Annotated in this window: 54 protein-coding genes (1 of these 54 cut by a window edge); 35 read left to right on the forward strand and 19 right to left on the reverse strand. The window is 65.2% G+C overall.

Annotation, left to right across the window (positions count from 1 at the left end):
- From BKX93_RS15555 to BKX93_RS15580, 6 genes are all read right to left on the reverse strand, one after another.
- Window positions 1-148: the beginning of a M16 family metallopeptidase gene (locus BKX93_RS15555; protein WP_070980531.1), read on the reverse strand. The gene continues 2,609 nt to the left of window position 1, outside the view; only the first 148 of its 2,757 coding nucleotides appear in the window; its start codon is at window positions 146-148; the stop codon falls past the left edge of the window.
- A 146-nt stretch (window positions 149-294) separates the two neighbouring features.
- On the reverse strand, window positions 295-1,389 hold the full coding sequence (rodA, locus tag BKX93_RS15560) for a rod shape-determining protein RodA (RefSeq protein ID WP_046155192.1): 1,095 nt from the start codon (window positions 1,387-1,389) through the stop codon (window positions 295-297).
- Complete coding sequence (gene mrdA, locus BKX93_RS15565; RefSeq protein ID WP_021477378.1) at window positions 1,370-3,310, reverse strand: penicillin-binding protein 2; 1,941 nt, start codon at window positions 3,308-3,310, stop codon at window positions 1,370-1,372. The genes rodA and mrdA overlap by 20 nt, the downstream gene beginning before the upstream one ends.
- A gap of 14 nt (window positions 3,311-3,324) precedes the next feature.
- Window positions 3,325-3,828 (reverse strand): rod shape-determining protein MreD, encoded by a 504-nt coding sequence (gene mreD, locus BKX93_RS15570; protein WP_021477377.1) that lies wholly within the window; start codon window positions 3,826-3,828, stop codon window positions 3,325-3,327.
- Window positions 3,829-3,834: 6 nt separating this feature from the next.
- Entirely contained in the window at window positions 3,835-4,743 is a 909-nt protein-coding gene (gene mreC, locus BKX93_RS15575; RefSeq protein WP_046168107.1) for a rod shape-determining protein MreC, read from the reverse strand.
- Window positions 4,744-4,807: 64 nt separating this feature from the next.
- On the reverse strand, window positions 4,808-5,851 hold the full coding sequence (locus BKX93_RS15580; protein ID WP_021477375.1) for a rod shape-determining protein: 1,044 nt from the start codon (window positions 5,849-5,851) through the stop codon (window positions 4,808-4,810).
- Between the two features lie 352 nt (window positions 5,852-6,203).
- Between BKX93_RS15580 and gatC the strand changes: the two genes are divergently transcribed.
- The 22 genes from gatC (at window position 6,204) to BKX93_RS15690 (ending at window position 29,554) form a co-directional block, all read left to right on the forward strand.
- Complete coding sequence (gatC, locus tag BKX93_RS15585; RefSeq protein ID WP_046155188.1) at window positions 6,204-6,491, forward strand: Asp-tRNA(Asn)/Glu-tRNA(Gln) amidotransferase subunit GatC; 288 nt, start codon at window positions 6,204-6,206, stop codon at window positions 6,489-6,491.
- Window positions 6,492-6,573: 82 nt separating this feature from the next.
- On the forward strand, window positions 6,574-8,025 hold the full coding sequence (gene gatA / locus BKX93_RS15590; RefSeq protein ID WP_070981858.1) for an Asp-tRNA(Asn)/Glu-tRNA(Gln) amidotransferase subunit GatA: 1,452 nt from the start codon (window positions 6,574-6,576) through the stop codon (window positions 8,023-8,025).
- A 157-nt stretch (window positions 8,026-8,182) separates the two neighbouring features.
- Window positions 8,183-9,610 carry an Asp-tRNA(Asn)/Glu-tRNA(Gln) amidotransferase subunit GatB gene (gene gatB, locus BKX93_RS15595; RefSeq protein ID WP_070980532.1) on the forward strand — a complete coding sequence of 476 codons (1,428 nt, stop codon included), beginning with the start codon at window positions 8,183-8,185 and terminating at the stop codon, window positions 9,608-9,610.
- A 400-nt stretch (window positions 9,611-10,010) separates the two neighbouring features.
- Window positions 10,011-10,457 carry a division/cell wall cluster transcriptional repressor MraZ gene (gene mraZ, locus BKX93_RS15600; protein ID WP_011137898.1) on the forward strand — a complete coding sequence of 149 codons (447 nt, stop codon included), beginning with the start codon at window positions 10,011-10,013 and terminating at the stop codon, window positions 10,455-10,457.
- On the forward strand, window positions 10,454-11,416 hold the full coding sequence (gene rsmH, locus BKX93_RS15605) for a 16S rRNA (cytosine(1402)-N(4))-methyltransferase RsmH (RefSeq protein WP_046155185.1): 963 nt from the start codon (window positions 10,454-10,456) through the stop codon (window positions 11,414-11,416). The genes mraZ and rsmH overlap by 4 nt, the downstream gene beginning before the upstream one ends.
- Window positions 11,413-11,685, forward strand: coding sequence for a cell division protein FtsL (gene ftsL / locus BKX93_RS15610; RefSeq protein WP_021477369.1), 273 nt, complete (start codon window positions 11,413-11,415; stop codon window positions 11,683-11,685). Before rsmH ends, ftsL begins: the two co-directional genes overlap by 4 nt.
- Window positions 11,685-13,436, forward strand: coding sequence for a peptidoglycan D,D-transpeptidase FtsI family protein (locus BKX93_RS15615; RefSeq protein ID WP_070980534.1), 1,752 nt, complete (start codon window positions 11,685-11,687; stop codon window positions 13,434-13,436). The genes ftsL and BKX93_RS15615 overlap by 1 nt, the downstream gene beginning before the upstream one ends.
- A gap of 4 nt (window positions 13,437-13,440) precedes the next feature.
- Window positions 13,441-14,922, forward strand: coding sequence for a UDP-N-acetylmuramoyl-L-alanyl-D-glutamate--2,6-diaminopimelate ligase (locus BKX93_RS15620; RefSeq protein ID WP_070980535.1), 1,482 nt, complete (start codon window positions 13,441-13,443; stop codon window positions 14,920-14,922).
- Complete coding sequence (locus BKX93_RS15625; RefSeq protein WP_070980537.1) at window positions 14,919-16,280, forward strand: UDP-N-acetylmuramoyl-tripeptide--D-alanyl-D-alanine ligase; 1,362 nt, start codon at window positions 14,919-14,921, stop codon at window positions 16,278-16,280. The genes BKX93_RS15620 and BKX93_RS15625 overlap by 4 nt, the downstream gene beginning before the upstream one ends.
- A gap of 1 nt (window position 16,281) precedes the next feature.
- The gene (gene mraY, locus BKX93_RS15630) at window positions 16,282-17,367 is read left to right on the forward strand and encodes a phospho-N-acetylmuramoyl-pentapeptide-transferase (protein ID WP_046168319.1); all 1,086 of its coding nucleotides are present in this window, start codon (window positions 16,282-16,284) and stop codon (window positions 17,365-17,367) included.
- 11 nt (window positions 17,368-17,378) lie between these two features.
- The gene (gene murD, locus BKX93_RS15635) at window positions 17,379-18,740 is read left to right on the forward strand and encodes a UDP-N-acetylmuramoyl-L-alanine--D-glutamate ligase (RefSeq protein ID WP_070980539.1); all 1,362 of its coding nucleotides are present in this window, start codon (window positions 17,379-17,381) and stop codon (window positions 18,738-18,740) included.
- On the forward strand, window positions 18,737-19,894 hold the full coding sequence (gene ftsW, locus BKX93_RS15640) for a putative lipid II flippase FtsW (RefSeq protein ID WP_021477363.1): 1,158 nt from the start codon (window positions 18,737-18,739) through the stop codon (window positions 19,892-19,894). The genes murD and ftsW overlap by 4 nt, the downstream gene beginning before the upstream one ends.
- 131 nt (window positions 19,895-20,025) lie before the next feature.
- On the forward strand, window positions 20,026-21,108 hold the full coding sequence (murG, locus tag BKX93_RS15645) for an undecaprenyldiphospho-muramoylpentapeptide beta-N-acetylglucosaminyltransferase (RefSeq protein WP_046155179.1): 1,083 nt from the start codon (window positions 20,026-20,028) through the stop codon (window positions 21,106-21,108).
- A gap of 37 nt (window positions 21,109-21,145) precedes the next feature.
- Entirely contained in the window at window positions 21,146-22,540 is a 1,395-nt protein-coding gene (murC, locus tag BKX93_RS15650) for a UDP-N-acetylmuramate--L-alanine ligase (RefSeq protein WP_046155178.1), read from the forward strand.
- A 51-nt stretch (window positions 22,541-22,591) separates the two neighbouring features.
- Complete coding sequence (locus BKX93_RS15655) at window positions 22,592-23,503, forward strand: D-alanine--D-alanine ligase (RefSeq protein WP_046155177.1); 912 nt, start codon at window positions 22,592-22,594, stop codon at window positions 23,501-23,503.
- Window positions 23,493-24,218, forward strand: a complete 726-nt coding sequence (locus BKX93_RS15660; RefSeq protein WP_021477359.1) for a cell division protein FtsQ/DivIB — start codon at window positions 23,493-23,495, stop codon at window positions 24,216-24,218. Before BKX93_RS15655 ends, BKX93_RS15660 begins: the two co-directional genes overlap by 11 nt.
- A gap of 19 nt (window positions 24,219-24,237) precedes the next feature.
- Window positions 24,238-25,479, forward strand: a complete 1,242-nt coding sequence (gene ftsA, locus BKX93_RS15665) for a cell division protein FtsA (RefSeq protein ID WP_046155176.1) — start codon at window positions 24,238-24,240, stop codon at window positions 25,477-25,479.
- 100 nt (window positions 25,480-25,579) lie between these two features.
- Complete coding sequence (gene ftsZ, locus BKX93_RS15670) at window positions 25,580-26,767, forward strand: cell division protein FtsZ (protein WP_021477357.1); 1,188 nt, start codon at window positions 25,580-25,582, stop codon at window positions 26,765-26,767.
- A gap of 112 nt (window positions 26,768-26,879) precedes the next feature.
- Window positions 26,880-27,791 (forward strand): UDP-3-O-acyl-N-acetylglucosamine deacetylase, encoded by a 912-nt coding sequence (gene lpxC / locus BKX93_RS15675; protein ID WP_046155304.1) that lies wholly within the window; start codon window positions 26,880-26,882, stop codon window positions 27,789-27,791.
- 4 nt (window positions 27,792-27,795) lie between these two features.
- Complete coding sequence (locus tag BKX93_RS15680) at window positions 27,796-27,978, forward strand: hypothetical protein (protein ID WP_046155175.1); 183 nt, start codon at window positions 27,796-27,798, stop codon at window positions 27,976-27,978.
- Window positions 27,979-28,011: 33 nt separating this feature from the next.
- Window positions 28,012-28,500 carry a cyclic pyranopterin monophosphate synthase MoaC gene (moaC, locus tag BKX93_RS15685; protein ID WP_070980541.1) on the forward strand — a complete coding sequence of 163 codons (489 nt, stop codon included), beginning with the start codon at window positions 28,012-28,014 and terminating at the stop codon, window positions 28,498-28,500.
- Between the two features lie 283 nt (window positions 28,501-28,783).
- Window positions 28,784-29,554 (forward strand): SDR family NAD(P)-dependent oxidoreductase, encoded by a 771-nt coding sequence (locus BKX93_RS15690; RefSeq protein WP_070980543.1) that lies wholly within the window; start codon window positions 28,784-28,786, stop codon window positions 29,552-29,554.
- A 49-nt stretch (window positions 29,555-29,603) separates the two neighbouring features.
- Here the strand turns inward: BKX93_RS15690 and BKX93_RS15695 are convergent, their stop codons facing one another.
- The 7 genes from BKX93_RS15695 to BKX93_RS15725 form a co-directional block, all read right to left on the reverse strand.
- Window positions 29,604-30,578 carry a TauD/TfdA family dioxygenase gene (locus BKX93_RS15695; RefSeq protein WP_052717627.1) on the reverse strand — a complete coding sequence of 325 codons (975 nt, stop codon included), beginning with the start codon at window positions 30,576-30,578 and terminating at the stop codon, window positions 29,604-29,606.
- 78 nt (window positions 30,579-30,656) lie between these two features.
- On the reverse strand, window positions 30,657-31,403 hold the full coding sequence (locus tag BKX93_RS15700) for a class I SAM-dependent methyltransferase (RefSeq protein WP_046155172.1): 747 nt from the start codon (window positions 31,401-31,403) through the stop codon (window positions 30,657-30,659).
- Window positions 31,400-32,770: a LeuA family protein gene (locus BKX93_RS15705; protein WP_046155302.1), complete on the reverse strand. Its 1,371-nt coding sequence runs from the start codon at window positions 32,768-32,770 to the stop codon at window positions 31,400-31,402. Before BKX93_RS15705 ends, BKX93_RS15700 begins: the two co-directional genes overlap by 4 nt.
- A gap of 43 nt (window positions 32,771-32,813) precedes the next feature.
- Window positions 32,814-33,623 (reverse strand): sterol desaturase family protein, encoded by an 810-nt coding sequence (locus BKX93_RS15710; protein WP_046155171.1) that lies wholly within the window; start codon window positions 33,621-33,623, stop codon window positions 32,814-32,816.
- Window positions 33,624-34,037: 414 nt separating this feature from the next.
- On the reverse strand, window positions 34,038-34,640 hold the full coding sequence (locus BKX93_RS15715) for a hypothetical protein (RefSeq protein WP_046168315.1): 603 nt from the start codon (window positions 34,638-34,640) through the stop codon (window positions 34,038-34,040).
- A 68-nt stretch (window positions 34,641-34,708) separates the two neighbouring features.
- Entirely contained in the window at window positions 34,709-35,215 is a 507-nt protein-coding gene (locus BKX93_RS25400) for a CNP1-like family protein (protein WP_046168314.1), read from the reverse strand.
- A gap of 14 nt (window positions 35,216-35,229) precedes the next feature.
- Window positions 35,230-35,994, reverse strand: coding sequence for an NRDE family protein (locus BKX93_RS15725; RefSeq protein WP_021477346.1), 765 nt, complete (start codon window positions 35,992-35,994; stop codon window positions 35,230-35,232).
- A gap of 127 nt (window positions 35,995-36,121) precedes the next feature.
- Here BKX93_RS15725 and BKX93_RS15730 point away from each other — a divergent pair, with 127 nt between their 5' ends.
- The 10 genes from BKX93_RS15730 (at window position 36,122) to BKX93_RS15775 (ending at window position 45,395) form a co-directional block, all read left to right on the forward strand.
- The gene (locus BKX93_RS15730; RefSeq protein ID WP_046168313.1) at window positions 36,122-36,352 is read left to right on the forward strand and encodes a sulfurtransferase TusA family protein; all 231 of its coding nucleotides are present in this window, start codon (window positions 36,122-36,124) and stop codon (window positions 36,350-36,352) included.
- Between the two features lie 63 nt (window positions 36,353-36,415).
- Window positions 36,416-37,450, forward strand: a complete 1,035-nt coding sequence (gene pyrC / locus BKX93_RS15735) for a dihydroorotase (RefSeq protein WP_070980544.1) — start codon at window positions 36,416-36,418, stop codon at window positions 37,448-37,450.
- A gap of 421 nt (window positions 37,451-37,871) precedes the next feature.
- Window positions 37,872-39,488 carry a peptide ABC transporter substrate-binding protein gene (locus BKX93_RS15740; RefSeq protein ID WP_070980546.1) on the forward strand — a complete coding sequence of 539 codons (1,617 nt, stop codon included), beginning with the start codon at window positions 37,872-37,874 and terminating at the stop codon, window positions 39,486-39,488.
- Window positions 39,489-39,633: 145 nt separating this feature from the next.
- On the forward strand, window positions 39,634-40,554 hold the full coding sequence (gene oppB / locus BKX93_RS15745; protein WP_021477341.1) for an oligopeptide ABC transporter permease OppB: 921 nt from the start codon (window positions 39,634-39,636) through the stop codon (window positions 40,552-40,554).
- Window positions 40,555-40,568: 14 nt separating this feature from the next.
- Window positions 40,569-41,483 (forward strand): ABC transporter permease, encoded by a 915-nt coding sequence (locus BKX93_RS15750; RefSeq protein WP_021477340.1) that lies wholly within the window; start codon window positions 40,569-40,571, stop codon window positions 41,481-41,483.
- Between the two features lie 23 nt (window positions 41,484-41,506).
- The gene (locus BKX93_RS15755; protein WP_021477339.1) at window positions 41,507-42,508 is read left to right on the forward strand and encodes an oligopeptide/dipeptide ABC transporter ATP-binding protein; all 1,002 of its coding nucleotides are present in this window, start codon (window positions 41,507-41,509) and stop codon (window positions 42,506-42,508) included.
- Window positions 42,501-43,490, forward strand: a complete 990-nt coding sequence (gene oppF, locus BKX93_RS15760; RefSeq protein WP_046155166.1) for a murein tripeptide/oligopeptide ABC transporter ATP binding protein OppF — start codon at window positions 42,501-42,503, stop codon at window positions 43,488-43,490. Before BKX93_RS15755 ends, oppF begins: the two co-directional genes overlap by 8 nt.
- Window positions 43,491-43,592: 102 nt before the next feature.
- On the forward strand, window positions 43,593-44,015 hold the full coding sequence (locus BKX93_RS15765) for a DUF3224 domain-containing protein (protein ID WP_070980548.1): 423 nt from the start codon (window positions 43,593-43,595) through the stop codon (window positions 44,013-44,015).
- Between the two features lie 249 nt (window positions 44,016-44,264).
- Complete coding sequence (locus BKX93_RS15770) at window positions 44,265-44,993, forward strand: 2-phosphosulfolactate phosphatase (RefSeq protein ID WP_046168310.1); 729 nt, start codon at window positions 44,265-44,267, stop codon at window positions 44,991-44,993.
- 48 nt (window positions 44,994-45,041) lie between these two features.
- Window positions 45,042-45,395 carry a YbjQ family protein gene (locus tag BKX93_RS15775; protein ID WP_046155164.1) on the forward strand — a complete coding sequence of 118 codons (354 nt, stop codon included), beginning with the start codon at window positions 45,042-45,044 and terminating at the stop codon, window positions 45,393-45,395.
- A 180-nt stretch (window positions 45,396-45,575) separates the two neighbouring features.
- On the opposite strand, the gene BKX93_RS15780 is transcribed toward BKX93_RS15775, so the two are convergent.
- The 5 genes from BKX93_RS15780 to BKX93_RS15800 are packed head-to-tail and all read right to left on the reverse strand — an operon-like array spanning window position 45,576 to window position 52,612.
- On the reverse strand, window positions 45,576-46,484 hold the full coding sequence (locus BKX93_RS15780) for a GNAT family N-acetyltransferase (protein ID WP_070980550.1): 909 nt from the start codon (window positions 46,482-46,484) through the stop codon (window positions 45,576-45,578).
- On the reverse strand, window positions 46,481-47,743 hold the full coding sequence (locus BKX93_RS15785; RefSeq protein WP_070980551.1) for a phenylacetate--CoA ligase family protein: 1,263 nt from the start codon (window positions 47,741-47,743) through the stop codon (window positions 46,481-46,483). The genes BKX93_RS15780 and BKX93_RS15785 overlap by 4 nt, the downstream gene beginning before the upstream one ends.
- A gap of 42 nt (window positions 47,744-47,785) precedes the next feature.
- Window positions 47,786-50,191, reverse strand: coding sequence for an aldehyde dehydrogenase family protein (locus BKX93_RS15790; RefSeq protein ID WP_070980553.1), 2,406 nt, complete (start codon window positions 50,189-50,191; stop codon window positions 47,786-47,788).
- Between the two features lies 1 nt (window position 50,192).
- On the reverse strand, window positions 50,193-51,323 hold the full coding sequence (locus BKX93_RS15795) for a LuxE/PaaK family acyltransferase (protein WP_070980555.1): 1,131 nt from the start codon (window positions 51,321-51,323) through the stop codon (window positions 50,193-50,195).
- A 29-nt stretch (window positions 51,324-51,352) separates the two neighbouring features.
- Window positions 51,353-52,612, reverse strand: coding sequence for an MFS transporter (locus BKX93_RS15800; protein WP_070980557.1), 1,260 nt, complete (start codon window positions 52,610-52,612; stop codon window positions 51,353-51,355).
- Between the two features lie 311 nt (window positions 52,613-52,923).
- On the opposite strand from BKX93_RS15800, the gene BKX93_RS15805 reads away from it, so the two are divergent.
- The 3 genes from BKX93_RS15805 to BKX93_RS15815 are packed head-to-tail and all read left to right on the forward strand — an operon-like array spanning window position 52,924 to window position 54,517.
- Entirely contained in the window at window positions 52,924-53,688 is a 765-nt protein-coding gene (locus tag BKX93_RS15805; protein ID WP_070980559.1) for a CDP-diacylglycerol diphosphatase, read from the forward strand.
- A complete protein-coding gene (locus tag BKX93_RS15810; RefSeq protein WP_046157892.1) occupies window positions 53,685-54,128 on the forward strand; it encodes an NUDIX hydrolase in 444 nt (147 codons plus the stop codon). Before BKX93_RS15805 ends, BKX93_RS15810 begins: the two co-directional genes overlap by 4 nt.
- Window positions 54,125-54,517 (forward strand): VOC family protein, encoded by a 393-nt coding sequence (locus BKX93_RS15815; protein ID WP_046157893.1) that lies wholly within the window; start codon window positions 54,125-54,127, stop codon window positions 54,515-54,517. The genes BKX93_RS15810 and BKX93_RS15815 overlap by 4 nt, the downstream gene beginning before the upstream one ends.
- A 349-nt stretch (window positions 54,518-54,866) precedes the next feature.
- On the opposite strand, the gene BKX93_RS15820 is transcribed toward BKX93_RS15815, so the two are convergent.
- Window positions 54,867-55,658 carry a tRNA threonylcarbamoyladenosine dehydratase gene (locus tag BKX93_RS15820; protein ID WP_070980561.1) on the reverse strand — a complete coding sequence of 264 codons (792 nt, stop codon included), beginning with the start codon at window positions 55,656-55,658 and terminating at the stop codon, window positions 54,867-54,869.
- Window positions 55,659-55,929 lie beyond the last annotated feature (271 nt).

The raw sequence follows: 55,929 nt of genomic DNA on the forward strand, positions 1-55,929 counted from the left end.
CCAGCCGGTATTCGCTGATGCCTTCGGCGCTGGCGTAGGGGGCGACCGCCTGCGCGCGCTGGGCGGCCGGCGCGGCGGTTTCGGCGTGGACGGACAGCGCGGGCGACAAGGCCAGCGCCAGCAGCAGGCTCAGGGTCTTCAGTCTCATGGATTAAGTTGCGTTTCCTTGCTGGATGGGAGGGCGTCCGCTTGACGATGCCGCAGCGTCGTTCGCGGCGTCAAGCCTCGCGGGGCGGATGGACAAACCGGCCTGCTTGGGCAGGCCGGTTCGGCAAGGGTTCCGGAGCGGGGCGCTCAGCGCCGCAGATTGCTGATGCCCATCAGCATGCCCATGCCGATGAACAGTGTGACCGAGGCGGTGCCGCCGTAGGACATGAAGGGCAGCGGCACGCCCACCACCGGCAGGATGCCGGACACCATGCCCATGTTGACGAAGGCGTAGACGAAGAAGGACATGGTGATCGACCCGGCCATCAGCCGGCCGTACAGCGTCTGCGCGCTGGCGGTGATCATCATCGCCCGGCTCAGGATCAGCAGGTAGAGCGTCAGCAGCACCGCGTTGCCGGCCAGGCCGAATTCCTCGGAGTAGACGGCGAAGATGAAGTCGGTGGTGCGCTCGGGGATGTAGTCCAGATGGGTCTGGGTGCCGTTGAGCCAGCCCTTGCCCCACGGCCCGCCGGAGCCGATGGCGATCATCGACTGGATGATGTGGTAGCCGGTGCCCAGCGGGTCGGTGGTGGGGTCGATCAGGGTCAGCACCCGCTTGCGCTGGTAGTCGTGCAGATGGTTCCAGACGATGGGCAGGCTGGCGGCGGCCATCACCGCGCCGGCCAGGATCACTTTCCACGGCAGGCCGGCGAAGAACAGCACGAAGAAGCCGGCGGCGGCGATCAGCAGCGCGGTGCCCAGGTCGGGCTGCTTCAGCACCAGGCCCACCGGCACCAGCATGATGGCGGCGGCGATCAGGTAATGCCACCAGCGCAGCGACAGCTCGTATTTCTGGAAGAACCAGGCCAGCATCATCGGCAGCGCGATCTTCAGGATTTCCGACGGCTGGATGCGGGTGACGCCCAGGCTCAGCCAACGGGTGGAGCCGTTCACCGTGATGCCCTTGAAGTGCACGGCGATCAGCAGCAGCACGCCCAGCACGTAGATGGGCGGCGCGAAGTTCATCACGCTCTGCGGCCGCATCCGCGCGATCACCCACATCACGGTCAGCGCCATCGCGGTGTAGATCAGCTTGTTGTCTATCTTGTCGAAGGACTGGTTGTTGGCGGAGTACAGCAGCACCATGCTGACCGCGAAGATCAGGCCGAGGAACAGCATCAGCCAGCCGTCCAGCGGCTCTTTTATCTGCTGCCAGATCTGCTTAATCAGCGGCGTCTTCACGTACGTCTCCGTTTTCCATCGGCACGGTTTTCAGCAGGCCGGCCAGGTCGTTGCGCACCTTGCCGGTCAGGTAGAAGTCGAATAGGCCGCGCGCCACCGGCGCGGCGGCGGCGGCGCCGAAGCCGGCGTTCTCGACGATGATGGCCACCGCGATCTTGGGCTGCTCCACCGGCGCGAAGGCGATGAACCAGCTGTGGTCGCGGTACTGCTCGGCCAGCGCGGCGGCGTTGTACTTGGCGCCCTGCTTGATCGCCACCACCTGGGCGGTGCCGGTCTTGCCGGCCATCGAGTACTGCAGGCCGGCGCCGACGCGGGCGCCGGTGCCGGAGATCATCACGTTGCGCATGCCTTCCTTGATGTAGTCGAAGTATTCCTTCGGGTAAGGCAGCTGCCGGATCGGCTGCGGCTCGATCTGGCGGGATTTTCCGGTCTTGGAGTCCACCACCTGCTGCACCAGGTGCGGTTTGAACACTTGGCCGCCGTTGGCCATGATGGCGGTGGCGTTGGCCATTTGCAGCGGGGTGTAGGCGTTGAAGCCCTGGCCGATGCCGATGCTGACCACGTCGGCCGGATACCAGCGCCGCACCTCGGGCTTGTAGCGGGCGAAGCGCTTTTCCTTCCACTCCTTGGACGGCAGCACGCCGATGGATTCGCCGTCCAGGTCGATGCCGGTTTTGCTGCCCAGGCCGAAGGAGCCGACCACCGGATGGATCTTGTCTATGCCCATGTCCCAGGCCAGCTTGTAGAAGAAGGTGTCGCTGGACACGGTGATCGCGCGCTGCAGGTTGACCATGCCGTTGCCGCTTTTCTTGCTGTCGCGGAACTGGTGGCTGGAGCCGGGCAGCGTGAAGTAGCCGGGCGCCGGACGAATGTCGTGCATGCCTATGCTGTGAGTGTTCAGCGCCGCCATCGCCATGAAGGGCTTGAAAGTGGAGCCTGGCGGATAGGTGCCGCGCAGCGCGCGGTTGATCAGCGGCTTTTGCCAGTCGGTGTTCAGCGCGGTCCAGGTCTGGGTGTCGATGCCGTCGATGAACAGGCTGGGATCGAAGCCGGGCTTGGACAGGAAGGCCAGCACGCCGCCGGTGTTGGGATCTATCGCCACCAGCGCGCCGCGGCGCTCGCCGAACAGCTTGTCGGCCATTTCCTGCAGCCGGATGTCCAGCGCCAGCTTCAGCGTGTTGCCGTTGACCGGCGGCGTGCGGCGCAGGCTGCGCACCGCGCGGCCGCCGGAGTCGGTCTCCATTTCCTCGAAGCCCACCTGGCCGTGCAGGTCTTCTTCGTACACCGCTTCCAGTCCGGTCTTGCCGATGTAGTTGGTGCCCTTGTAGTTGGTGGTCTTGTCCTCTTCCTCCAGCCGCTCCTTGTCCCTCTGGTTGATGCGGCCGATGTAGCCCAGCACGTGGCTGGTCATTTCCTTGTACGGATAATCGCGGAACAGCCTGGCCTTGACCTCGACGCCGGGCAGCTCGAAGCCGTGGGCGGCGACGCGCGCGGCCTCATCGTCGGTCAACTTGACCTTCAGCGGAATGGCTTCGAAATTCTTGCTTTCGGCCAGCAGCTTCTTGAACAGCTTCTCGTCGCGCGGGCTGACGTCGGCCAGCGTCTTCAGCTTGGCGACGGTGGCGGCCAGGTCGGAAATCTTGCTCGGCGTCAGCTCCAGCGTGTAGGCGGAGTAGTTCTGCGCCAGCACGATGCCGTTGCGGTCCAGGATCAGGCCGCGGTTGGGCAGGATGGGCACCAGCGAGATGCGGTTGTTCTGGGCCAGCGTGGAGAAATGGTCGTGCTGCAGCACCTGCAGCCAGATGAAGCGCGCGAGCAGGGTGAGGAACATCAGGATGATCAGCGCGTAGGCGATGATCAGCCGCAGCTCGAACTGGGCTTCTTCGGACTGCGGGTTCTTGAAACGGGACGGGCGGCGCATGGATCAGTCGGGTTTCATGCCGTGTGGTGGCGGTAAGGAATCAGCATCAGCTTGGTCAACAGCGGCCACAGCAGCGCGCCGATCAAGGGCGGCAGGAAATAGCTCCAGCCGACGAAGGCGGAGCCGGTCAGCATCCGCACCACCACCATGATCAGCTGGTTGGTCAGCATCAGGCCCAGCACCACCAGCGCCTGCTGGCCCAGGTTGAACATCACCAGCTGGCGCTGGCGGCTCAAGGCCAGGAAGGCGGTGATCGAGTAAGCCAGCGCGTGCTGGCCGAACAGGCCGGCGGTGGACACGTCGGCGATGATGCCCATCAGGAAGGCGATGCCGATGTTGACCCGGCGCGGCTGGTTGATCACCCAATACAGAATCAAGAGGCCGATGAAGTCGGGCAGCCAGCGCGTGCTGCCGTGCGGCAGCGGCACCAGCTCGACCAGCACGGCGATCACGAAGGTGGTCAGGATGAAGCGGCGCTTGACCGGCTTGAGCAATTCCTTGGGGCGGTCCAACGACATCTGGGCTTACTCCTCGTCGGCGGACTTCTTGCCGCCCTTGGTCTTCTTCTCCGGCAGCGCCGGCGGTTCAGCCGGGCGCGGGCGCGTTTCCTTGGCTTGCAGCACCAGAACGTAGCGCGTCTGCTGCACGCCGGACATCGGAAGGGTGCTGACGCGGGTGAAGGCGGCGCCGGCATTGCGATCGACCTTGCTCACCACCGCCACCGGGATGCCTTCCGGAAACACGCCGTCCAGACCCGAGGTGACGATGCGGTCGTTTTCCTTGACGTCCGAACTCTGCGGCAGGTAGCGCAACTCGATGCCGCCACCATAACCATAGAGGATGGCGCGCTCGCCGGTGCGGGCGATCATCACCGGAACCATCTGGTTCTTGTCGATGATCAAGGTCACCTCGGCAGTCAGCGGCTGCACCCGCGTTACCTGTCCCAAGAGCCCGCGCGCGTCCACCACCGGCTGGCCGGCCTGCAGCTTGGCGTCGTCGCCCTTGTCGATGATGATCTTGTACGAGAACGGGTCGCGGCCGGTGTACAGCGTCTCGGCGATCTGAGCCGAGTCGTCGCGCTGGGCGCGGATGCCGTTCAACTGGCGCAGCTCGTTCAGCTCGCGCTCCAGCGTCTGCAGCCGTCCCAGCTGGGCGGCCATCTGCAGCTGCTTCTCGCGCAGCAGGGTGTTTTCCTGCTTCATCTCGGCCTGCGAGGTCAGGTAGTCGCCGGCGTGGCGCACCGCCTGCGCCGGCATGTTGACCGCGCGCTGCACCGGGTACAGCGCCAGCGACAGCGCTTCGCGAGCCTGTTCCATCAGGCCGTAGCGGCTGTCTCCGATCAAGAGCGCGATCGAGGCGACCACGCTCATGGCCAGGCGCGCAGCCGGGGGCGGCCCGGAGCGGAAAAAGCTTGGGGTGTTGGCGAAATCCATGGCCACAGCCACCGCGCCTTGACGGCGCGGCGTTCGCTCGGTTTACAGGGTATTTGCTGGAAGTTTAAGGCACGTTGGTGAAAATGGTGCCGATCTTGTCCATTTTTTCCAGCGCCTTGCCAGAGCCGCGCACCACGCAGGTCAGCGGTTCCTCGGCCACGAACACCGGCAGGCCGGTCTCTTCCGCCAGCAGGCGGTCGATGTCCTTCAGCAGCGCGCCGCCGCCGGTCAGCACCATGCCCTTTTCGGCGATGTCGGCGCCCAGTTCCGGCGGAGTCTGTTCCAGCGCGATCTTCACTGCGGAAACGATCTGGTTCAGCGGCTCGGTCAGCGCTTCCAGGATTTCATTGGAAGACACGGTGAACGCGCGCGGAATGCCTTCGGCCAGGTTGCGGCCCTTGACTTCCATTTCGCGCACCTCGGCGCCCGGGAAGGCGGAGCCGATGGTTTTCTTGATTTCCTCGGCGGTGGTCTCGCCGATCAGCATGCCGTAGTTGCGACGGATGTAATTGATGATGGATTCGTCGAACTTGTCGCCGCCGACGCGCACCGAGTTGGAGTAGACCACGCCGCCCAGCGAGATCACGCCGACTTCGGTGGTGCCGCCGCCGATGTCCACCACCATGGAGCCGGTCGGCTCTTCCACCGGCAGGCCGGCGCCGATCGCCGCGGCCATCGGCTCTTCGATCAGTTCGACGCGGCGCGCGCCGGCGGCGAGGGCGGAGTCGCGGATCGCCTTGCGCTCCACCTGGGTGGAGCCGCAGGGCACGCAGATCACGATGCGCGGGCTGGCGGCGAAGAAGCGGTTAGGGTTCACCTTCTTGATGAACTGCTTCAGCATTTGCTCGGTGACGGTGAAGTCGGCGATCACGCCGTCCTTCATCGGACGGATCGCCTGGATGCTGCCCGGGGTGCGGCCCAGCATGCGCTTGGCCTCCAGGCCGACGGCCAGGATGGACTTTTTGTTGGTCGGCGCGTCGTTGTGGATGGCGACGACCGAAGGCTCGTCGAGGACGATGCCCTTGCTGCGCATGTAGATCAGGGTGTTGGCGGTGCCGAGGTCGATGGCGAGGTCGTTGGAGAAGTATCCGGTCAGCGAACGAAACATTGGGCGGTCCTGGTCAGTTTTCGTCAGTGGCGGACGCCGGCGGCGTCCGTAAAAATCCAGTTTAATCTGTGGCAGGCCCGTTTCCCCGCCTTTTTATCAGGCATGGCAACTATTCACTGTCCCGAGCGTTGCGCACGGGCGTTTTGTCGCGCCGATGCGGGGGACGTCGAACAGTTGTTGCCGGTCTTGCCCGGCAGCGGATTCGGCCTGCGTCTGCAGCCCCGGCGCAGGCTTCCGGCGGGGCGGGAAATGCCCTCGGAATGCGTCGTGGCGCAATGTCGATCTTGGGAGAATCAAACGGGGTATGATACCCTATAAAGCTTGAAATATTAAAGGTTTTAACGAGGAAGCCATGTCGCTGACGCATCAGGATGTCGCACGGATCGCCAAGCTTGCCCGCATCAATGTGAGCGAGGCGGAAATCGCCGCCACAGCGGACCAGCTCAACAATATTTTCGGCCTGATCGAGAAGATGCAGGCGGTGGACACCGACGGCATCGAGCCGATGGCGCATCCGCAGGACGTGTCGCTGCGTCTGCGCGACGACGTCGTCACCGAACCCAACCGTCGCGAGGCCTTCCAGGCGGTCGCGCCGCAAGTGGAAAAAGGCCTGTTCCTCGTTCCCAAAGTGATCGAGTAAGCCTGTGAGCCGTCCCGCCGCGATTGGTTCCCAGAAAATCGCCGGCCGGGCCAGACTATCCGGATAGCAAGATTTGATCGAAATGACACAAGCCACCCTCAAGCAATTGTCGCAACAGCTGGCGGCCAAACAGGTTTCCAGCGTGGAGCTGGCCAGCCAGTACCTGGACCGCATCGAGGCGCTGAACCCGCAGCTCAACGCCATTGTCACCACCGACCGCGAAAAGACGCTGGCCGAAGCCCGCGCCGCCGACGCCCGCATCGCCGCCGGCGACGCGCATCCGCTGACCGGCGTGCCGCTGGTGCACAAGGATCTGTTCTGCCAGCAAGGCTGGAAGACCAGCTGCGGCTCCAAGATGCTGGACAACTTCGTTTCGCCGTACAGCGCCCACGTGGTGGAGCAATGCGCCGCCGCCGGCATGGTGACGCTGGGCCGCGCCAATATGGACGAGTTCGCGATGGGCTCGTCCAATGAAAACTCGTTCTACGGCGCGGTGAGGAACCCGTGGGACGCCAAGGCGATTCCGGGCGGCAGCTCCGGCGGTTCCGCCGCCGCCGTCGCCGCGCGCCTGGCGCCGGTGGCCACCGCCACCGATACCGGCGGGTCCATCCGCCAGCCGGCCAGCCATTGCGGCGTCACCGGCATCAAGCCGACCTACGGCGTGGTGTCGCGCTACGGCATGGTGGCCTTCGCCTCCTCGCTGGACCAGGGCGGCCCGATCGCCCAGACCGCCGAGGACTGCGCGCTGATGCTGAACGTGATGGCCGGCTTCGACGAGCGCGACTCCACCAGCCTGGAGCGCGCCAAGGAAGACTACAGCCGCGATCTGAACCAATCCCTGGCCGGCCTGAAAGTGGGCCTGCCCAAGGAATACTTCGCCGCCGGCCTGGATGCCGACGTCGCGCGCGCTGTCGACAACGCCGTGGCCGAGCTGAAGAAGCTGGGCGCCGAGGCGGTGGAAATCGCGCTGCCGAACACCGAGCTGTCGATTCCGGCTTATTACGTGATCGCGCCGGCCGAGGCCTCGACCAACCTGTCCCGCTACGACGGCGTCCGCTACGGCCACCGCGCCAAGGACTACAAGGATCTGGTCGACATGTACGAGAAGACCCGCGCCGAAGGCTTCGGCGACGAGGTCAAGCGCCGCATCCTGGTGGGCAGCTACGTGCTGAGCCACGGCTACTACGACGCTTACTACCTGAAGGCGCAGAAGATCCGCCGCCTGATCGCCAACGACTTCAAGGCCGCTTTCCAGCAGTGCGACGTGATCCTGGGACCGGTGGCGCCGACCGCCGCCTTCGATTTGGGCCAGATGGCGTCCGATCCGGTGGAGATGTATCTGTCCGACGTGTATACGCTGTCGGTGAACCTGGCCGGCCTGCCGGGCATGAGCGTGCCGGCCGGCTTCGCCGCCAACGGCCGACCGATCGGCCTGCAGATCATCGGCAATTACTTCGGCGAAGCCAGGATGCTGAACGTAGCGCACCAGTTCCAGCAAGCGACCGACTGGCACGCCAAGGCGCCCGCGCTGTAAGCCGGCGGCCGCGCGACGCGAATGCGGCGTTGGGCGCGCTTGCCGTACTGAATGCATTGCCTGCGCGCGCACCTGGTCTTCGCGCCGCTCGCGCGGGCTCAGAGTTTAAGTTTCCATGGGTGCGGCTGCGCCCTGGCATGAAAAGGATTTTCCGACCATGAAATGGGAAGTCGTAATCGGTATCGAGGTGCATGTGCAGCTCAATACCGTCTCCAAGATTTTCTCCGGCGCCAGCACCGCTTTCGGCGCCGAGCCGAACACCCAGGCTTCCGCGGTGGAGCTGGCACTGCCCGGCGTGCTGCCGGTGCTGAACCGCGCGGTGGTGGACAAGGCCATCCGCCTGGGTCTGGCGCTGGACGCCAACATCAACCAGAAGAACGTTTTCGCCCGCAAGAACTACTTCTATCCTGACCTCCCAAAGGGCTACCAGATCAGCCAGATGGACCTGCCCATCGTCGAGGGCGGCCGGCTCAAGATCCTGGTCGGCGACCAGGAGAAGGTGATCGGCGTGACCCGCGCCCATATGGAAGAAGACGCCGGCAAGAGCCTGCACGAAGACTTTCAGGGACTGTCCGGCATCGACCTCAACCGCGCCGGCACCCCACTGCTGGAGGTGGTGTCCGAGCCGGACATGCGCTCGGTCGACGAGGCGCTGGCCTACGTCAAGGCCTTGTACACGCTGGTGACCTGGCTGGGCATCTGCGACGGCAATATGCAGGAAGGCAGCTTCCGCATGGATGTCAATGTGTCGGTGCGCCCGGAGGGGCAAAAGGAATTCGGCACCCGTCGCGAGATCAAGAACCTCAATTCCTTCCGCTTCCTGGAGCAGGCCGCCAAGTACGAGATCCAGTGGCAGATCGATACGCTGGAAGACGGCGGCAAGGTGCAGCAGGCCACCGTGCTGTTCGACCCGGACAGCGGCGAGACCCGCATGATGCGCAGCAAGGAAGACGCGCACGACTACCGCTACTTCCCGGACCCGGACTTGCTGCCAGTGCGCATCTCCGACGAGCAGATCGCCCGCATCAAGGGCGAGATGCCGGAGCTGCCGGGCGCGATGCAGGCCCGCTTCGTGGAGAGCTACGGCGTGTCCGCCTACGACGCGGCGCTGCTGACGTCCAGCCTCAAGCAGGCGCAGTATTTCGAGGCCGCAGCCAAGGCGTCCGGCCAGGGCAAGCTGGCCGCCAACTGGATCAACGGCGAAATCGCCGCCCGCCTGAACCGCGACGGCAAGGACATCGCCGACTGCCCGATCTCGGTGGAGCGCTTGTCCGGCCTGATCGTCCGCATCGCCGACAGCACCTTGTCCAGCAAGCTGGCCAAGCAGGTGTTCGACGCGTTGTGGGACAGCGATCTGTCCGCCGACGCCATCATCGAGCGCGACGGCCTGAAGCAGGTATCCGACGTCGGCGCCATCGAAAAGATGGTGGAAGAGGCGATCGCCGCCAATCCCAAGGCGGTGGAGGAGTTCCGCGCCGGCAAGGAAAAGGCGCTGAACGCGCTGGCCGGCCAGGTGATGAAGGCGTCCAAGGGCAAGGCCAATCCGGCCCAGGTGCAGGACATCCTGCGCCAAAAGCTGTCTTGATCGTCTGATCGCCGGAGCAACAAGGCGGCCTGAATGGCCGCCCTGTTGTTTTTTAAATACATGGCTGAAAATCGCCGCCGGTAATTTGTTGCTTTTCCTGAAGATACTTGTGGTTCAAACAGTTCCATTGGCAATCATTGCCGCCTTGTTACAGTCTCCGCGACCCGCAATGTTCATGTCCCACTTTTACAGGCGAATTTAAGTCCCTGATTTGTTTCAGATTCCATTTTTACGCGCTGCCGTAAGTCATTGTCTCAAAAGGCGAATTAGTAAATCCCTATGTTGACCGTGGGGCAGTTCTTTCTTATAGTGGCGGAAAGTGGGTCAAAGTGGGTGAAAGTGGGGAAATTCTCCCCCCGGAGCGACGGCTCCGTTTTTCTCGGTCAGCGGGTCTCAAATCATGATTGGTGGCGTCAGCATCTTGTCTCTCGATAGCAAGGGGCGCTTGGCTATTCCGGCCAAGCACCGCGAGACGCTGCTGTCCGCGTTTGGGCACAAGCTGGTCGTCACCCTCGAATCCCAAGACCATCTGCTGCTTTACCCCGAACCCAACTGGCGCCCGGTCGAGGCCCGTCTGCTGGCCCTTCCCACCGGCAATCCCACCCTGAAACGCTATCAACGACTGGTGCTCGGCCATGCCGAGACCCTGGAGATGGACTCCGCCGGCCGAGTGCTGCTGCCGGCCCGCCTGCGCGAACTGACCGCGCTGGACAAGGACGTTGCCCTGGTAGGCATGGGCAACCGCTTCGAACTGTGGAATGCCGAGGAGTGGGACAGCCAGACCGCTGACGCGCTGGCCATCGACCAAGCCGATTTGGCGCAACACCTTGGAGATTTCACGCTGTGAGCACCCCCACCTTCGTGCACCGCACGGTATTGCTGACCGAAGCGGTCGACGCGCTCGCCATCCGGCCGGATGGCGTCTACGTCGATTGCACTTTCGGTCGCGGAGGCCACAGCCGCCTGATCCTATCGAAGCTCGGCCCTTCCGGCCGGCTGATCGCCTTCGACAAGGACCTGGAAGCCATCGCCGTCGCCGACAGGCTGGCGGCGGAGGATTCCCGCTTCAACATCGTGCACAACGGTTTCGAGACGCTGTCGGCCGAGCTCGCCCGCCTGGGCGTGGCCGGCGTCGACGGCGTGCTGATGGATCTGGGCGTGTCGTCGCCGCAGATCGACGACGGCAGCCGCGGTTTCAGCTTCCGCTTCGACGCGCCGCTGGACATGCGTATGGATACCACCCGCGGCGTCACCGCCGCCGAGTGGTTGGCAACGGCCGACGAGGCCGATATCAGAGAGGTCATCAAGACTTATGGTGAAGAGCGGTTTGCTCGCAAGATCGCAGCAGCCATTGTTGCGCAACGGGGGGAAAACCCCATCACGACCACCCGCGAGCTCTCTGTGCTCGTTGGGCAAAACGTCCGTACTCGCGAACCGGGCCAAGACCCGGCGACGCGAACCTTCCAGGCGATCCGGATCTTTGTGAACCGCGAGCTGGACGAGCTGAAGGCGGTGCTGCCGCAGGCCGCCCGCCTGCTGAACGAGGGCGGCCGCCTGGCGGTGATCAGCTTCCATTCGCTGGAGGACCGCATCGTCAAGCAGTACCTGCGCGATGTCAGCAGCGAGGAAAAGCTGCCGGCCTGGGCGATGGTGCGCGCGGCCGACATGGCCAAGCCGCCGATCGGTCTGGTCGGCAAGGCGATCCGCGCCGGCGACGAGGAGCTGCGCGAGAATCCGCGCGCCCGCAGCGCCATCATGCGCGTGGCCGAGCGCACCGCCGCGCCGTGGCGGGAGGGCGACGCATGAACAAGCTCAACGCGACGCTGCTGCTGATGGCCGTGTTCTCCGCCTGGTCGGTGGTGACGTCCACGCACGTGTCGCGCAAGCTCTACAGCGACTTGCAGAAGGAAACCAAGTCGGGGCAGCAGCTGGAGGTGGAGTTCGGCCAGCTGCAGCTGGAGCAGAGCACCTGGGGCGCGCACGCGGTGATCGAGAAAGCCGCCTCCACCCGCCTCGACATGCACACGCCTGATCCGCGCCAGATCCAGGTGATCACGGCGAAGGGAGCGCTGTGATGCGCGCCGGTTCCAGCTACAGCGTCCGCACCCGCCCAGCGCCGGCCAGCCCCGCGCTGCGTATGACCAGCACGCGCGTGCGCTGCGTGCTGCTGATGCTGGCCTTGCTGTTCCTGGCGCTGATCGGCCGCGCGGTCTATCTGCAGGTGGTGCAGCAGGACTTCCTGCAGGGCCAGGGCGAGGCGCGCTTCCGCCGCACCTTGATGCTGGAAGCCAACCGCGGCGTGATCACCGACCGCAACGGCGAGCCGCTGGCGATCAGCTCGCCGGTGCAGACCATCTGGGCCAGCCCGGCCGACATGGAGCCGGTGCCGCCGGCCAAGCTGCGCGAGCTGGCCGGCCTGCTGGACCTGTCGCCGGAAGAGCTGTCGTCCAAGCTGTCCGACCGCAAGAAGGAATTCGTCTACATCAAGCGCCAGATCAGTCCGGAGCTGGCCGACAAGGTGATGGCGCTGGGCGTGCCCGGCATCGCCAAGCAGCAGGAGTTCCGCCGCTTCTACCCGGCCGGCGAGATCGTGTCGCACATCATCGGTTTCACCGGCGTGGACGGCAAGGGCCAGGAAGGCGTCGAACTCGCCCGCGAGAAGATGCTGTCAGGCAAGGATGGCCGCCGCGTGGTGCTGAAGGACCGCCGCGGCCACATCATCGAGGACGTCGCAGCCATCGAGCCGCCGCGCGACGGCCAGAAGCTGGCGCTGGCGATCGACCACCGCATCCAATACCTGGCTTACCGCGAGATCAAGGCCGCGGTGGAGACCAACAAGGCCAAGGCCGGCAGCGTGGTGGTGCTGGACGCCCACACCGGCGAGCTGCTGGCGCTGGCGAATTACCCGTCGTTCAATCCGAACAACCGCAGCGGCGTGACGCCGGAGATGATGCGCAACCGCGGCGTGATCGACCTGTTCGAGCCCGGCTCCACCATGAAACCGCTGTCGATCTCTCTGGCGCTAGAGCACGGCAAGGCCAATCTGAACACGGTGCTGGACACCCACACTTACATGATCGGGCCGGCCACCATCCGCGACGTGGCGCCGCGTCCCAGCCTGGACATCCTCGGCATCATCCAGAAATCGTCCAACGTCGGTACCAGCAAGCTGGCGCTGATGAACAGCCCGGAGGAGTCCTGGGCCCATTACGACGCGCTGGGCTTCGGCCGGCCGCCGGAAACCGGCTTCCCCGGCGAGGCCGGCGGCCGGCTGCGCGACTGGCACAAATGGCGCCCGATCGAGCAGGCGACGATGTCCTTCGGCTATGGCTTGTCGGTCAGCCTGATCCAGATGGCGCGCGCCTACACCATCTTCGCCAACGACGGCGTGATGCTGCCGATCTCGCTGTACAAGACGTCCAACCCGATGCCGGGCAAGCGCGTGCTCAACGAAAAGACCGCGCACGAGATGCGCGATCTCTTGATCGCCAACAGCCAGCCGGGCGGCGGCGCCGTCGGCGGCCGCATCATCGGCTACAGCATAGGCGGCAAGAGCGGCACCGCGCGCAAGCTGGAGGGCCGCACCTACGTGGCCAACAAGCACCGAGCGCTGTTCATGGGCTTCGCGCCCGGCCACTCGCCCAAGGTGATCGTGGCGGTAATGATAGACGAGCCGTCGGCGGGCAAATACTACGGCGGCGCGGTGTCCGCGCCGGTGTTCTCGCAGGTGGCGGGCGGCGCGCTGCGCGTGCTGAACATCGCGCCTGACGAGCCATCCAACAACACTTTATTGCCGGAATCGACCCCGGTTCCGGCGGATTTTTAAGATCATGAAGAGCCGTTTGACTGCGTTGCCGGACTGGGATCCGGCCTTGTTGCAACAGCTGGGCCTCCCGATCAAGCGGGTGGAGGCCGACAGCCGCCGCGTGCTGCCGGGCGACGTGTTCCTCGCCTGCCGCGGCGAGTACGTCGACGGCCGCGATTTCATTCCCGCCGCGCTGGAAAAGGGCGCGGCCGCGGTGCTGTGGGACGACGCCGACGGCTTCGTCTGGAACGCCGAATGGCAAGTGCCCAATCTGGCGGTGCCCAATCTGCGCGAGCGCGCCGGCATCGTCGCCGCCCATGTGCTGGGCCAGCCGTCGCGCGACCTGACCGTGGTCGGCATCACCGGCACCAACGGCAAGACCTCCATTTCCCATTGGCTGGCGCAGGCGTTTTCGCTGCTGGGCCAGAAGGCGGCGCTGATCGGCACCGTCGGCAACGGTTTCTACGGCCAATTGACCGAAACCACCCACACCACGCCGGACCCGGTGACGGTGCAGCAGAAGCTGGCCGAATACCGCCGCCAGGGCGCGCACGTGGTGACGATGGAAGTGTCCAGCCACGGCCTGGACCAGTTCCGCGTCAACGGCGTCGAGTTCGCCACCGCGGTGTTCACCAACCTGACCCGCGACCACCTGGATTACCACGGCTCGATGGAAGCCTACGGCGACTCGAAGAAGAAGCTGTTCTTCTGGGAAGGCCTGAAGCACGCGGTGATCAACGCCGACGACGCTTTCGGCCGCCAGCTGGCCGCCGAGATCGATCCTAAACAGACCCGCGTGGTCACCTACGGCCTGGAGCAGGGCGATGTGCGCCCGATGGCGCTGGCCGCCACGCTGGAAGGCCTGCAGCTGACCGTGGCCACGCCATGGGGCGCGGTCGACGTGCGCACCGGCCTGGTGGGTCGCTTCAACGCCGCCAATCTGCTGGCCTGTCTGGCCACGCTGTGCGTCAACGGCGTCAGCCTGCAGGACGCCGCCGCGGTGATGGCGCGCATCCAGCCGGCCCGCGGCCGGATGCAGAGCGTCGGCGGCGCGCATGAGCCGCTGGTGGTGATCGATTACGCCCACACTCCCGACGCGCTGGAGAAGGCGCTGGCCACGCTGTCCGAGATCCGCCCCGCCGGCGGCAGGCTGTTTTGCGTGTTCGGCTGCGGCGGCGACCGCGATCCGGGCAAGCGCCCGATGATGGGCGCCATCGCCGAGAAGCACGCCGACGTGGCGGTGCTGACCAGCGACAACCCGCGCAGCGAGGACCCGCAGGCCATCATCCGCGACGTGCTGGCCGGCATGGACGCCGCCCGCGCGCATGTCGAGGCCGACCGCGAGGCCGCCATCCACTGGGCGGTGGGCCAGGCCAAGGTGGGCGACGTGGTGCTGGTGGCCGGCAAGGGCCACGAGGAATACCAGGACATCGCCGGCGTCAAGCGGCCGTTCTCCGACTTCCGCGTCGCGGAAGAGGCGCTGACCGCGTGGGGGAAGCCGCGATGATGACGCTGAGCCAAGCCGCCCGCTTCGCGCAAGGCCGCCTGACCGGCGCCGACGGCGAAGTGCTGCGCGTGATCACCGACAGCCGCCAGGCGCAGCCGGGCGATCTGTTCGTCGCGCTGAAGGGCGAGCGTTTCGACGCTCATGATTTCGTCGCCGAGGTTGTGGCCCGCGGCGCCGCCGCGCTGGTGCGCGACGGCTTCGAATTGGCTGGCGCCAGCCTGATCCAGGCGGGCGACGACACCCGGCTGGCGCTGGGCCGCCTGGCCGCCGGCTGGCGCGAAACCCAGCCGGCCGTCCGCATCGGCGTAACCGGCTCCAACGGCAAGACCACGGTCAAGGAAATGCTGGCCGCGATTCTGCGCGCCCACGCCGGCGACGACGCCGTGCTGGCCACCGCCGGCAATTTCAACAACGACATCGGCCTGCCGCTGACGCTGCTGCAACTGAAGCCGCAACATCGCTACGCGGTGATCGAGATGGGCATGAACCATCACGGCGAGCTGCGCTACCTGACCGGGCTGACCCGGCCGCGGGTGGCGCTGGTCAACAACGCGATGCGCGCCCACTTCGGTCATTTCGGCTCCACCGAGGATGTCGCCCGCGCCAAGGCCGAGATTTTCGAAGGCCTGGCCGACGGCGGCGTGGCGGTGGTCAACGCCGACGACGCCAATCTGCCGCTGTTCCGCGCGGCCGCCGGCGGCCATCGGCAGCTCAGTTTCGGCCTGGAGCAGGCTGACGTGAGCGCGCGCGGCCTGGTCCTGTCGGCGCTGGGCAGCCGCTTCACGCTGCGCTCTCCGGCGGGGGACGCGGAGATTTCGCTGCCGGCGCCGGGCGAGCACAACGTCAGGAACGCGCTGGCCGCAGCGGCCGTCGCCTTGGCGCTGGATGTGCCGCTGGCCGCCATCGCCCAAGGCCTGGCCGCCTTCGGCGGCGCCAAGGGCCGCCTGCAGATCAAGCAAAGCCCGCGCGGCCTGACTGTGATCGACGACAGCTACAACGCCAACCCGGATTCGATGAAGGCCGGCCTCGACGTGCTGGCCGGCCTGCCGGGCCCGCGTTGCTTCGTGATGGGCGATATCGGCGAATTGGGCGAGGCCGCGCCGGCCTTGCACGCCGAGGTTGGGGAACACGCGCGCCTGCGCGGCATCGAACAGCTCTTTGCGTTGGGCGAGGCCTCCCGCCGCGCGGTGGCCGCGTTCGGCGGCGGTGGACAGGGTTTTGATTCGATTGACGAGTTGTTGGAATGCCTGGATAGCCGGCTGGCGTCGGGTACCGCCGTTCTGGTCAAGGGGTCGCGCTTCATGCGCATGGAACGGGTGGTGGAACACCTGATGCAAGCAAAGAAAGAGGGAGTTTAAGGTGCTGCTTTGGTTGGCTGATCTGTTGGGTTCGCATATCCGGGCCTTCAATGTCTTCAATTACACCACGCTGCGCGCGGTGATGGCGGCGCTGACTTCGCTCGCCATCTCGCTGATGATGGGGCCGTGGGTGATCCGCAAGCTGACCGAGCTGAAGGTTGGCCAAGCGGTGCGCAACGACGGTCCGCAGACCCACCTGGTCAAGGCCGGCACGCCGACCATGGGCGGCTCGCTGATTCTGCTGGCCATCACCATCACCACGCTGTTGTGGGCGGATTTGTCCAACAAATACGTGTGGCTGCTGCTGGCGGTGATGCTGGGCACCGGCGCGCTGGGCTTCTACGATGACTGGCGCAAGGTGGTGTACAAGGATCCGAAAGGCGTGTCCGCCAAGTTCAAGATGGCGTGGCAGTCGGCCATCGCCATCGGCGCCGGCGTGTTCCTGATCGCCACCGCCAAGCTGCCGGCGTCCACCGAGCTGATCGTGCCCTTCTTCAAGACCGTCGCCTACCCGCTGGGCGCGGTGGGTTTTTGCGTGCTGACCTATTTCGTCATCGTCGGCACTTCCAACGCGGTGAACCTTACCGACGGCCTGGATGGCCTGGCGGCATTGCCGACGGTGCTGGTGGCCGCCGGCCTGGCCATCTTCGCCTACGTCGCCGGTCACGCGGTGTTCTCCAAATACCTGGGCCTGCCCTTCATCCCCGGCGCGCACGAGGTGGTGGTGTTCTGCGCGGCGATGTGCGGCGCCTGCCTGGGGTTTTTATGGTTCAACGCCTATCCGGCCCAGGTGTTCATGGGCGACGTGGGCGCGCTGGCGCTGGGCGCCGCGCTGGGCGCGGTGGCGGTGATCGTGCGCCAGGAGATCGTGCTGTTCCTGATGGGCGGCCTGTTCGTGATGGAGGCGCTGTCGGTGATGATCCAGGTGACTTCGTTCAAGCTGACCGGCAAGCGGGTGTTTCGCATGGCGCCGCTGCATCACCATTTTGAATTGAAGGGCTGGAAGGAAACGCAGGTCGTGGTTCGCTTCTGGATCGTCACCATGATGCTGGTGCTGATCGGCCTGTCGACGCTGAAGCTGCGCTGAGGACGAAAGAGATGGATTACGCCAATCGACATGTGACGGTGGTGGGGCTGGGAGGCTCGGGCCTGGCGGCCGCGCGTTACCTGGCCGCGCACGGCGCGCGCGTGCGCGTCGCCGACGCCAATCCGTCCGCCGAGCGGCTGGCCGAGCTGGAGCGCCATCTGCCGGGCGTCGAGGTTATCGTCGGCGTTTTCGACGATGCGACCTTCGCCGGTTCCGACCTGCTGGTGGTCAGCCCCGGCGTGCCGCTGGCCAATCCGGCCATCGCCGCCTTCCGCCGCTCCGGCGGCGAGGCGGTCGGCGACATCGAGATACTGGCGCGCGCGATCCAGGGCGACGGCAACAAGGTGATCGCCATCACCGGCTCCAACGGCAAGAGCACGGTCACCAGCCTGGTCGGCCATCTGTGCGAGGCAGCGGGCCTGGACACCGTCGTCGCCGGCAATATCGGCCTGGCGGTGCTGGAGGCTTTGCTCGCGCGCGAACAGAGCGGCCGCTGGCCCGGCGTGTGGGTGCTGGAGCTGTCCAGTTTCCAGCTGGAGTCGACGTTCACGCTGGAGGCCGACGCCGCCACCGTGCTCAACATTTCCGAGGACCACCTCGACCGCTACCAGGATTTGCTGGATTACGCGCACGCCAAGACCCGGGTGTTCAACGGCAAGGGCGCGCAGATATTGAACAAGGATGACGCGCTGGTGCGGGCGATGATCCGCCCCGGCCATCCGGTAAAGTGGTTCTCGCTGAACGGCGCCGCCGATTACGCGCTGGCCCGCAACGGCGGCTACTGGCTGAAAGTGGACGGCGAAAAGGTGTTCGATTGCGCCGACATGCAGCTGCAGGGCCTGCACAACGCCGCCAACGCGCTGGCCGCGCTGGCGCTGTGCCAGGGCATCGGCCTGCCGCTGGGCAAGCTGCTGGAAGGGCTGAAAACCTTCCGCGGTCTCGCCCATCGCGTCGAGTTGGTAGACGAATTCGACGGTGTTGCGTTTATCGATGATTCCAAGGGCACCAATGTCGGCGCGACCGAGGCCGCGTTGAACGGCATGACCCGCCGGGTGGTGCTGATCGCCGGCGGCGACGGCAAGGGCCAGGATTTCGCGCCGTTGAGGCCGGCCTGCCAGCGCATCGCGCGCGCGGTGCTGCTGATCGGCCGCGACGCCGGACGGATCGAGGCGGCGCTAGCCGATAGCGGGCTGACGCTGGAGCGCTGCGACACGCTGGAGGAGGCAACCCGCCGCGCGGCGGCGCTGGCCCGGCCGGGCGACGTGGTGTTGCTGTCGCCGGCCTGCGCCAGCCTGGACATGTTCAAGAACTACGCGCATCGCGCCCAGGTGTTCATCGACACCGTCGCCGCGGTGAAGGCGGAGCGAACATGATCCGAAATCCGGCCAGCCGCTACACGGCGATCACCGCGCTGGACGAGGCGCTGGCCTGGGCGCTGGCGCTGCTGTTGTCGATCAGCCTGGTGATGGTGTATTCGGCGTCGATCGCGTACGCGGAAGCGGACGCGGCGACGCAGAACCGTTACTTCTACCTGATCCGCCACGTGGTGTTCATGGTGATCGGGCTGTCTGCGGCGTTCGCGGCGTTCCAGATCCCGACGGCGTTCTGGCAGAAGTATTCGGGAAAGATCTTCCTGATCGGCTTGGTGATGCTGGTGCTGGTGCTGATTCCCGGCATCGGCAAGGTGGTCAACGGCTCGCGCCGCTGGATCAACCTGTTCGTGCTGAATCTGCAGCCGTCGGAGGTGATGAAGTTCGCCACCGTGCTGTACGCGGCCGATTACACGGTGCGCAAGAGCCACCTGCTGCACAGCATCAAGGAAGGCTTTGCGCCGATGTTCGCGGCGATGGTGGTGGTGGCCTTCCTGCTGCTGCGCGAGCCGGACTTCGGCGCGCTGATGGTGGTGATGAGCATCGCGATGGGCCTGCTGTTTTTGGGCGGCATCAATATGCGCATCTTTTCGGGGCTCGCGGCGATGGCGGTGGTGGCCATCGTGCTGCTGATCGTGTCGTCGCCGTACCGGCTGAAGCGGGTGCTGGGCTTCATGGACCCGTGGGACGACCCGTACGGCAAGGGCTACCAGCTGTCGCACTCGCTGATCGCCATCGGCCGCGGCGAATGGTTCGGCGTGGGCCTGGGCGGCAGCATCGAGAAGCTGTTCTACCTGCCGGAGGCGCACACCGACTTCATCATGGCGGTGATCGCCGAGGAGTTCGGCTTCGCCGGCATCTGCGTGGTGATCGGCCTCTACGCCTGGATCGTGCGCCGCGCCTTCCACATCGGCGTGGAGTCGAAAAAGCTGGAGCGCTATTACCAGGCGCTGGTGGCGCAGGGCATAGGCATTTGGCTGGGCATTCAGGTGTTCTTCAACATCGGGGTGAACATGGGCTTGCTGCCGACCAAGGGTTTGACGCTGCCGCTGATGTCGTTCGGCGGTTCGGCGATGCTGATGAATTTGATCGCGGTGGCGGTGCTGCTGCGGGTGGACTACGAAAACCGAAGGATTATGCGGGGCTATAAGGTTTAGCCCCGCATAAGGAAAGGCTGCAGCCTTTCCAGGCGCCTTGGCGCCGTGTCCTTTGGTTTCTGCGAGCCTGATGGGCGAAGCAAGAACCGGCGCATGATGCGCGGCAACAAGATTTAACGGAACGGATAGAGATGGCGAATCGCACGGTCATGGTGATGGCGGCAGGCACTGGCGGACACATCGTCCCCGGCCTCGCCGTGGCCAAAGAGCTGCAAAGCCGCGGCTGGAAGGTGGTGTGGCTGGGCACCCGCCGCGGCATGGAAAACAAGCTGGTGCCGCCGACCGGCATCCCGCTGGAGCGGCTGAATTTCCACGGCGTGCGTGGCAAGGGCCTGCTGGGCTCGGTCCAGGGCGCGCTGCAGCTGGCCGGCGCGTTCTTCAGCAGCGCGGCGCAGATTTTCCGCCACCGTCCGGACGTGGTGCTGGGCATGGGCGGCTATGTTTGCCTGCCCGGCGGCGTGATGGCCGGCCTGCTGTGGAAGCCGCTGGTGCTGGTCAACGCCGACGCCGGCCTGCTGCTCAGCAACAAGGCGCTGCTGCCGTTCGCCAAGAAGCTGGCCTGCGGTTTCGACGGCAGCGCGGCGCGCGAGCCCAAGGCGCTGGTCACCGGTAACCCGGTGCGCGGCGAGATCGAGAACATCGCGCCGCCGGCCGAGCGCTTCGCCGGCCGCAGCGGTCCGCTGAAGGTGCTGGTGGTCGGCGGCAGCCTGGGCGCCAAGGTTTTGAACGAAACGCTGCCGCAGGCGATGGCCAAGCTGCCGGCCGATAAGCGGCCGCTGCTGACGCACCAGACCGGCGAGGCGAACTTCGCCGCGGTCGAGGCCGCCTATCAGGCCGGCGGCCTGCGGGAGCAAGTGGAGCTGCTGCCCTTCGTCGACGACATGCCCAGGCGCCTGGCCGAGTGCGATCTGGTGATCTGCCGCGCCGGCGCGATCACGGTCAGCGAGTTGTGCGCGGCCGGCGTGCCCAGCGTGCTGGTGCCGCTGGTGGTGTCCACCACCGGCCATCAGCGCGACAACGCCGAGTGGATGGCCGAGGCCGGCGCGGCCTGGCATCTGCCGCAGAAGGAATTGAACGCCGACGGGCTGGCGGGCCTGCTGGCGGGTTTGGACAGAGACCAGTTGCTGGACAAGGCCGGACGCGCGCGCGCGCTGGCCCGTTCCGGCGCGGCCGGCCGGGTGGCCGACCTGTGCCAGCAGCTGGCCGGGGAATGACAGGGCGCCGACCGAGCGTCCAAGCAGAGACACAGACATGAAACACAGGGTCAAACACATACATTTCGTGGGCATAGGCGGCGTCGGCATGTGCGGCATCGCCGAGGTGCTGCACGGCCTGGGCTACACCGTGTCGGGTTCGGACATGGCCGACGGCGCCACCACCAAGCGGCTGGCCGCCGAAGGCGTGCGCGTGTTCTTCGGCCACGACGCCACCTATGTGGAAGGCGCCGACGTGGTGGTGACCTCCACCGCGGTGAAGGCGGACAACCCGGAAGTGCTGGCGGCGCGCGACAAGCGCGTGCCGGTGATTCCGCGCGCGCTGATGCTGGCCGAGCTGATGCGCTTCAAGCAGGGCATCGCCATCGCCGGCACCCACGGCAAGACCACTACCACCAGCCTGACCGCGTCGGTGCTGGGCGCGGCCGGACTGGACCCGACTTTCGTCATCGGCGGCAAGCTGACCGCCGCCGGGGCCAACGCCAAGCTGGGCCTGGGCGAATTCCTGGTGGCCGAGGCCGACGAATCGGACGCGTCCTTCCTGCATCTGAGCCCGGTGATGGCGGTGGTGACCAATATCGACGCCGACCACATGGACACCTACGACCACAGTTTCGACAAGCTGAAGCAGGCCTTCGTCGATTTCCTGCAGCGGATGCCGTTTTACGGCCGCGCGGTGCTGTGCGTCGACGATCCCAACGTGCGCGAGATCCGCGAGCGCGTCACCAAGCCGGTAACGACCTACGGCCTGGACGATTCCGCCGACATTTACGCCGAGAACGTGCGCGCGGCCGCCGGCCAGATGCATTTCGACGTGGTGGTGAAGAACGGCGCCATCACCCGCTTCCCGCTGGTGTTGAACCTGCCGGGCCGGCACAACGTGCTGAACGCGCTGTCGGCGATCGCCATCGGCCTGGAGTGCGGCGCCAGCATCGAAGCCATCCAGAAGGGCCTGTCCGAGTTCGCCGGCGTCGGCCGCCGCTTCCAGCGCTACGGCGAAGTGAAGGCCCAGGACGGCGGCAGCTTCACGCTGGTGGACGATTACGGCCATCACCCGGTGGAAATGGCCGCCACGCTGGCCGCGGTGCGCGGCGCCTTCCCCGGCCGCCGCCTGTTGCTGGCCTTCCAGCCGCACCGCTATACCCGCACCCGCGACCTGTTCGAGGACTTCGTCAAGGTGCTGTCCAGCGTCGACGCGCTGCTGCTCTCCGAGGTTTACGCCGCCGGAGAAGCGCCCATCGTCGCCGCCGACGGCCGGGCGCTGGCGCGCGCGGTGCGCGTGGGCGGCAAGGTGGAGCCGCTGTTCGTCGAGGACATCGCCGAGATGCCGCAGGCCATCCTGGACGCCGCCCGCGACGGCGACGTGGTGGTGACCATGGGCGCCGGCTCGGTCGGCGCGGTGCCAGGCAAAGTGACGGCCCTGGCGGGTTGATCGGGATATTTCCGTCCGCGCCGTGGGCGCGGGCTTGTTGAGGATAGATAGATGAAGCAGTACGGCAAAGTGGCGGTGTTGATGGGTGGAAGCTCGTCCGAGCGCGAGGTGTCGCTGATGAGCGGCGCCGGCGTGTTGGCGGCGCTGCAGTCCAAGGGCGTGGACGCCCACAGGTTCGATCCGTCGGAAAAGCCATTGTCGGCGCTGAAGGAAGAAGGTTTCGCTTGCGTGTTCAACATCCTGCACGGCCCGTTCGGCGAAGATGGCACGCTGCAGGGCGCGCTGGAGGCGCTGGGCGTGCCGTATACCGGCTGCGGCGTGATGGCCTCGGCCATCGCCATGGACAAGTGGCGCACCAAGCTGTTGTGGAAGGGCGCGGGCCTGCCGATTCCGGCGTTCGAGCTGTTGGACGAAAGCAGCGATTTCGACGCGATAGAGAAGGCGCTGGGCCTGCCGATCTTCGTCAAGCCGTCCAGCGAGGGCTCGAGCATAGGCGTGACCAAGGTGAAGGCGGCGGGCGAATTGCGCGCGGCTTTCGAAGAGGCGCGCAAGTACGACGACGTGGTGATCGCCGAGCAATTCATCGGCGGCGGCGAGTACACCTGCGCGGTGATCGGCGACCAAGCGTATCCGACCATCAAGATTGAACCGGCCACCGAGTATTACGATTACCAGGCCAAGTATTTCCGCGACGACACGGTCTACCGCTGCCCGTCCGGCCTGGCTCCGGAAGTGGAAGCCAGGGCGCGCGAACTGGCGCTGAAGGCGTTCAAGGTATTGGGCTGCCGCGGCTGGAGCCGGGTGGACTTCCTGATGGACGAGGCGGGCGAAATCTACCTGCTGGAAGCGAATACCAGTCCGGGCATGACCAGCCACAGCCTGGTGCCGATGGCGGCCAAGGTGGAGGGCATCGCTTACGAGGACCTGTGTCTGAAGGTATTGGATACGGTGCATGTGGGATAACCATCGGCTGCTCAGGAGCCTGGCCAATCTGATGCTGGGCGCCACGGCGCTGATGCTGCTGTACGCGGGGGGATTCTGGCTGACGCACGCGCCGGTGTTCCCGGTGAAGAAGATACGGATTCAGGGCGACATGAACCGGGTGACGGCCGAACAGCTGAAGTTCATCGCGGAGCACGAGCTGTCCGGCACCTTCTTCACGCTGGATATCGACAAGACGCGGGCCGCCTTCGGCAAATTGCCATGGGTGCGCGACGCGCAGGTGAGACGGCGCTGGCCGGACGCGCTGGATATCACCGTGGAGGAGCATGTGGCGCTGGCGCGCTGGGGGGAGAACGGTCTGGTCAATACCCGCGGCGAGCGTTTCGACGCGGCCAGCGACGCCAAGCTGCCGGTGTTTTTCGGGCCGGCGGGCGCGGAGAAGGACATGACGGCGATGCTGACGCAGATGCGCCAGACCTTGCAGCCGTCGGGCCTGGCGCCGCGCGAATTGTGGCTGTCGTCGCGGCGGGCGTGGAAAGTGGTGCTGGACAACCAGCTGCAGCTGGAGCTGGGACGTAATGACGTGGCGGCGCGCGCGGAGCGCTTCGCCACCTACTGGAAGAGCGAGTTGGCGCGGTTGCCGTATCACATCGAATACGTCGACCTGCGCTATCCGAATGGATTCGCCGTGCGGATGCCCGACTACAAGGCGCCGCCGGCCAAGGGAAACAAGTGATTAGGCGTTGGAGCGACAGGTGAGCAAACCAAAGGAAAGCAAGAACATGCTGGTCGGCCTGGACATCGGCACCTCCAAGATCGTGGCGATCGTGGCCGAGGTGCTGGAAGACGGCCAGCTTAACATCGTCGGCATGGGGCACACCCCGTCGCGCGGCTTGAAGCGCGGCATGGTGGTGAACATCGAGTCCACCGTGCAGGCGATCCAGCGCGCGCTGGAAGAGGCCGAGCTGATGGCCGACTGCAAGATTCACGAGGTGTTCGTCGGCATCGCCGGCAGCCACATCAAGAGCGTGAACTCGCACGGCATGGTGGCGATCAAGGATCGCGAAGTCACCAAGATGGACATCGACCGCGTGATCGAGACCGCGCGCGCCGTGACCATTCCGCCGGACCACCAGGTGCTGCACATCCTGACCCAGGAATACAGCATCGACGGCCAGGAAGGCGTGCGCGAGCCCTTGGGCATGAGCGGCGTGCGGCTGGAGGCCAAGGTGCACATCGTCACCGGCGCGGTGTCCGCCGCCCAGAACGTGACCAAGTGCGTGCGCCGCTGCGGCCTGGAAGTGTCCGACCTGGTGCTGCAGCCGATGGCCTCGGCCATCGCCGTGCTGTCCGAGGACGAGAAGGACCTGGGCGTGTGCCTGATCGACATCGGCGGCGGCACCACCGACATCGCCGTGTACGTGGGCGGCGCGATCCGCCACACCGCGGTGATCCCGATCGCGGGCGACCAGATCACCAACGACATCGCGATGGCGCTGCGAACCCCGACCAAGGAGGCCGAGGACATCAAGATCCAGCACGCCGTGGCCTTAGTGGGCATGGCCGATCCGGCGCAGATGATTGAAGTGCCGGGCGTGGGCGAGCGCGGTCCGCGCCAGATGTCCCGCGCGACGCTGGCCGAAGTAGTCGAGCCGCGGGTCGAGGAGTTGTTCCAGCTGGTGCAGCAGGAGCTGCGCCGCAGCGGTTTCGAGGAAATGCTGTCGTCCGGCATGGTGCTGACCGGCGGCGCCAGCCTGATGCCGGGCATGGTGGAGCTGGCCGAGGAGGTGTTCCACCTGCCGGTGCGCGTCGGCGTGCCCAAGTACGTCGGCGGCCTCGCCGAGGTGGTGAAGACCCCGCGCTTCTCTACCGGCGTCGGCCTGCTGCTGTACGGCAAGGACCAGATCCAGGGCTATGCCGGCCCGGTGAAGGCCGAGTCGGCCGGCATGGGCCAGATGTTCACGCGGATGAAGGCGTGGTTCGGCAGCAATTTCTGATTGGATTAGGTGCCGCCGGCGGGTGCCGGCGGCGTGTTTAAGGTTGTTCGGGCGTAGTACCAGGCAGTAATGAATGGCTCATCTTTATGAGGAGAGGAAAATGAGCGGAATGGTTTTTGAAGTCATGCAGGAAACGGCCAGCTCGGCCGTCATCAAGGTCATCGGCGTCGGCGGCGGCGGTTGCAACGCCATCGACAACATGATCACCGGCAATGTGCACGGCGTGGAATTCATCTGCGCCAACACCGACGCGCAGTCCCTGCAGCGCAACCGCGCGCCGCAGAAGCTGCAGCTGGGCACCAACCTGACGCGCGGCCTGGGCGCCGGCGCTAATCCGGAAGTCGGCCGCAGCGCGGCGCTGGAAGACCGCGAGCGCATCGCCGAAAGCCTGCGCGGCGCGAACATGGTGTTCGTCACCGCCGGCATGGGCGGCGGCACCGGCACCGGCGCGGCGCCTGTCGTGGCCGAAGTGGCCAAGGAAATGGGCATCCTGACCGTGGGCGTGGTCACCCGTCCGTTCGATCATGAAGGCAAGCGCCTGAAAGTGGCGCAGAACGGCATCGAGGACCTGAAGAAGCACGTGGACTCGCTGATCGTGATTCCCAACGAGAAGCTGATGGAAGTGCTGGGCGACGACGTCACCATGCGCGAAGCCTTCCGCGCCGCCGACGACGTGTTGAAGGGCGCCGTGGCCGGCATCGCCGAAGTGATCACCTGCCCGGGCCTGATCAACGTCGACTTCGCCGACGTGCGCACCGTGATGGGCGAGATGGGCCTGGCGATGATGGGTTCCGCCTACGCCTCCGGCATCGACCGCGCCCGCGTGGCCGCCGAGCAGGCCGTGGCCAGCCCGCTGTTGGACAACATCACGCTGGAAGGCGCGCGCGGCGTGCTGGTGAACATCTCCACCGCGCCGGGTTGCCTGAAGATGAGCGAGTACCGCGAGATCATGGGCATCATCCGCCAGTACGCGGACGAGGACGCGCAGATCAAGTTCGGCACCGCCGAAGTGGAGGACATGCCGGAGGACACCATCCGCGTGACGCTGATCGCCACCGGCCTGGGCCAGAAGAAAACCGTCCGCAACGAGGATCGTCCGGAGTACATCAAGATCGTCAAGACCGGCACCGACGACCGCGCGGTGGAAATGGTGAACTACGAGGATCTGGACGCGCCGGCCATCATGCGCACCGGCCGCCGCCGCGCCAATCCCTCGCTGGATTTCTCCAACCCCGAGGTCAGCGAGAGCTACGACATCCCGGCCTTCCTGCGCAAGCAGGCGGACTGAACGGAGGATACGGATAGATAAACGCTATTCATGTCAGCGAATCAATCAATAAAGCATGGCCGAGCGCTATGCTAGAATCGGGTTTTCCCGTCTGGTTGAGTAGCCTGAAATGATTCTGCAGCGCACGCTGAAGCAAGCGATCAGCGCCACGGGCGTCGGTCTGCATTCCGGCGAGCGGGTGAAGCTCACCCTGCTGCCGGCGCCGCCCGATACCGGCATCGTCTTCCGTCGCACCGACTTGCCCGAGCCGGTCGACGTGAAGGTAGAACCTTCGCTCGTGAACGACACGCGCCTCTCCTCCACGCTGGTGACGGACACCGGCGTGCGTGTCGGCACGATCGAACATCTGATGTCGGCGTTCGCCGGCTTCGGCATCGACAACCTGGTCGTCGAGGTGACGGCGGCGGAGATTCCCATCATGGATGGGTCCGCCGCGCCGTTCCTCTATCTGCTGCAGACGGCTGGGGTGGCCGAGCAGCCCAAGAAAAAGCGTTTCATCCGCGTCAAGCAGACTGTGATGGTGGAGGACCGCGGCGTGTGGGTCCGGCTGGACCCGCACGACGGCTTCAAGATCACGCTGTCCATCGAGTTCAACCATCCGGCGTTCAACCGCGCCCCGCAGACGGTGGAAGTGGACTTCGCCCACCATTCCTATACCGACGAGATCAGCCGGGCCCGCACCTTCGGCTTCATGCACGAGGTGGAGTACATGCGCAACCATGGCCTGGGTCGCGGCGGCAGCCTGGACAACGCCATCGTGATCGACGATGAGTACGTGCTGAATCCGGAAGGCCTGCGCTTCCCTGACGAATTCGTCCGCCACAAGATACTGGACGCGATCGGCGACCTTTACGTCGTAGGTTATCCCTTGATCGCGGCATTCTCCGGCCACAAGTCCGGCCACGCGATGAACAACAAGCTGTTGCGCAAGCTGCTGGAAACGCCGGAGGCCTGGGAATACGCCAGCTTCGACGATCCGTTGGACGCGCCGTCCAGCTTCCATCTGTTGCCGTCAGAGGAGTGAGGCCGTGTTCGGCTTCTGGCGGCTGTGGCTTTTGGCGACGGTGCTGGCGATAGGCTGGGCGCTGTTGTGCTTCGCTCTCACCCATGACCGCCGCTACCTGCGCCGCGCGCTGGCCATCGCCCGCTGGAGCGCCGGCCTGCTGGCCGTCGTTTCCTGCTTCTGGCTGATTTTCCGCCTGCTGCGCTGATCGCGGCGGGCGTTTTCATTTGAAGGGTACGCCATGACACGACTCACCCATTTCGACGCAGCCGGCCATGCCCACATGGTGGATGTCGGCGGCAAGGCCGCCACGGCCCGCCGCGCGGTGGCCGAAGGCGCGATCCGCATGCTGCCGGCCACCTTCGCGCTGGTGAGGGATGGCGGCCACAAGAAGGGCGACGTGCTGGGCATCGCCCGCGTCGCCGCCATCATGGCGGCCAAGAAGACCTGGGACCTGATCCCGCTGTGCCACCCGATCGCGTTGACGCGGCTGGCGGTGGACTTCGAGCTGCTGGACGGCGAATCGGCGGTGCGGATAGAAGTGACCGCCGAGTGCAATGGCCAGACCGGCGTCGAGATGGAGGCGCTGACCGCGGTCAATGTCGGCCTCTTGACCATCTACGACATGTGCAAGGCGGTGGACCGCGGCATGGAGATCACCGGCGTCCGCCTGCTGGAAAAAGACGGCGGCAAGAGCGGGGCATGGCGTCATGCCGATACCGAAGCCTGACTATTGCCGTGGCCGGAATGATATGTTCCGGCATCGATAATGGCTTTCCCCCCTGATACATTTCCAGTTCCTATTTTCCTTCCGGTGGTTTTGCGAATAAGTTCCGCAGGGGCCTGCTCGTGGTTTCCCATGGCGGAAAATGAATGGCTATTGCCTGCATGATGCTGCATTGTTGATATTTAAATGTCATGTTAATATTTTTAAGTGCTTGCCAATTTAATATTTTCAGGGAAATTGGATTGGCTTGAGTACTCAGTCTTATCAATCCAAATAAGGGCAGATCATGTCGAAAGTCGTCGTAATCAGCGGTGGCGGGACGGGAATTGGCTACGCTTGCGCACAGCATTATGCCAAGCAGGAAATGCAGGTCGTGATATTGGGCCGCCGGATGGATACGCTGTCTCAGGCTGCGGCGAATATCGCCGAGGCGTTTCCAAAGGCGCCTGCCGTTTTGGCCTTGACTGCGGATTTGTCGATCCCGGAACAAGCGCAAAACGCCTGCGATGTCATACGGCAGGAATTCAAAACCGTCGATACGCTGATCAATGCGGCGGGCAGCAATGCGATCCGCCGCGCGCCTGCGGGAAGTTACGCTGATGGTTTGGCGGGCGTGGCGAGGCGGTGGAATGATAATTTTCAAAACAACACCCTCTCGGCCGTATTGCTGACGGAAGGCATTCGCCCAATATTGAAGCGGCCCGGCGGAAGCGTCATTCTGATCAGCTCCATCGCGGCTTATCGCGGCTCGTCCATCGGCTGTTATGCGGCGGCGAAGGCGGCATTGCATCCATATTGCTACGATCTGGCGGCGGCATTAAGTCCGGAAGGCATTACGGTCAATGCCGTGGCGCCGGGTTATGTGCAGGACACCGAGTTTTTTGGCGCGGCGCTGTCGCCGGAGCAACAAAAGAGCAAGCAGGCGGAAGCGTTGAACGGCCGGGGCGGGACTCCGCAGGATGTCGCCAATGCCATTGCCTGGCTGACCTCCGCCGAAGCAGGGCACATTACGGCGCAAATCATCCAGATCAACGGCGGCGCCGAAAAGGGGCGTTGAGCCGATGGCCTTCCATTCCGGAGAGCGGAATGGAAGGCTGCTCCCTTCTCTAGGCCGGACGCACTCCTCCGCGGAGCACGCCGGGCTGGATCGTATGGAAAATCGTCGAGAACGCTTCCGGCAGCGGCCGAGTGAATTCGCTCGCCAGCCAGCAACGCAGCAGGCAGCGCTCGGCGCCCGGCGCGTCGACGAACTCGGTTCGGGAATGCAGCGTGGTGTGATTGTTGACCAGGGCGATGCTGCCTTTTTCGAAGCTGACCTGCACCGACATGTCGGGATGGTTGATGACTTGGTCTATTTCGCTCAGCATCGTTTTGACTTCGTCCGGCAGCGCAATGCCGTGGCGGATGGCGGAATCGTTGAATTTCCGGATGTAGCGCAGGACGAACGCGTCATCCGACTCGCTGAGTATCGGCAAATGGCAGTAGCTGTCGCCTGAGCTGCCCTCGTCGCGAAGGTCGTGCGGGATCGGGGTTGTCAGCCATTTGATCCAGTCCGGATTCCTTTTTTCCAGAACCTCTATCAACTTAGCCGACGAGCAGATCTTGAATTCGCCGCCATGGCTCGCCGCTTCCCAGCAGGCCAGCACCGTGATGTCGGCGCGGTCCGAGTGGAAAGCGAGCTCCTGATTGGTCATGTGGCCGCGGGCGGGGGCCAGCTTGGAGTCTTTGTGGCCGGCATCCTTGACCTCTTTGATGACATCGCCGTTTTTGTTGATGGAGACCGGCAGGCCAAGCAGGGTGCAGAATTCGAAAAAAGCGTGATGGAACGCTTCGCGGGACGCCTGGGCCAGCGCCGCGCTGTGCAGCCAGATCGCGCCGCTGCCGGATTCCAGTTGATGATGGATGGCGTGGCGCAGCTGCTGCGCCCGCTGAGCATGCTCGGCATGGCTTGTCCCGCTGACCAGCTGGCCAAGCAGGCCTTCCAGTTCCTCGGCTATCGGGGCGGGCAGCGCCAGCGCGTCCGGCGCGGTCCAGGGCTCGGGCCGTTGATGGGTGATCGGTTTCAAAGCAATTGCAGGCATCGCTCGATCCTTTGATCTTTGATGTCGTTGATCGGGTTGTTTGCCGGCCGCGGCATCCGGGGAGAATGCCGCCTGCCGTCATGCCTTTTCCGCGATATAGGCGTAGATATCAAAATTCACCTTGACCGGATCGCTGCCGCCGACGGTCTGCATCTTGTCCAGAAGATAATCCGCATAGTTCTCTTCGGGCTTCTGGTCCATATATGCGGTGACATAGCTGGTGGACAGCAGAAACAGCGCGAGCTCGAATGGGGTCAATTCAATGATGTTGGAAAATATTTTTCGCTTCGCCTCCTTGAACCCCCCGATCTGGGCAATCTTCTCCAGCGTATCGTCATATTGCAGCAGCCTGGGATCGCGGAATTTTCCCCACTTGTTGACCAGTTCTTCCTCGATCAATAAGCGCAAGTCGCCGTAGGCTTGCGGCACGTCGTATTTGTAAGCGCAGAACAGGCCGCCGCCGACCAGCTGGCGCTTGATGATTTCCAGCACTTTGGATCGGTCCATCCAATAGAAGGAAGTGGCGCTGGTGATGAGGTCGAATCGCCGCTCGCTCGCGTAGCTCTCGGCTGGCACGGTCGCAAAGCGCAGGGCGGGATAGTTGGCGGTGGCCTTGTCGATCAGATTGGCGCCATGGTCAATGCCTTCCACGTATGCGAAATGAGGCGCTAGCCTGATGGTTGAGACGCCATTGCCGCAGCCCATGTCCAGCGCGGCGGCGCGGCCCGGCGTTTTCTCCAGCAGGAATTGATAAAGCTCTTCCGGATATTGGATCTTGCGGCGTATGGCGTCGTAGGCATCCGCATGCTTGTCAAACTGTTTCATGCGCTGATCTCTAGCAGGCTGTCTTCATATTTTCCCTTATGGACAAAGTTGATGAAACTGCCTTTGCCATGGAGGAAGCGATAAGTATGTTCCGCGCCGGCAGGGACGAAGGCCGTGGCCGGGCTGTGCATGGTCTGGGTTTTTCCCGAGATGGAAACCTCGACGGTCAGGCCCTGGTAATCCTGCTCATCGCCCAGGAACATGAAGACGGAGTCGCAATTGTGCCGATGGCTATCGACATGGCCCTGCTCATTGGGAGCAATCGCGTCGACATGGCGCGCGATGAAATAATATGGCGACGCTTCCAGCAAGCGGTAGTCCAGCATCACGAAACGTTTGCCGGGACCATGCCTGTGGTAGCGCAGCTCGGTCGCCGATTTTTCGAATGGCTGGATGAACAGGTTTGACTCATGCATCGCCGGATGTTTTTCGATCGCGGACTTTGCCCGGAATAGGCCGGCGTCGAAAATATTGTATGAGCTGGCGTCTTTTTCATTTGCTTGCCGATGCAGCTTTGCGGCATGCGCGAAGACGTTTTGCCCTGTGATGGGATGCATCGGGGAGTGGCCGATGCGGCTGAAGGTCGCGACCAGTTCGGACAAGGCCAGCGCATCGGCGAGCTTGTATAGGGGCTTGTCGGATTTCGCTTGCAGCAAGGTGGCCAGCTGGAAGGTATCCGTAATGCCCGCTCTTTCGCCAATGCCATTGCAGCTGGCCGAAATCCAGCGAACGCCGGCCCGCATCGCTTCCAGCGTGTTGGCCAAAGCCAGGCCCCTGTCGTTGTGGACATGGTATTCGAACTCCACTTGGTGGAATTCCTTGGTCAGGTTCGACAGGATTTCAAATGTCTCGTGCGGGAACAGATTGCCGACGCTGTCGGCGAAGCATACCCGGTCCGCGCCGGCCAGCTGCGCGACTCTGGTGATCCGCATGAGGTCGCTGAGCGAGGTGCGGCTGGCATCCTCGATGGTGGCGCGGACGAGCAGGCCCTTGTCCTTGGCATAGCGGATGGACTCGGAGAACAGCTTGATGACCTGTTCCTGGGATTGGCCGTGGAATTTCGTCGCCAGAGAGACGACATTGAACGAGGCGAACATGCCCACCCACTGGGCGCCTGATTCGATAACGGCGTCAATGTCTTCTTGCCGGCATCTGGCGTGCGCCAGCACGGGAACGGCTGCCACCCCGACTACGGCTTTGACCCTATCCATTTCGAAGCGGGAAATATAAGGATGGCCGCATTCGATCATGTCCACGCCAAAAGCGGATATTTTTTTCGCCAGTATGATGCTTTGCTCAATGTCGAATGAGCATTGAATGGTCTGGCAGCCTTCCCGCAACGTGCAGTCGATGATTTTGGTATTCATGATGGTATCGCCATTTGTCAGCATTGTGGTTCGAAGCCCATGTTCAGTTTTGAGATGTCCATTCCTTGACCGGTGTTTTGCCGAAGGGCAGGAAGATCAACTTGGCGGCGGAAAAGTCCGTATGGTGGTCCAGGCCGGTTTCAAAGCCGGTTGGGCGCTCATCGACGGAGTGGGTGCGGAAGATCCGGTCCCAGAGCGAGAAGATGAAACCATAGTTGGTATCCGTGTATTCGATCTCGCGGCCATGATGGATGTTGTGGAACGAGGGCATGACGAAAAGCTTGCTGAGCAGGTTTTCCAGCTTTTGCGGAATATTGATATTGCAGTGATGGAAAGTGGTCACGCAGAAAGAGATAACTTCGAAAGCCACAACCGTGGTGAACGGTACGCCGATCAGCAACATGCCGGGAATGCGAATGGCGAGAACAAGGAATTTCTCGCCGAAATGCTGGCGAAAACCGGTGGTTGAATCAATATGCTCATCAAGGTGATGCATGGCATGGAATCGCCACAGCACCGGTATTTTGTGCGCAGACCAATGAATGGTGTAATTGAGCAGATCGAGCAACATGATGTCGATGACAAAAGCCAGCGCGCCGGTATACCAGTCGGGGCGATGCATCCGATAAGGAAAATCTCTGATCATATATACCATCAGCGGCGCGATGATGATCGGAGCGCTGATGAAACGATAACTGATCGCTACGATGACGTTGTTGAAGAGACGCTTTTTGCTGCGCTCAGGACTAAAGGCATGCTTGGGAAAAATGCGCTCCAGCGCAAAAATGGCTATGAACGCGATCGCGCATATTACGATGCCGTGGCTAATGATATAAGTCACTGCCTCTTTCATGATGATTACTCCAGGAGTGGTTGTTTATCGAGACTAATATTACATAGGAATAATCATTGATATAACTCATGCAATATGAATTATTGAGGGGTGAATTGTTAATATTTATGTTTTTTGGCCGGCGGTTGGTTTTGATGGCGATGGGGATATTGCAAGCCGGCGGCAATTCCGGATGTTTTGTGCCGATGAACGGTATCGCCTGTCGATGGAGAGTCGAATGGCCGGTATGTTTGCGCCATTTTTTAATGGCGGAGTTGGCCCTCGCCGGCGGGCGAGGAGGCGTGATTCGAGATGCAGCGGGCAGGCGCCGGATGGCCTGGTTTGTCTCGATTTCGCATCAAGGCCCCATAGAGCAGGCTCCGCCCGCGCCAATCGCGGGGCTGGGCAGAGCGCGCCGCGCTGGCGGGCCGGTTTTCAATCCGGGAGCGGTGAGGCCGACGCGGTATGGTGTTCGGCGGCGTGGCGCAGGCAGGGCGAGTGGATCTCGTGCCAGCGGTCGCCGCGGTTCCATTCATAGAGGCCGCGTCCCAGCTGAAGGTGAAGGTAGACATGCTGGTAGCGGGAGCGCTCCAGCATGCTGTGGGTCAGCTGGTTCAGTTCCGGGATGGAGATGTAGAGCAGCAGCGTGGATGGAAGCGCGCCGTGTTCGAAAGTGCCGGCCGCCAGCAGCAGATGCAGTTGATGGCCGTTCGGCACATGGTAGTCCTTGCCCACCTTGGCCTCGATGCGGCAGGCGACGTCCAGCGCGTTGGCCGGCCGGGTGAACATCCAGCCTATGCCGCCGGCCGCTTGCTGGGCCTGCTGGATTTCCTTTTTGCGGGCGTTGCGCCGGGCATATTCGCCGGCCAGCACCTCGGTCACCTCGATGGCCAGACAGCGGCCGTCCGACAGCGATACGCCGACATCGGGCGCGGGGCACTTCAGCGATTTCACATCGAGCGGGTCAATGCCTTTTTGCTCGAACAGCCGCCTGACCCATTCCCTTTCCCGACTTTCCTGCAGAGTTTGCTGATCCATCGGCGCCTACGCGAATGCAAGACAGATGTTTCATCTTAGAACATCCGTCGCAGGCGTCGATCATGGCGTCAGCGGGCGCCGCGCAGCGAGGCGATCGCCTGGGCGGCGTCGCGCGGCGCGCTGTGCGACGGGCACATCAGCTCCCGCAATTCGCGCCTGAGTTTGTCGGCGCTGTTGATCGCCAGCCACTGCGGCCGCATCGACGCGATCCAGCGGTGGTTGATGCTGTCGCCGAAGCCGTAGGCCTTGTATTGGTTGTCCTTGCACAGGATGCCCTCGGCGCTGAGGTTCTCCACGCTGCTGGGCGTGAGCACGCGGCTGACGAAGCGCACCACGCCGTCGCCGCCCACGCTGAGCGTCTTGGCGTCGACGAAGAAGCGGTTCTGCTGCAGCCAGTCCGGCTTCACTTCTATCCAGTCCGGCGTCTGCGGGTAGTCGGGCAGCGCGTAGTCCTGTTCGGCCCAGGGCTGCTCTTCCTGGAATTCGATGTTCTTGTTGATTCTGTCGCTGCCGGCCAGCGCGGGCAGGCTCAGGCACAGCGCCAACAGCGCCGGCAGGGTTGTGATGGCTTTCAAATGCGGATGCTCCGTCAGCGCGCCTGTCCGGCGCGCAGGTTGTAATGTCGGCGGCCGGTTTCGCGGCCGGCCAGGCCCCAGCTCAGTTCGGAAAAACTGATGTCGCCGCGGCTGGACACCGTCAGCAGCATCGAAGCGCGGGTGCCGTAGTCGCGGCCCTGGATGAAGATCGGCGACAGCGTCTTTTCCAGCGCCAGGCCGATGCGGGTATTGGGCAGATGGCCGGGGCCGGCGGGCGTCGGATCGGACAGCGCGGCGTAGGCCTGCTCCTCGGTCGGCGGGCGGCCGAAATCGCCCAGGCGCTCCGCCAGCCGCTGGCACTTGAACCACGGCGTGTCCAGCGTGGCGTTGGACAGCGTGTGGATGCCAGGCGTGACGCGGGCGATCTGCCGGCCCGGGCTGTGGAAGAAGAACAGGTCCGAGGTGGTGCCGAACAGCAGGTTGAACGGCCCGTAGCGGTGGCACTCCTCGCGCAGCCAGTCGGCGAAGGCGAACGGATCGTCGTCGCCGGTGACGAAGCGCTGCACCAGCTCGCCGCGAGAGCGCTCCGCCTTGGGCGGGAAGCCGTCGCGGAAGTTGGTGACGGCGGCGATGCGGTTGCGGCCGTCCACCATCAGCCAGCCGCCGCCGGATTGCTGGTCGCGTCCGCCCAGGGTATGGGGGTATTCCGGCCACCAGTCCAGCGGCTCGGCGGGGCGGGCGTAGTATTCGTCGCGGTTGGCCAAAAGTACCAGCTGGCCCATGCCCGGCGTTTTGTAGGCGAAAGCGAGGATGCACATATTGCGGTGACCGATTTGGGTAAGGCTTGACGACTGGCGTAAACTATACGGCTGCGGCCCGCCGGTTTGCGCGGCCGGCCGCCATGTGATTCATTGTAACCTGATATGGCTGAAGGATACCCGGCCCATGACTCCCGACAAGCATATTGATCTTTCCGGCCTGAATTGCCCGCTGCCGATCTTGCGAGCCAAGAAGGCGCTGGCCGATATGGACAGCGGCGCCGTGCTGGAAGTGATCGCCACCGATCCGGGCGCGCCCAAGGACTTTGAAGCTTTTTGCCGCCAGACCGGCAACGGCCTGCTGGAATCGACCACCATCGGCGAAGGCAAGTTCCGGATGGTGCTCCGGCGCAAGTAGACATCCCTGGCGATGGTTTTCCATCGCCATTGTTTTATCCATCGTTACGGCAAGCCACCCACCATGCAGACTCTTACCTTGATCCGCCCCGACGACTGGCACCTGCACCTGCGCGATGACGCCGCGCTGGCCGCGGTGCTGCCCGACACCTGTCGCCAGATGGGCCGCGCCATCGTGATGCCCAATCTGAAGCCGCCGGTCACCACCGTGGCCGCCGCCGCCGCCTACCGCGACCGCATCCTGGCCTCCCGTCCGTCCGGCAGCGCCTTTGAACCGCTGATGACGCTGTACCTGACCGACAATACCCGGCCGGAGGAAATCCGCCTGGCCAAGGCCAGCGGCTTCGTCCATGGCGTCAAGTTGTATCCGGCGGGGGCCACCACCAATTCCGACCACGGCGTCACCGACATCTTCAAGGCGCTGCCGGCGCTGGAGGCGATGGCTGAAACCGGCTTGCCGCTGCTGGTGCACGGCGAGGTCACCGACGCCGATATCGACGTGTTCGACCGCGAGGCGGTGTTCATCGAGCGGGTGATGAAGCCGTTGCTGGCCAAGCTGCCGGCGTTGAAGGTGGTGTTCGAGCACATCACCACCCGCGAGGCGGCCGAGTTCGTCGCCGCAGCGCCGGCCAACGTCGCGGCCACGATCACCGCCCACCACCTGCTGATGAATCGCAACGCGCTGTTCGTCGGCGGCATCCGGCCGCATCATTACTGTCTGCCGGTGCTGAAGCGCGAACTGCACCGCCAGGCGCTGCTGAAGGCCGCCACATCCGGCTCGGCCAAGTTCTTCCTCGGCACCGACAGCGCGCCGCACGCCAAGGGCGCCAAGGAGGCGGCCTGCGGCTGCGCCGGCATGTACACCGCCAACGCGGCGATCGAGCTCTACGCCGAAGCCTTCGAAGCCGCCGGCGCGCTGGACAAGCTGGAGGCTTTCGCCAGCCTGAACGGCCCGGCTTTCTACGGCCTGCCGGCCAACGGCGACAAGATCGAATTGGTCAAGGAAGGCTGGACGGTGCCGGCCGAGCTTGCCTACCCAGGCGGCAGCCTGGTGCCCTTGCGCGCCGGGGAAAGCATCGCCTGGCGTCTGCGAGGCTGATCCTCGCCTGCGATCGCAAAGCCGCCTTTGGGCGGCTTTTTTTATTTGTCCTGCAGAGTGTCTGAAATCCGCCGGAAGCATTGCTTCTGTTTATAAGTGAATAATTATTTTTCGACGCGATTTGAAGGTGATTATCTCCGTTTCCGATGAATTTTGCTTGGGCCAGGCAATAATATTTCACATGGCAAAATGCCATAAGTATAAAACGATGAAGCTGCGCAGGCCGTTGATTTGCTTGACTTGACTATTGTCGGACAGATTTTCCTTTTTGAGAAAAATGAATAGCATATTGTGCCGATAGGGGCTTGATGGAATCAAAACCCTCTGCGCATAATCGTCGGACCCACTCTGGATACAATAGAGTGAAAAAATTCGAACAACCCGCCTGACGCGGGATGCTACAGAATCAGGAGAATTAGAGATGTCGAAAAAGCAATCGCTGCAGGTGATCGCCGCCGCCGTCGCGCTGGCCATGGCTTCCGGATCCGCGCTGGCCGCCAAGGTGCCGGCAGGCGTCAAGCTGGCCGCCAAGCAGGAACTGGTGCGCTCCAATGGCTCCGAGCCGGAATCGCTGGACCCGATGGTCGTGGAAGGGGTGCCCGCCAACGTCATTACCCATGACATGTTCGAGGGCCTGACCGCCACCGACAACGACGGCACGCTGGTGCCGGGCGTGGCCGAATCCTGGAAGCAGACCGGCCCCACCACCTGGGTGTTCCACCTGCGCAAGAACGCCAAGTGGTCGGACGGCAGCATCGTCACCGCCGACGACTTCGTCTACGGCATCCGCCGCCTGGTCGATCCGAAGCTGGCCGCGCCTTACGCCGGCACCTTCGGCATCTTCTTCGAGAACGGTCCGGAAGTCGTCGCCGGCAAGAAGCCGACCTCCGCCATCGGCGTGAAGGCGCTGGACAAGTACACGCTGGAAGTGAAGACCGCCTTCCCGGTCTCCTACCTGCCCGAACTGATGTCCAATGCCCAGCTCGGCCCGGCTCCGAAGGCCGTGATCGACAAGTACGGCAAGGACTGGACCAAGCCGGGCAAGATGGTTTCCAACGGCCCCTTCGTGCTGAAGGACTGGCAGGTCAACAGCAAGGTCGTCATCGAAAAGAACCCGCAGTACTGGGACGCCAAGAATGTGCAGCTGAGCCGCGTCAGCTTCCTGCCGATCGAAGACCAGAACGCGGACAACAAGCTCTACCTGTCGGGCCAGACCGACATGACTTATGAAATTCCGCCGGGCAGCTTCGCCAAGCTGAAGAGCGACATGCCCAAGGATCTGAAGAACAACACCATTCTCGGCATCCGCTATTACAGCCTGAACAACCGCGACCCGCTGATGAAGGATGTGCGCGTGCGCAAGGCCCTGTCCATGGTGGTGGACCGCGATCTGCTGGCGCAGAAGATCACCGCCGACGGCCAGCAGCCGTCTTACAGCGTGATGGTCAAGGGCGTGCACGGCGCGCAGCCGACTACCTACGACTGGGCGAAATGGCCGATGGCCAAGCGCGTGGACGAGGCCAAGAAGCTGTTGGCCCAGGCCGGCGTGAAGCCGGGCACCACGCTGAAGCTGTCCTACAATACCAGCGACTATCACAAGAAGATGGCGATCTTCGTCGCGTCCGAGTGGAAGTCCAAGCTGGGCCTGAACACCTCGATGGACAACACCGAGTTCAAGGTATTTCTGAAGAAGCGCCATGACGGCGATTACCAGGTGGCCCGCAACGGCTGGCTGGCCGACTACAACGACGCCACCACTTTCCTGGCGCTGGTGCAGTGCGGCAATACCCAGAACGACAACTTCAATTGCAACAAGAAGGCCGAAGAGCTGATCAAGCAGGGCAACGAGTCCACCGATCCGGCCAAGCGCGCCCAGTTGCTGACCCAGGCCACCAAGCTGGTGATGGACGACTATCCGATGATCCCGGTTCTGCAGTACACGCTGCCGCGCCTGGTGAAGCCGTACGTCGGTGGCTACTCGCTGAAGAATCCGGTAGACCGCTACCGCAGCAAGTACCTGTACATCGTTCAGCACTAAGCGTGAAAGCGCGGCGTTTGTCCGCGTGACGAGGCCGGTTGTCCCGCCCGGGGCAACCGGCCGATGATTGTGGTGTTCTCGCCCTCCGGGGGAGGCCGGCGGCTGCTTGCCGCCGTCCCGGATCGGCGATCGGGAGTTTCAAGCGATGTGGTCTTACACTCTTCGCCGCGTGTTGGTTACCATACCAACCGTCTGGGCCGTGACGACGGTCTGCTATCTGCTGCTGCATATGACCCCTGGCGGTCCGTTCGACGGCGAACGCAAGATTTCTCCGGAGGTGCTGGCCAATCTGCAGGCCAAATACCATCTGGACCTGCCGTTGTGGAAGCAGTATCTCTATTACCTGAACAGCCTGCTGCATGGCGATCTGGGCGCGTCGTTCCGCTACGCGGACTGGAGCGTCAATGACCTGGTGGCCCACGCGCTGCCGGTGTCCGCCGCCATCGGCGGCAGCGCCATCGTGATCTCGCTGTTCATCGGCGTGCTGCTCGGCACCATCGCCGCCCTGCGGCAGAACAGCGCCATCGACTACCTGGTGATGCTGGTCGGCAATATGGGCAGCGCCTTCCCGTCCTTCATCATCGGCCCGGTGCTGGTGCTGATCTTCTCGATGCTGCTGCACTGGCTGCCGTCCGGCGGTTGGGATGACTTTTCCATCCAGTACATGGTGCTGCCGGTCGCGCTGCTCACCTTCATCAACGTGGCCACCATCGGCCGCGTGATGCGCGGCAGCCTGATCGAGGTGATGAACAGCAACTTCATCCGCACCGCCCGCGCCAAGGGCCTGCCGCTGCGCACCATCGTGCTGCGCCATGCGCTGAAGCCGGCGCTGATGCCGGTGGTGACGCTGCTGGGGCCGCTGGCGATCTCGTCCATCACCTCCGCCGTGGTGACCGAATCGATCTTTTCGCTGCCGGGCCTGGGCAAGCTGATCGTCAACGGCGCCTCCAACCGCGACTACACGCTGGTGTTGGGCCTGGTGGTGCTGGTGACCGTGATCACCGTGGTGTTCAACCTCCTCGTCGACCTGGCTTACGCCTTGCTCGATCCCAAGATCCGTTATTGAGGGGGGAGCCCGCAATGATGAAAACCAAGCAAGCCGCGGCTGCCGCGGCTCTGGAAAGCGGCCTCGCCGAAGCGGCGACCGAAGGCCGCAGCCCGTGGCGCGACGCCCGCGTCCGCTTTCTTCGCAACAAGGCCGCAGTGGTCAGCCTGGTGATCCTGAGCCTGATCACCGTGTCCTGTATCTTCGGGCCGATGCTGCTGCCGCACGGCTACGCCGACACCGACTGGGATGCGATCAGCCTGGCGCCGACCTTCCAGAACCTGCATCTGTTCGGCACCGACGAGCTGGGCCGCGACCTGTTGGTGCGCACGCTGATCGGCGGCCGCATCTCGCTGATGGTCGGCGCGCTGGCCACCATCGCGGCGGTGCTGATCGGCGTGATCTGGGGCGCGACCGCCGGCTTCCTCGGCGGCAAGGTGGACAACGCCATGATGCGCGTGGTCGACATGATGTACGCGGTGCCCTACCTGCTGATCGCCATCCTGATGGTGACGCTGCTGGGCCGCGAGTTCTACCTGGTGGTGCTGACCATCACCGTCCTCGGCTGGATGGACATGGCGCGCGTGGTGCGCGGCCAGACGCTGGCCATCCGCTCCAAGGAGTACATCGAGGCCGCTCACGCGATCGGCGTTTCCACTCCCACCATCATCTTCCGCCACATCGTGCCCAATCTGCTGGGCATCGTGGTGATCTACACCACGGTGACGGTGCCGGGCGTGATCCTGACCGAGTCGGTATTGTCCTTCCTCGGCCTGGGCGTGCAGGAGCCGATGACCAGCTGGGGCGTCTTGATCGGCGACGGCACCAAGGCGATGGAGAGCCAGCCCTGGATGCTGCTGTTCCCGGCCGGCATGCTGTCGCTGACGCTCTACTGCGCCAACTACATCGGCGACGGCCTGCGCGACGCGCTGGACCCGAAAGACCGCTGACCCCAGGATAGACGAGGCAAGCCATGAGCATTTTGAAAGTCAACAACCTCGGGGTTCAGTTCCAGACCAACGACGGCGTGGTCAACGCCGTCAACGGCGTGAGCTTCGAGCTGAACAAGGGCCAGACCCTGGGCATCGTCGGCGAGTCCGGCTCCGGCAAGAGCCAGACCATGCTGGCGATGATGGGCCTGTTGGCCAAGAACGGCCAGGCCAGCGGCCAGGCGCTGTTCCACGGCCAGGATCTGCTGACGCTGCCGACCCGCGACCTCAACCGCATCCGCGGCGACCGCGTGTCGATGATCTTCCAGGACCCGATGACCTCGCTGAACCCCTACCTGACGGTGGAGCGGCAGATGACCGAGGTGCTGGAGCTGCACAAGGGCATGAGCCGGCGCGACGCCAAAAAGCGCGCGATCGAGCTGTTGGACGCGGTGCGCATTCCCGAGGCCGCGCGCCGGGTGGACATGTATCCGCACGAGTTTTCCGGCGGCATGCGTCAGCGGGTGATGATCGCGATGGCGCTGTTGTGCGAGCCGGAGCTCTTGATCGCCGACGAGCCGACCACCGCGCTCGACGTCACCGTGCAGGCGCAGATCCTGTCGCTGCTGAAAGACCTGCAGCGCGATTTCGGCACCGCCATCATCATGATCACCCACGATCTGGGCGTAGTGGCCGGCCTGTGCGAGAACGTGCTGGTGATGTACGGCGGCCGCGCGATGGAGTACGGCCGCGCCGACGACATCTTCTACCACCCGAGCCACCCCTACACCATCGGCCTCTTGGGCGCGTTGCCGAGGCTGGATCACGAGGACGCCGCGCTGATCAGCATCCCGGGCAATCCGCCGAACATGGCCAATATGCCCAAGGGCTGCCCGTTCAGCGAACGCTGCGCGCACGCCGTCGCCCGCTGCGCCAGCGAGCTGCCGCCGCTGGCCGCCAACCCGCTCAATCCGCAGATTCTGCGCGCCTGTCACAAACCGGCGGAGGAACTGGTCAAAGCCGCCGAGGAGGTGACCCATGCCTGACAACAAGCAACCCATCCTGTCGGTGCGCAACGTCAAGGTGCATTTCCAGGTCAAGGGCGGCGACGCCTGGCCCTGGAGCCCGAAGAAAACGTTGAAGGCGGTAGACGGCGTAAGCTTCGACCTGTACGCCGGCGAGACGCTGGGCGTGGTCGGCGAGTCCGGCTGCGGCAAGTCCACGCTGTCCCGCGCCATCCTCAACCTGATCCCGGCCACCGCCGGCGAGATCGTGTGGATGGGCAAGGACCTGCGCAAGGGAGGGCAGAAGGATTGGCTGAGCGTCCGCAAGGACATCCAGATGATCTTCCAGGATCCGCTGGCGTCGCTGAATCCGCGGATGACCATCGCCCAGATCATAGGCGAGCCGCTGCGCGTGCATCGGCCCGAGCTGTCGGCCGACGAGGTGATGAAACGCGTCAAGGCGATGATGCGCAAGGTGGGTCTGCGCGAGCAGATGATCAACCGCTATCCGCACGAGTTTTCCGGCGGCCAGTGCCAACGCATCGGCATCGCCCGCGCGTTGATCCTCGAGCCCAAGCTGATCATCTGCGACGAGCCGGTATCGGCGCTCGACGTGTCGATCCAGGCGCAGATCATCAATCTGCTGAAAGAGCTGCAGCGCGAGATGGGCCTGGCGCTGATCTTCATCGCCCACGACCTGGCCGTGGTCAAGCATATCTCCGACCGCATCCTGGTGATGTACCTGGGCCGCGAGATGGAACTGGCGCAAAAGCACGCCTTGTACGACGTGCCCTCGCACCCGTACACCCGCGCGCTGCTGTCGGCGATCCCGGTGCCGGATCCTAAGCTGGAAAAGAACAAGACCATCCAGATCCTGCAGGGCGATCTGCCCAGTCCGATCAATCCGCCGTCCGGCTGCGTGTTCCGCACCCGTTGCCCGCAGGCGGAGGCGCGCTGCGCGCAGGAAGTGCCCGCGCTGCGCCGCCTGAGCGAGGAGACCCAGGCGTCCTGCCTGTTGGCCTGATTCCGCCGCGCCGCAGCATACGCGCCGCCAGCCCCAGGGTTGGCGGCGTTTTTGTTTGCCGGCTGTTATGCTGAATTGTCATCTTCAGAAAGGAGCCTGACCATGAGCGCCCATCTTGTCGTCGCGCTGGGCTGCGCGTTCCAGACCCGGCAGTGGCAGGAGCAGAGCCTGCTGCAGACCGAAGGCGCCGGCGAGCTCAAGCGCGCCAGCATCGTCAACGAACTGACCGGCCCGCTGACGGGCGAGGGCCGGCTGGAATACCAGCTGCTGTATCCGACATCGCCGGACGGCGATGTGATCTTCACCGGCTTCGAACGGGTGACCGGGACTTGGGATGGATTGAGCGGCAGCTTCGTGTTGCGTCATGACGGCGTGTATTCGCCGACCGCCGGCGCCCGCGCGGCGCTGCAGGTGTTGTCTGGCAGCGGCAGCGGCGATTTTGCTGGACTGTCTGGCGAAGGGCGGCTGGCGGCCCGCGCCGGCGAGCGCGGCGGCGAATATACGCTGATGCTGAAGCGGGGCTGACAGGGCCGGTGTTGGAAATTCATCAGCCCTGACGCCGGCCTTGGCGCTTTTTCCTGTTTTTTAGCCGGTTTTCTTTGAGCTTTCCCGCGTTAATCGTTAATCTTCGGACCTTACTTATAAGAAACAAGGCGTCGTCAGAGCGCCTGGGACAAGAGGTCGCGGCCCGGACCGCGACGGTATCGAAGAATCAACGGAAACACCGCCTCCGGCGCAAGCCGCTGGCGGTGTTCCATCTTGATGGGATGTGGGATGCATTACGCGCAACAGGAATATTCCGTGCGTCTGCAATGGGGCTTGCCGGCGGTTCAGCATCTGAGCGCGCAGGCGGCCCATTGCGTGATCGTCGACGTGCTGTCGTTCGGCACCAGCGTCGACATCGCCTGCGGCAACGGCGCCGAGGTGCTGCCTTACCGCTACAGGACGACCGGCGCCGCCGATTTCGCCAGCGAGCAGCAGGCGATACTGGCCGCCGAACGCAGCCATCACCAGCCTTCGCTGTCGCCGGCTTCGCTGTGCGGGCTGAAGGCCGGCAGCCGCCTGGTGCTGCCCTCGCAGAACGGCGCGGCGCTGAGTTTGATCAGCGAGTCGGCGAACACCGTCGCCGCCTGCCTGCGCAACGCGGCCGCGGTGGCCGACTATCTTGAAACGATGGGCGGCGACGTGCTGCTGGTGGCCGCCGGCGAGCTGGATGCGGAGGGCCGGCTGCGTTTCGCCTATGAAGACTTCATCGGCGCCGGCGCCATCATCCAGCGCTTGCGCCGCGGCAAGTCGCCGGAGGCGCTGGCGGCCGAGGCGGCGTTCGAGCTGGCCCGCCACGACCTGGAGCGCCAGCTGCAATACACGGCCTCTGGCGCGGAGCTGGCCGCGCGGGGCTTCCAGGACGACATCGTTCTGGCCGCGCAACTGAACATCAGCGCCTGCGTGCCGGTGCTGGACGACGGCGCCTTCCGCGCCGGGCGCGAGCTGGCCGCCGCCTGAGCGGCCGGCGTCTTCAACTTTCCAGTTCAACTTTCCAGGGAGAAATCCATGCTGCCAGCCAAGATGGTCACCACCGCTTTCGAACTGCCCGGCTACCGGGTGAGCGCCAACCTGGGCGTGGTGCGCGGCATCACCGTGCGCTCGCGCTCGCTGGTCGGCAATTTCTTCGGCGGCCTGCAGTCGCTGTTCGGCGGCAACATCACCATCTATACCAGCTTGTGCGAGCGGGCCCGCTCGGAAACCTACGCCGAGATGTGCCAGCACGCGCAGGCGCTGGGCGCCGACGCGGTGATCGGCATGCGCTACGATGCCACCGAGGTGATGACCGGGCTGACCGAGGTGCTGTGCTACGGCACCGCGGTCAAGCTGGAGCCGCTTGCAGGCCGCGAGCAAAACCCCTGATCCCGCGTTGCGCCTCCTTGCCGTACTGGATGTACTGTCTGCGTCGGCGCGCCTTGGCTCAGGCGCTGCGCTAGGTTTTGCCCGCAGCCTGCCGCTCGCGAGCAGGAAGGCAAAACCCCTGATCCGGCGTTGCGCCTCCTTGCCGTGCCTAGTGCGCAGCCCGGGCGGGCGGGTCTTGGCTTAAGCGTTCAGCCGGTACAGCCGTTCGGCCTGTTCGTCGCAGAAGCGGATGTCCTGCCCGGACAGGCCGCGCAGCCACAGCAGCTGCCAGCCGCCGGCGGGCGCCGGCAGCAGCCCGCCGAAGCGGAAGCCGGCATTCTGCAGCTGGATCCGCCGCGCCAGCGTTTCCGTTGCGGCCGGCAGCTTCAGATAGATCAGCTGGCCGGCGGGCAGCGCGGCGATTTCGGCCAGCCGCGCTTCGGTCGGCTGTTGCGAGGTCAGCTCCAGCCTTTGGCCGTGGCGCGCCAGCGCCAGGCCGGGCAGGGCCGAGCCGGCGGGCCCGTACTCTCCCTCGCCGAATGCCTGGCGCAGCGGCGCCAGCCAGGATTCCCATTCCGCCGGCCAGGCCAGTTGCGGCAGCGGCCTAGGCTGCAGCGGCAGGCAGCCGAACACGATGCTTTCCGGCTCCGGCTTGCCGAACGGCGAATCGACGTAATCCAGCAACAGTGCGGTGTTGTGAAAGCCGAGCGCGCCGGCGACGTACTGGCTCTGCGGGTGCGAGCACACCTGCTTGATGGTCAAGAGCGCGATGCCGAGCTCGGCGGCCATGGCCCGCAAATGGCGGCCCAGCAAGCTGGCGATGCCCTGGCCGCGCGCGTCCGGGTGCACCGCGTTCAGCGCCAGCTCCGCCTGGCCGGGCCGGGCCGGGTCCAGCCACAGCGTCGCGTGGCCCAGCAGCCGGCCGTCGCGCACCGCCACCGCCGAGCGCCACTGTCCGCTGGCGTTGCGTTGCTGGATCTGGCTGGGCAGGTAGACGTCGGCGTAGACGTAGTGGTCGCCGTAGACGGCGCGGAACAGCGCGCTGATGTCGGCGGCGTCGGACGGCTGGTAAGCGCGCGCCCAGGCGGCGTGAGGATGGCGGGCGCTCATACGGTCGCCTCCGCCGGCTGGTAGTCGCGCCGATCCACCACCCGCATCAGCTTGCCGGAGCGCGGATGGGTGCGCATCGCTTCCGGCGTGGTCTGGCGCAGCGCCAGGCTCAGCCGCTCCGTTTCGCACAGTTCGGCGATCGCCGGCTGCTTGGCCAGCAGCGCCTGGCGCATCCGCGTCAGGTCCAGCGGCGCGCGCGCCGCCAGCAGCAGCTCCAGCCGGTCGCGGCCGTGCTCGCGCGAGATGTCCAATTGCCAGCCCAGCAGCTCGTGCAGTTCGCCCAGCGCGCGGCCCAGCTCTTCCGGGAACAGCGATAGCGTGCCGACGCGGACGCGGTGGCCGTTGCCGGCCCGGCCCAGCAGCGCGAACTTGCGGTTGGGTCCGGGCGCTTCGCGCCAGCAGGCGAGGTCGCCGCTGGGGTAGCGGATCACCGGCATCAGCCGGCGCTGCAGATTGGTCACCAGCAGCAGGCCGCGCCGGCCGGGTTCCTCTATCGGCTCGCCGCTGTCCTCGTCGACGATCTCGACGACGCTGTCTTCATCGAATACCCGGTGCTCGCCATGCGCGCAGTCCGGGTCGGCGTAGCCGATCAGGCCGGCGTCGACGCTGGCGCAGCCGACCGATCCGATCCGGGCCAGCGGGAACGCCTGCTTCAGCAAGGCGATCTGCTCGCCGAACAGGCTTTCGCCGCCGTACAGCACGGTCTCCACCTCGGGCAGCGCCCGCGATTGTTCTTCCAGATGGTGGGCGAAGCGCAGCAACTGGGCCGGCACGCCGGCCAGCACGTTGATGCGGTGGCTGCGGATCGCGCCGGCGAGCGCATCGTTGTCGACATTGCAGGTGAACGGGTATTCCAGCACCGGCGCCGGCGAATGCGACAGCGCGCCGTGGATGAACAGCAAGCTGGTGTAGAGGTCGCCGGCGAAGAACAGATTGGCGACGCGGTCGCCGGGTCTCAGCTGGCGGGCGAGGCCGGCGCCGAAGGCGGCGACGAAGGCTTGCCATTCATCGCGGCTGAACACCGAAAGCTTGCCGTCGCCGGTGGAGCCGCCGGTCTTGAACACGTGGCCGTCGACCGGGGCGGCGGTCAGCGCCGGCCAGCGCGACAGGTCCTGCGAGTCCCACCAGTAGACGGCGGGATCGACCGGAGGGAGGTCGGACAGCCGCCAGCCTTCGGCGGGCAGGCCATGGTAGAGCGCGTTGTAGTGCGGCGAATGGTTGCGGGCGTGTTCGACCAGCGATATCAGTTTCGGATTCATGATTATGTGTGTACATGCCGGCGCCGCGGCGCCGGCCGGGTTTCATCGTCTAAGGTCCAGCACCAGCGGGGTTTTCCCGCTGTGCGGGTGGCGGCGGAATTCGGCGGCAGGGGTGGCGGCCACGTCCAGCTGCAGCAAGCCGCCGCCGACCACTTCGTTCAGCATCGGTTCTTCCAGCAGCCGGGCGCGTACCGCCCATGGATCGCCGTCGGCCAGCAGCCGGATGCGGTCGCCGCCGCTGTCGGCGTTGTCGACCAGCCACTGCATCGGCAGACCGATCTTTTCGGTCAGGGCGGCCGGGTTGACGAAGATGGTGCCGACCCGCAGCAGCGCGCCGTGGCGGCCGGTCAGGCGGAAGCGCGGCGCAGCCAGGCCGCAGGGGCAGCCGCCGTCCAGCCACTGGCCCAGGTCGCCCAGGTCGTAGCGCTCCACCCGCTGCGCCTCGCGCTCGCGGGAGGTGAACACCAGGCGGCCGGATGCGCCGGCAGCGGCGGGCTGGTCGCTGTCGGTATCCAGTACTTCCAGCCACTGGGTTTCGGCCAGCAGGTGGAACTCGCCGTCGGCGCAGTGCGGGCAGGCGTGTCCCAGCGGGCCGGCGTCCACCGAGCCGTACATCGCCGAGCGGATCAGCTCCACGCCGAAGCTGCCGATGTAGGCGCGCTGGCCGTCGCTGATGTGCTCGCCGCCGCAGAACACCTTGCGCACGCCGCCGTAGCGGCGCAGCAGCTTGTTCTCGCATTCGAACAGCCGGTGCAGCGTGCCCGGCATGCCGATCAGGGTGTTGATCTTCTGCTCGACGATGAAGTGGGCGATCTCGCTGAAGTCGTCGTCGGACGGGCCGCCCATCGGATACTGGGCGACGCCCATGTGGTCGAGGATGGTGAAGAAGCTGAGCATGCCGCCGTACAGCTTGCCGCCGTACAGCAGATTCATCGCGCGGTCGGCGGCCGGGTCAAGGCCGGCGGCCAGCAGGCCGTCGGCGGCGGCGCGCATCTGGCGGTGGTAGTCGCGGTAGCTGAAGCCGGCCAGCTTGGGCGCGCCGCTGCTGCCGCCGCTGCGGAAGAACAGCTGCGCCTTGCCGTTGGCGCCCTGACTCTGGAAGGCGTCCTTGTCCATCACCGGCAGCGCGGCCAGGCCCTCGGGCTCGGCCGGCGGCGCGTCCAGGTGGGCGTGGCCGGGCAGCGCGGCGGCGTCCAGGCTCACCGACACCCGGCGCGACAGCCGCTGCAGCGCGTAGACGCCGTCGTGCGGCTCGCCGTGGTAGCCGTCGTGCATGCGGCCGGCCGGCGCGACGCGGCTGACGCCGGCGGCCAACAGCGCGCGGCTCAGTTCCGGCAGCCGGACGGCGGGCGCGATCAGGCCGCAGCTTTGCAGATGGGTGCGCCAGGGGCGCAGGATGCGGGCCAGCGCCGCGCGGGGAGCCGGCCTCAGCTCCACGGTGCGGAACAGCGGCGACGGCGCCAGCTCCTGATCCATGTTCCAGGCCAGCCGCCAGCCCTGGCCGGACAGCACCTGGCCCTGGTCGTCGGCGAAGGCCTGGTCCAGCTTGTGGAAGGCCATCCGGGCGCTGATCTCGGCCGCTTCCTGCAGGTCCGGCGTCAGCGCCGGCCACAGCGGCGCGCGGCGGGCGAGCGCGGCGGCCAGCCGGCGCGCCATGTCGTGGATCGCTGACGGATCGTCGCTGTCCACCAGCAGCGCCTGCGGGCTGGAGCAGGCTTGCTGGTCGAAGCGGCAGATATCGTCGGCCAGCGCGTCCAGCGCCTCGTCCGCGGCGGCGGCGGGGTCGAGATAGGCGAAGCTGACGCGATGGCCCCAGTCTATCCAGCGGCAGCCGGCCGGCAGCTGCGCGCGGATCGCGGACAAGGCGGCGTCGCCGCCCCAGGCCGACACGCCGTCGGCGTCGGCCATCAGCCGCGAGAGCGCCTCGCTCGGCGCCGGCAGCACGGCGACGCGGGCGGCCAGCCGGCCGCTGGCGTCGTGGCGCAGCAGCTCGGCCAGCAGCCGGGCGCTGAGACCCTGGTCGCTGGAGCTGGGGCGCAGCCAGTTGACGTTGCCGGCCAGCAGGCCTTCCAGCGCCGCCATGAAGGGCAGCAGCGCGGCGTTGGACGGCGTCACGTGCAGCACCAGGCCCAGCGGCCGCCAGGCCTCGAAGCGCGCTTCCCGGTAGTCGGGGCGGCGCAGCGAGAACGGCCGCTCGCCCAGCTCGCGCTCCAGCTTGGCCTGCAGCGCCTCGCGGCGGCAGAAGGCGGCCAGTTGCGCGCGGCCGGCCTCGTCCAGCAGCGGGTGGCGCTCGGCGCGGGCCAGCGCGTCGGCGAAGCGCTCGGCGCAGGACAGCACGGCGTTCACGTCCGGTTCCGCGGCCAGCGCGTCGGGCAGGCTGCCGCGCAACGCGGCCAATGCGGCGTCGAGCTCGATGTCGGCGCGCAATTCTCCATCAATCAGATACATGTCAGGACTCCTTGATCAGTTCGGACGCGGCCATCGCGCAGCTGCGGCTCTTGCTGGTGCCGGCGCGGCCCAAGAGTTCGAACCAGTCGGTGGCCAGGCCGCAGCCGCAGCTTTCGGCCGGATGCAGCACGGCGAGATCGCTCAGCAGCATGCTGTGCGCCGGGCTGGAGGTGATGTAAGGCGAAACCAGGTGCAGGAAGCCGGCCTCGCCGTAGGGCAGCCGCGCCAGCGTCGCGGTGTCGCGCGCCCAGGCGCGGGCCCAGCTGGGCACGTGGAAGCGGTGATTCGGGCACTCGACGTAGGGCACCGGGTGCTCGACCGAGCCGTAGCCGTCGCGGCAGCGCTCGTCCGGCAGGCCCAGCTGCTCGCCCAGCCGGCGGTAGAGCTCGGCCTTCGATATCGCCTTGTCGGCATGGGTTTTCCAGCCGCCGCCGAGGAATACCAGCGATTCCGGGTGCAGGGAAAGCGGCGGCAGGCCCATGTCGCGCATCCGCTCCAGCGTGAACCACAGGAAGGCGGGAAAGCCGAGGATGCGTACCGGCAATCCTTCGGCGGCGAATTCCTGCAGCGCGCGCATCGCGCCGAAGGGATCGAACTCATTGCCCTTGCCGTTGTGGCGCAACGTGTAGACGGCGCGGTTCACCGGCGCGTACTTGCACAGGAATTGGTCGGTGTAAGCGGTGCCCAAGGTGATGGCGCCGGCCGGCTCGTAGCTGAGCAGCAGGTAGTTGCACGGCTGCTCCGGGGTGTTCCAGCCGTAGTGGTCGAAGATGCGGTCCACCATGCGCTGGGCGGCGCCGATGCTGCGTTCGTCGTAGCGCATCCGGCTTTTCTGGCCGGTGGTGCCGGAGGAGGTCAGCTCCAACGCGTCCTCGCCGGTCTTGCTCAGCAGCAGCTTGCGCTTGAAGTAGTTGGCGAAGATGGGCGGCAGCTGCGACCAGTCGGACAGGCCGGCCAGCCGTTCCGGGGTGAAGCCGTTCTGCTCCAGCCAGCGGCGGTAGCCGGGGCTGTGCTCGCAGTGATAGTCGACCAGTTCGCGCATCGCGGCGTCGAACAGGCGGTCGCATTCGGCGTCGGCGCGGTAGGGTTGTTCCAGCGCGCACAGCGCCTCGACATGGGAAAGCGTGGTCATGGCGGTTCCAGTGATGAAGAAAGCGGGCGTCAGGCGGCGATGGGTTGGGGCTGCGGGCGGCGCAGCAGCAGCCACAAGGGCGGCAAGGCCAGCAGCGAGGCCAGGCTGACCCCGGCGGCGAAGCGGGCCGGGCTGTCGCCGGCGTCCAGCAGCGCCAGGACGGCGCTGCCGCCGCCCAGCATCGCGGTGGACAGCATGCCCAGCATCGCGGCGACGCTGCCCTTGGCGTTGTCGCTGCTATACAGCGTCAGCCGGTACAGCGTGGCGTTGCCCAGGCCCAGGCCGAAGGCGTAGACCGCCAGGCAGGCGACCAGCGCCGGCAGCGACGGCGATAGCGGCACGGCGAGGCCGGTCAGCAGCAGGCCGCCGGCCATCGGCCACAGCGCCAGCCGCAGCAGGCGGGACAACTCCATCCGGCCGGCCAGCCGGTTCAGCAGCAGGTTGCCGGCGATCACCGCGCCGAACACCGGCAATTGCCACAGGCCATATTCCAGGCCGCTGTAGCCGAGATGGCGGATCAGCAGCAGCGGCGACAGGCCGATCCAGGCGATCAGCGGCATGGTCAACAGGCCCAGCGCCAGACTGCCGCAGACGAAGTCGCGGTGCTTCAGCAGCGCCAGGTAATTGGCCAGCGCCACGCCCAGGCGCAGCGGCACCGGCTGCTGCGCCGGACCGTCGCGCCGCGGCGCGCCCAGCGTTTCCGGCATCCAGCGCCACAGGCCCAGCGCCACCAGCGCGGTGGCCGCGGCAAGCGCGGCGAACAGCTGGCGCCAGGACAGGACTTCCAGCAGCAGGCTGCCCAGCAGCGGGCCGGCCAGCGGCGACAGCAGCGCGATATTGGCCAGCAGCGCCATCAGCCGCACCGCGTCGCGCTCGGCGAAGGTTTCTTGCAGCGCCGGGTAGCTGACCACCACGATGAAGCCCAGCGCGATGCCCTGAACGAAGCGCAGCAGGTTGAACCAGACGATGTGCTGGCTGCCGGAGGCGGCCAGGCAGGCGAGCGCGAAGATCAGCGTGCCGGCCAGCAGCGTCGGGCGGCGGCCGAAGCGGTCGGACAGCGGGCCGATCAGCCACTGGAAGGCGATGCCGCCCAGCAGGAAGGCGTTCAGCGCGGTAGGCACGTGGCGGCTGTCGGCGGAGAGATCGGCGGTGACGCGCAGCATGGCCGGCATCACCATGTCGCTGGCCAGGTAGGTCAGCAGTTCGAAGGCGGTGAGCAATAGGCAGAACAGCAGCGCCTGGCGGCGGGAAATGTTGTGAAGCAGCGGACGGAATGATTCTTCTGGCATGATTGTTGCAGTTTTCGCAGAATGTCTATGTATGGCTGGGCGCCGAGTTTGTTCGGCATGGAGGGCGCACAGAGTAGGTCAAGTAATCAGATGGAATCCCTGTCCTTTGGGATGGCTTTTTTGTTTTGTGCCGATTTTTGGTGTTTTTGGGAAATATCAGGTCGCTAATTTGTATTTAATTGGAATCAATTTTGTTGTTTTGGCAACGCTATTGGCATGAGTTTTTGCTCCAATCCGGATTCGGATAGGATGCGGCGATGGACGGCGGCGGCTGCCGCTGCCGCGCTTGATCCCCCACCCATGGAGTCGCAATGAAAAAAAGAAGAATCCTGGCCGGCGTTGGCCTGGCCGGCCTGCTGGCCGCGGGCGCGTCTTTCTACGCGCTGGCGGACAGCGACGCTCTGTGGCGCATCGTCGGCGAGCAGTGCGTGCCGGCCCAGCAGGCGCAGGGCCAGCCCGGCCCCTGCGCCGAAGTGGCGCTGCAGCGGGGCGTGGCGGTGCTGAAAGACCGCAACGGGCCGCTGCAATACCTGTTGATTCCCACCGACAAGGTGAGCGGCATCGAAAGCCCGCAGCTGCTGGGCGACGGCGCGCCCGGTTATTGGCGCTCGGCCTGGCAGGCGAGGCGCTATCTGGACGCCCGGCGCGGGCAGCCGCTGCCCAAGCTGGCGTTGTCCCTGACCGTCAATTCCCAGTACGGCCGCAGCCAGAACCAGCTGCACATCCACATCTCCTGCACCGATTCCGTCGTGCGCCAGCAGATCGACGATCTGGCCGACGGCCTGGGCTACCGCTGGCGGCAGCTGCCGGTGGAGCTGAAGGGGCACGCGTACTGGGCGCGGCGGGTGGACGCCGACCAGAACGGCGACCCCAGGGAAGATCCCTTCCGGCTGCTGGCCAACGAGCTGCCGGGCGCGCGCGCCGAGATGGGCCGCTATGGCATGGCGATGCTGCCGGCGCGCTTCGGCGACGGTGAAGGCTTCGTGCTGCTGGCCACCCGCGCCGATCTGTTCGAAATCAACCGCGGCTCGGCCGAAGAGCTGCAGGACCACGCCTGCCGGATTTTGCAGCCGTGAGCGCCAACAAGGCTTGCCCGTTGCTGCTGCGAAGCGACGGCGCGCTGCTCTGGTTCCGCCATCCGTCGGCGGGCTGCCAATTGGTCAAGGGCACGGTGGAGCCGGGCGAAACGGCGGCGAAGGCGGCGCTGCGCGAACTGGCCGAGGAGGCGGGCATCGGCGATGCCCGCCTCGCGTTCGACCTGGGCGAGTGGTCGTCGGGCTACCAGGCGCAGATCTGGTCGTTCCAGCTTTGTGTCGCGGAATCCGCCTTGCCGGAAGCCTGGAGCCATTTCTGCATGGACGACGGCGGCCTGCTGCTGGAATTTTTCTGGCATCCGCTTGAGCGCGAGGCGCCGGAAGGCAGCCACCCGCTGTATCATCGCGCCCTGGCCGAAGCGCGGCGCAGGCTGGCGGATGTCCCGCCGGCGGCGGCGCTCGGCGGCGGAGAGAGAGCATGAAGCAGAGTTTGGCGCTGGTGTCGCTGGTGGTGGCCGACTACGACGAGGCCATTGATTTCTTTGTCGGCAAGCTGGGTTTCGAGCTGACCGAGGACAGTTACCAGGCCGAGCAGGACAAGCGCTGGGTGGTGGTGACGCCGCCGGGCTCGGCGGCCGGCCTGCTGCTGGCCCGGGCCAGCGACGATGTCCAGCGCGCGGCCATCGGCAACCAGGCGGGCGGCAGGGTGTGGCTGTTCCTGAATACCGATGATTTCTGGCGCGATTACGAGCGCTACCGCGCGGCGGGCGTCGAGTTCACCCGCCCGCCGATGGAGCAGGACTACGGCACGGTGGCGGTGTTCCGCGACCTGTGCGGCAATCAGTGGGATCTGATTCAGCGCAGCAACTGAGGTGGGCTTGCTTGACTAGTTATGCCCCAATTACAGGCGTTGGCTCATTTGGCCTAGGCTGATGTGTCCGCTGCGCGGACGATGTTTCAGGTGGCGGTTCCGCCCGCCAAACGGGCCAGGGGCTGTGCGGCCAGCCCCTTAGCGATCCCAGGCCGCCCCTGCAGTCCGCGAAACCCCGGCAAAAAAGCATCTGGCCAGGCGCCGTCGAAACTAGCCGCGCGCTAGCGTCGCGCGGCGTCGAACATATCGGCGGCTTAAAACCTGGCCAGACGTTTTTTGCCGGCGCGTACTGAAGGGGAAAATGGGCGCGTTGCTAGCGGTCCGCGCGGAATGGAAGACTAACAAACCGCTATGCGGGCTTGGCTGATTTCTTGACCTTCGCCAGTTCCGTCAGCACCCGCGACGCGGCGAACAGGCCGAAGCTGGCCGTCACCACCATGCCGGCGCCGAAGCCGGCGCAGGACAAGCCCTGTGGTCCGCGCGCGTCTCCCGCGTCGCAGGCCTGGGCCTGCGGGTAGACCAGTTGCTCGGTGGAGTAGACGCAGGGCACGCCCATCTTCTTGCCGTCGCGGGCGAAGCCGTGGTGGCGGCGCAGGTTGTAGCGCAGCTTGGACAGCAGCGGGTCCTGCGTCACCTCGGACAGGTCGGCCAGTTTGATCTTGCTCGGGTCCATCTGGCCGCCGGCGCCGCCGGAGACGATGAAGCGCTGGCGTTTCCTGGCGCACCAGGCGGCCATCGCCGTCTTTACTTTCAGGCTGTCGATGCAGTCGACGATGTAGTCGTAGCCGCGGCCCAGCATCTCGTCCATATTCTCTTCGGTGACGAAGTCTTCTATCTCCGTCACCTCGCAGGCCGGGTTGATGGCCTTGACCCGCTCGGCCAGCGCCGTCACCTTGGCCATGCCGTACAGCGGGTCCAGCGCCGGCAACTGGCGGTTGGTGTTGGATTCGGCGACGTTGTCCAGGTCGATCAGCGTCAGGCGGCCGATCGCGCTGCGCGCCAACGCTTCCACCACCCAGGAGCCGACGCCGCCTACGCCCACCACGCAGACGTGGGCGCGGCCGAAGAGCGCGAGCGCGTCGTCGCCGTACAGGCGGGCAATGCCGCCGAAGCGGCGGTCGAGATCGGCGGAGTGGTCCATCGGGATAACCTGTTGCGCAAAAACGGCCAAGGATAACCAAGCCGAGGGCGGGGTGCCAGTCCGGGCGCGGCCTGGCGGCGGCGGCGGGGTTCCGGGTGTGGCGTTTCTGGCTCCGCGTGAAGATTTTTTTACAATCCAACTGCTTGATAGATTGGAACCTTTTTCTGGTTGCCCTATCTTCTTCTATACGCGCCGGTTTTGCCGGCCGCGTTCCGAGACCGGCACGAATTGCCGTCGGCAGGTCCTCTGCCGGTCGACTCTCAGTTCTAGG

Source organism: Chromobacterium vaccinii (assembly GCF_001855275.1).
GTDB classification, from domain to species: domain Bacteria; phylum Pseudomonadota; class Gammaproteobacteria; order Burkholderiales; family Chromobacteriaceae; genus Chromobacterium; species Chromobacterium vaccinii.

Excerpts from the sequence above, each read along its gene's own strand:
- BKX93_RS15780 (WP_070980550.1), bottom strand. The coding sequence starts at position 46,484 with ATGAGCGCCCGCCATCCTCACGCCGCCTGGGCGCGCGCTTACCAGCCG.
- pyrC (WP_070980544.1), top strand. The coding sequence starts at position 36,416 with ATGCAGACTCTTACCTTGATCCGCCCCGACGACTGGCACCTGCACCTG.
- BKX93_RS15620 (WP_070980535.1), top strand. The coding sequence starts at position 13,441 with ATGAAGAGCCGTTTGACTGCGTTGCCGGACTGGGATCCGGCCTTGTTG.
- BKX93_RS15775 (WP_046155164.1), top strand. The coding sequence starts at position 45,042 with ATGCTGCCAGCCAAGATGGTCACCACCGCTTTCGAACTGCCCGGCTAC.
- ftsL (WP_021477369.1), top strand. The coding sequence starts at position 11,413 with ATGAACAAGCTCAACGCGACGCTGCTGCTGATGGCCGTGTTCTCCGCC.
- BKX93_RS15700 (WP_046155172.1), bottom strand. The coding sequence starts at position 31,403 with ATGAAACAGTTTGACAAGCATGCGGATGCCTACGACGCCATACGCCGC.
- BKX93_RS15805 (WP_070980559.1), top strand. The coding sequence starts at position 52,924 with ATGAAAAAAAGAAGAATCCTGGCCGGCGTTGGCCTGGCCGGCCTGCTG.
- murD (WP_070980539.1), top strand. The coding sequence starts at position 17,379 with ATGGATTACGCCAATCGACATGTGACGGTGGTGGGGCTGGGAGGCTCG.
- BKX93_RS15815 (WP_046157893.1), top strand. The coding sequence starts at position 54,125 with ATGAAGCAGAGTTTGGCGCTGGTGTCGCTGGTGGTGGCCGACTACGAC.
- BKX93_RS15660 (WP_021477359.1), top strand. The coding sequence starts at position 23,493 with ATGTGGGATAACCATCGGCTGCTCAGGAGCCTGGCCAATCTGATGCTG.
- BKX93_RS15800 (WP_070980557.1), bottom strand. The coding sequence starts at position 52,612 with ATGCCAGAAGAATCATTCCGTCCGCTGCTTCACAACATTTCCCGCCGC.
- BKX93_RS15755 (WP_021477339.1), top strand. The coding sequence starts at position 41,507 with ATGAGCATTTTGAAAGTCAACAACCTCGGGGTTCAGTTCCAGACCAAC.
- BKX93_RS15795 (WP_070980555.1), bottom strand. The coding sequence starts at position 51,323 with ATGACCACGCTTTCCCATGTCGAGGCGCTGTGCGCGCTGGAACAACCC.
- BKX93_RS15705 (WP_046155302.1), bottom strand. The coding sequence starts at position 32,770 with ATGAATACCAAAATCATCGACTGCACGTTGCGGGAAGGCTGCCAGACC.
- BKX93_RS15740 (WP_070980546.1), top strand. The coding sequence starts at position 37,872 with ATGTCGAAAAAGCAATCGCTGCAGGTGATCGCCGCCGCCGTCGCGCTG.
- BKX93_RS15625 (WP_070980537.1), top strand. The coding sequence starts at position 14,919 with ATGATGACGCTGAGCCAAGCCGCCCGCTTCGCGCAAGGCCGCCTGACC.
- murG (WP_046155179.1), top strand. The coding sequence starts at position 20,026 with ATGGCGAATCGCACGGTCATGGTGATGGCGGCAGGCACTGGCGGACAC.
- BKX93_RS15580 (WP_021477375.1), bottom strand. The coding sequence starts at position 5,851 with ATGTTTCGTTCGCTGACCGGATACTTCTCCAACGACCTCGCCATCGAC.
- BKX93_RS15615 (WP_070980534.1), top strand. The coding sequence starts at position 11,685 with ATGCGCGCCGGTTCCAGCTACAGCGTCCGCACCCGCCCAGCGCCGGCC.
- BKX93_RS15765 (WP_070980548.1), top strand. The coding sequence starts at position 43,593 with ATGAGCGCCCATCTTGTCGTCGCGCTGGGCTGCGCGTTCCAGACCCGG.
- BKX93_RS15785 (WP_070980551.1), bottom strand. The coding sequence starts at position 47,743 with ATGAATCCGAAACTGATATCGCTGGTCGAACACGCCCGCAACCATTCG.
- BKX93_RS15710 (WP_046155171.1), bottom strand. The coding sequence starts at position 33,623 with ATGAAAGAGGCAGTGACTTATATCATTAGCCACGGCATCGTAATATGC.
- ftsW (WP_021477363.1), top strand. The coding sequence starts at position 18,737 with ATGATCCGAAATCCGGCCAGCCGCTACACGGCGATCACCGCGCTGGAC.
- BKX93_RS15730 (WP_046168313.1), top strand. The coding sequence starts at position 36,122 with ATGACTCCCGACAAGCATATTGATCTTTCCGGCCTGAATTGCCCGCTG.
- oppB (WP_021477341.1), top strand. The coding sequence starts at position 39,634 with ATGTGGTCTTACACTCTTCGCCGCGTGTTGGTTACCATACCAACCGTC.
- BKX93_RS15695 (WP_052717627.1), bottom strand. The coding sequence starts at position 30,578 with ATGCCTGCAATTGCTTTGAAACCGATCACCCATCAACGGCCCGAGCCC.
- mreD (WP_021477377.1), bottom strand. The coding sequence starts at position 3,828 with ATGTCGTTGGACCGCCCCAAGGAATTGCTCAAGCCGGTCAAGCGCCGC.
- BKX93_RS15690 (WP_070980543.1), top strand. The coding sequence starts at position 28,784 with ATGTCGAAAGTCGTCGTAATCAGCGGTGGCGGGACGGGAATTGGCTAC.
- gatB (WP_070980532.1), top strand. The coding sequence starts at position 8,183 with ATGAAATGGGAAGTCGTAATCGGTATCGAGGTGCATGTGCAGCTCAAT.
- oppF (WP_046155166.1), top strand. The coding sequence starts at position 42,501 with ATGCCTGACAACAAGCAACCCATCCTGTCGGTGCGCAACGTCAAGGTG.
- mreC (WP_046168107.1), bottom strand. The coding sequence starts at position 4,743 with ATGGATTTCGCCAACACCCCAAGCTTTTTCCGCTCCGGGCCGCCCCCG.
- BKX93_RS15725 (WP_021477346.1), bottom strand. The coding sequence starts at position 35,994 with ATGTGCATCCTCGCTTTCGCCTACAAAACGCCGGGCATGGGCCAGCTG.
- gatC (WP_046155188.1), top strand. The coding sequence starts at position 6,204 with ATGTCGCTGACGCATCAGGATGTCGCACGGATCGCCAAGCTTGCCCGC.
- mraZ (WP_011137898.1), top strand. The coding sequence starts at position 10,011 with ATGATTGGTGGCGTCAGCATCTTGTCTCTCGATAGCAAGGGGCGCTTG.
- BKX93_RS15655 (WP_046155177.1), top strand. The coding sequence starts at position 22,592 with ATGAAGCAGTACGGCAAAGTGGCGGTGTTGATGGGTGGAAGCTCGTCC.
- BKX93_RS15790 (WP_070980553.1), bottom strand. The coding sequence starts at position 50,191 with ATGTATCTGATTGATGGAGAATTGCGCGCCGACATCGAGCTCGACGCC.
- ftsZ (WP_021477357.1), top strand. The coding sequence starts at position 25,580 with ATGAGCGGAATGGTTTTTGAAGTCATGCAGGAAACGGCCAGCTCGGCC.
- gatA (WP_070981858.1), top strand. The coding sequence starts at position 6,574 with ATGACACAAGCCACCCTCAAGCAATTGTCGCAACAGCTGGCGGCCAAA.
- mrdA (WP_021477378.1), bottom strand. The coding sequence starts at position 3,310 with ATGCGCCGCCCGTCCCGTTTCAAGAACCCGCAGTCCGAAGAAGCCCAG.
- BKX93_RS15750 (WP_021477340.1), top strand. The coding sequence starts at position 40,569 with ATGATGAAAACCAAGCAAGCCGCGGCTGCCGCGGCTCTGGAAAGCGGC.
- BKX93_RS15820 (WP_070980561.1), bottom strand. The coding sequence starts at position 55,658 with ATGGACCACTCCGCCGATCTCGACCGCCGCTTCGGCGGCATTGCCCGC.
- BKX93_RS15770 (WP_046168310.1), top strand. The coding sequence starts at position 44,265 with ATGCATTACGCGCAACAGGAATATTCCGTGCGTCTGCAATGGGGCTTG.
- BKX93_RS15715 (WP_046168315.1), bottom strand. The coding sequence starts at position 34,640 with ATGGATCAGCAAACTCTGCAGGAAAGTCGGGAAAGGGAATGGGTCAGG.
- moaC (WP_070980541.1), top strand. The coding sequence starts at position 28,012 with ATGACACGACTCACCCATTTCGACGCAGCCGGCCATGCCCACATGGTG.
- murC (WP_046155178.1), top strand. The coding sequence starts at position 21,146 with ATGAAACACAGGGTCAAACACATACATTTCGTGGGCATAGGCGGCGTC.